The organism is Pseudomonas zeae, from assembly GCF_014268485.2.
GTDB lineage: Bacteria > Pseudomonadota > Gammaproteobacteria > Pseudomonadales > Pseudomonadaceae > Aquipseudomonas > Aquipseudomonas neuropathica.
On record NZ_CP077090.1, the window covers coordinates 1,244,641 to 1,302,311 of the forward strand.

At 59.5% G+C, this 57,671-nt stretch carries 43 protein-coding genes (2 of these 43 only partly in view); 22 read left to right on the plus strand and 21 right to left on the minus strand.

What is annotated here, in order from left to right; all coding sequences use genetic code 11:
- The 5 genes from HU754_RS05385 to HU754_RS05405 all read left to right on the plus strand — a co-directional run.
- On the plus strand, nt 1–2,115 hold the 3' portion of the coding sequence (locus HU754_RS05385; RefSeq protein ID WP_186623075.1) for a DUF1631 domain-containing protein. 66 nt of this gene lie to the left of the window's left edge; only the last 2,115 of its 2,181 coding nucleotides appear in the window; the start codon falls outside the window, past its left edge; it ends in the stop codon at nt 2,113–2,115.
- Nucleotides 2,116–2,179: 64 nt separating this feature from the next.
- Nucleotides 2,180–2,740 carry a 1,6-anhydro-N-acetylmuramyl-L-alanine amidase AmpD gene (gene ampD / locus HU754_RS05390; RefSeq protein ID WP_007915273.1) on the plus strand — a complete coding sequence of 187 codons (561 nt, stop codon included), beginning with the start codon at nt 2,180–2,182 and terminating at the stop codon, nt 2,738–2,740.
- The gene (gene ampE / locus HU754_RS05395) at nt 2,737–3,576 is read left to right on the plus strand and encodes a regulatory signaling modulator protein AmpE (protein ID WP_186623077.1); all 840 of its coding nucleotides are present in this window, start codon (nt 2,737–2,739) and stop codon (nt 3,574–3,576) included. Before ampD ends, ampE begins: the two co-directional genes overlap by 4 nt.
- 227 nt (nt 3,577–3,803) lie before the next feature.
- Entirely contained in the window at nt 3,804–5,834 is a 2,031-nt protein-coding gene (locus tag HU754_RS05400) for a methyl-accepting chemotaxis protein (RefSeq protein WP_186623079.1), read from the plus strand.
- A gap of 247 nt (nt 5,835–6,081) precedes the next feature.
- Entirely contained in the window at nt 6,082–6,471 is a 390-nt protein-coding gene (locus HU754_RS05405) for a hypothetical protein (protein ID WP_093435799.1), read from the plus strand.
- On the opposite strand, the gene HU754_RS05410 is transcribed toward HU754_RS05405, so the two are convergent.
- The gene (locus tag HU754_RS05410; RefSeq protein ID WP_186623081.1) at nt 6,472–7,248 is read right to left on the minus strand and encodes a TatD family hydrolase; all 777 of its coding nucleotides are present in this window, start codon (nt 7,246–7,248) and stop codon (nt 6,472–6,474) included.
- Between the two features lie 3 nt (nt 7,249–7,251).
- Nucleotides 7,252–8,247, minus strand: a complete 996-nt coding sequence (gene cra, locus HU754_RS05415; protein ID WP_099757977.1) for a catabolite repressor/activator — start codon at nt 8,245–8,247, stop codon at nt 7,252–7,254.
- A 308-nt stretch (nt 8,248–8,555) separates the two neighbouring features.
- On the opposite strand from cra, the gene ptsP reads away from it, so the two are divergent.
- The 4 genes from ptsP (at nt 8,556) to HU754_RS05435 (ending at nt 15,831) form a co-directional block, all read left to right on the plus strand.
- Nucleotides 8,556–11,417, plus strand: coding sequence for a phosphoenolpyruvate--protein phosphotransferase (gene ptsP, locus HU754_RS05420; protein ID WP_186623083.1), 2,862 nt, complete (start codon nt 8,556–8,558; stop codon nt 11,415–11,417).
- A complete protein-coding gene (pfkB, locus tag HU754_RS05425; protein ID WP_186623085.1) occupies nt 11,417–12,358 on the plus strand; it encodes a 1-phosphofructokinase in 942 nt (313 codons plus the stop codon). Before ptsP ends, pfkB begins: the two co-directional genes overlap by 1 nt.
- A gap of 11 nt (nt 12,359–12,369) precedes the next feature.
- Nucleotides 12,370–14,103: a PTS fructose-like transporter subunit IIB gene (locus HU754_RS05430; protein ID WP_186623086.1), complete on the plus strand. Its 1,734-nt coding sequence runs from the start codon at nt 12,370–12,372 to the stop codon at nt 14,101–14,103.
- A gap of 186 nt (nt 14,104–14,289) precedes the next feature.
- A complete protein-coding gene (locus HU754_RS05435) occupies nt 14,290–15,831 on the plus strand; it encodes an alkaline phosphatase D family protein (protein ID WP_186623088.1) in 1,542 nt (513 codons plus the stop codon).
- A gap of 238 nt (nt 15,832–16,069) precedes the next feature.
- On the opposite strand, the gene HU754_RS05440 is transcribed toward HU754_RS05435, so the two are convergent.
- A complete protein-coding gene (locus tag HU754_RS05440) occupies nt 16,070–18,598 on the minus strand; it encodes a PepSY domain-containing protein (protein ID WP_186623129.1) in 2,529 nt (842 codons plus the stop codon).
- A gap of 235 nt (nt 18,599–18,833) precedes the next feature.
- Nucleotides 18,834–21,149 carry a TonB-dependent receptor gene (locus HU754_RS05445; RefSeq protein WP_186623091.1) on the minus strand — a complete coding sequence of 772 codons (2,316 nt, stop codon included), beginning with the start codon at nt 21,147–21,149 and terminating at the stop codon, nt 18,834–18,836.
- Nucleotides 21,150–21,356: 207 nt separating this feature from the next.
- Between HU754_RS05445 and HU754_RS05450 the strand changes: the two genes are divergently transcribed.
- Nucleotides 21,357–22,037: a Fe2+-dependent dioxygenase gene (locus tag HU754_RS05450; protein ID WP_093435829.1), complete on the plus strand. Its 681-nt coding sequence runs from the start codon at nt 21,357–21,359 to the stop codon at nt 22,035–22,037.
- Entirely contained in the window at nt 22,034–22,789 is a 756-nt protein-coding gene (locus HU754_RS05455; protein ID WP_186623093.1) for a tetratricopeptide repeat protein, read from the plus strand. Before HU754_RS05450 ends, HU754_RS05455 begins: the two co-directional genes overlap by 4 nt.
- A gap of 254 nt (nt 22,790–23,043) precedes the next feature.
- On the opposite strand, the gene HU754_RS05460 is transcribed toward HU754_RS05455, so the two are convergent.
- From HU754_RS05460 to HU754_RS05480, 5 genes are all read right to left on the minus strand, one after another.
- Entirely contained in the window at nt 23,044–24,207 is a 1,164-nt protein-coding gene (locus tag HU754_RS05460; RefSeq protein WP_007915304.1) for a type III PLP-dependent enzyme, read from the minus strand.
- Nucleotides 24,208–24,841: 634 nt separating this feature from the next.
- Nucleotides 24,842–25,999 carry an osmoprotectant ABC transporter ATP-binding protein OsmV gene (locus HU754_RS05465; protein ID WP_034154441.1) on the minus strand — a complete coding sequence of 386 codons (1,158 nt, stop codon included), beginning with the start codon at nt 25,997–25,999 and terminating at the stop codon, nt 24,842–24,844.
- Entirely contained in the window at nt 25,996–26,649 is a 654-nt protein-coding gene (locus HU754_RS05470; RefSeq protein ID WP_007915307.1) for an ABC transporter permease, read from the minus strand. The genes HU754_RS05465 and HU754_RS05470 overlap by 4 nt, the downstream gene beginning before the upstream one ends.
- A 12-nt stretch (nt 26,650–26,661) precedes the next feature.
- Complete coding sequence (locus HU754_RS05475; RefSeq protein WP_186623094.1) at nt 26,662–27,555, minus strand: glycine betaine ABC transporter substrate-binding protein; 894 nt, start codon at nt 27,553–27,555, stop codon at nt 26,662–26,664.
- Between the two features lie 21 nt (nt 27,556–27,576).
- The gene (locus tag HU754_RS05480; RefSeq protein ID WP_186623131.1) at nt 27,577–28,266 is read right to left on the minus strand and encodes an ABC transporter permease; all 690 of its coding nucleotides are present in this window, start codon (nt 28,264–28,266) and stop codon (nt 27,577–27,579) included.
- A 357-nt stretch (nt 28,267–28,623) separates the two neighbouring features.
- Here HU754_RS05480 and HU754_RS05485 point away from each other — a divergent pair, with 357 nt between their 5' ends.
- The 3 genes from HU754_RS05485 (at nt 28,624) to HU754_RS05495 (ending at nt 32,773) form a co-directional block, all read left to right on the plus strand.
- Nucleotides 28,624–30,207 carry a peptide chain release factor 3 gene (locus HU754_RS05485; RefSeq protein WP_095049730.1) on the plus strand — a complete coding sequence of 528 codons (1,584 nt, stop codon included), beginning with the start codon at nt 28,624–28,626 and terminating at the stop codon, nt 30,205–30,207.
- Between the two features lie 948 nt (nt 30,208–31,155).
- Nucleotides 31,156–32,355, plus strand: a complete 1,200-nt coding sequence (locus HU754_RS05490) for an MFS transporter (protein ID WP_186623096.1) — start codon at nt 31,156–31,158, stop codon at nt 32,353–32,355.
- A gap of 160 nt (nt 32,356–32,515) precedes the next feature.
- A complete protein-coding gene (locus HU754_RS05495; RefSeq protein ID WP_186623098.1) occupies nt 32,516–32,773 on the plus strand; it encodes a hypothetical protein in 258 nt (85 codons plus the stop codon).
- 198 nt (nt 32,774–32,971) lie between these two features.
- On the opposite strand, the gene HU754_RS05500 is transcribed toward HU754_RS05495, so the two are convergent.
- The 9 genes from HU754_RS05500 to HU754_RS05540 all read right to left on the minus strand — a co-directional run bounded on the left by HU754_RS05500 (nt 32,972) and on the right by HU754_RS05540 (nt 45,606).
- Nucleotides 32,972–33,952, minus strand: coding sequence for a peptide ABC transporter ATP-binding protein (locus tag HU754_RS05500; protein WP_007917625.1), 981 nt, complete (start codon nt 33,950–33,952; stop codon nt 32,972–32,974).
- Nucleotides 33,952–34,920, minus strand: a complete 969-nt coding sequence (locus tag HU754_RS05505) for an ABC transporter ATP-binding protein (protein WP_186623100.1) — start codon at nt 34,918–34,920, stop codon at nt 33,952–33,954. Before HU754_RS05505 ends, HU754_RS05500 begins: the two co-directional genes overlap by 1 nt.
- 10 nt (nt 34,921–34,930) lie before the next feature.
- Complete coding sequence (locus tag HU754_RS05510) at nt 34,931–35,854, minus strand: ABC transporter permease subunit (RefSeq protein WP_134174556.1); 924 nt, start codon at nt 35,852–35,854, stop codon at nt 34,931–34,933.
- Nucleotides 35,855–35,865: 11 nt separating this feature from the next.
- Complete coding sequence (locus HU754_RS05515; RefSeq protein WP_075947650.1) at nt 35,866–36,876, minus strand: ABC transporter permease subunit; 1,011 nt, start codon at nt 36,874–36,876, stop codon at nt 35,866–35,868.
- A 73-nt stretch (nt 36,877–36,949) separates the two neighbouring features.
- The gene (locus HU754_RS05520) at nt 36,950–38,545 is read right to left on the minus strand and encodes an ABC transporter substrate-binding protein (RefSeq protein ID WP_093435859.1); all 1,596 of its coding nucleotides are present in this window, start codon (nt 38,543–38,545) and stop codon (nt 36,950–36,952) included.
- A 77-nt stretch (nt 38,546–38,622) separates the two neighbouring features.
- Entirely contained in the window at nt 38,623–40,044 is a 1,422-nt protein-coding gene (locus tag HU754_RS05525) for an OprD family porin (RefSeq protein ID WP_116256428.1), read from the minus strand.
- A gap of 175 nt (nt 40,045–40,219) precedes the next feature.
- On the minus strand, nt 40,220–41,818 hold the full coding sequence (locus tag HU754_RS05530) for an ABC transporter substrate-binding protein (protein ID WP_093435865.1): 1,599 nt from the start codon (nt 41,816–41,818) through the stop codon (nt 40,220–40,222).
- 300 nt (nt 41,819–42,118) lie between these two features.
- Complete coding sequence (locus HU754_RS05535; protein ID WP_093435868.1) at nt 42,119–43,744, minus strand: ABC transporter substrate-binding protein; 1,626 nt, start codon at nt 43,742–43,744, stop codon at nt 42,119–42,121.
- Between the two features lie 260 nt (nt 43,745–44,004).
- Nucleotides 44,005–45,606, minus strand: a complete 1,602-nt coding sequence (locus HU754_RS05540; RefSeq protein WP_186623102.1) for an ABC transporter substrate-binding protein — start codon at nt 45,604–45,606, stop codon at nt 44,005–44,007.
- 703 nt (nt 45,607–46,309) lie between these two features.
- On the opposite strand from HU754_RS05540, the gene HU754_RS05545 reads away from it, so the two are divergent.
- Together HU754_RS05545 and HU754_RS05550 are read left to right on the plus strand one after the other, a co-directional pair.
- The gene (locus tag HU754_RS05545; RefSeq protein WP_116256756.1) at nt 46,310–47,455 is read left to right on the plus strand and encodes an integrase core domain-containing protein; all 1,146 of its coding nucleotides are present in this window, start codon (nt 46,310–46,312) and stop codon (nt 47,453–47,455) included.
- 624 nt (nt 47,456–48,079) lie between these two features.
- The gene (locus HU754_RS05550) at nt 48,080–48,436 is read left to right on the plus strand and encodes a DUF6124 family protein (RefSeq protein ID WP_186624810.1); all 357 of its coding nucleotides are present in this window, start codon (nt 48,080–48,082) and stop codon (nt 48,434–48,436) included.
- A gap of 171 nt (nt 48,437–48,607) precedes the next feature.
- On the opposite strand, the gene HU754_RS05555 is transcribed toward HU754_RS05550, so the two are convergent.
- On the minus strand, nt 48,608–49,324 hold the full coding sequence (locus HU754_RS05555; RefSeq protein WP_186624811.1) for an SIMPL domain-containing protein: 717 nt from the start codon (nt 49,322–49,324) through the stop codon (nt 48,608–48,610).
- A 315-nt stretch (nt 49,325–49,639) separates the two neighbouring features.
- Between HU754_RS05555 and HU754_RS05560 the strand changes: the two genes are divergently transcribed.
- The 4 genes from HU754_RS05560 (at nt 49,640) to HU754_RS05575 (ending at nt 54,219) form a co-directional block, all read left to right on the plus strand.
- Complete coding sequence (locus HU754_RS05560; RefSeq protein ID WP_093435878.1) at nt 49,640–50,902, plus strand: ATP-binding protein; 1,263 nt, start codon at nt 49,640–49,642, stop codon at nt 50,900–50,902.
- Complete coding sequence (locus HU754_RS05565) at nt 50,895–51,455, plus strand: response regulator transcription factor (protein WP_003221630.1); 561 nt, start codon at nt 50,895–50,897, stop codon at nt 51,453–51,455. Before HU754_RS05560 ends, HU754_RS05565 begins: the two co-directional genes overlap by 8 nt.
- A 96-nt stretch (nt 51,456–51,551) precedes the next feature.
- The gene (locus tag HU754_RS05570) at nt 51,552–53,279 is read left to right on the plus strand and encodes an ABC transporter ATP-binding protein/permease (protein ID WP_186624812.1); all 1,728 of its coding nucleotides are present in this window, start codon (nt 51,552–51,554) and stop codon (nt 53,277–53,279) included.
- Nucleotides 53,280–53,469: 190 nt separating this feature from the next.
- The gene (locus HU754_RS05575; RefSeq protein WP_175559635.1) at nt 53,470–54,219 is read left to right on the plus strand and encodes a FadR/GntR family transcriptional regulator; all 750 of its coding nucleotides are present in this window, start codon (nt 53,470–53,472) and stop codon (nt 54,217–54,219) included.
- Between the two features lie 3 nt (nt 54,220–54,222).
- On the opposite strand, the gene HU754_RS05580 is transcribed toward HU754_RS05575, so the two are convergent.
- Both HU754_RS05580 and HU754_RS05585 read right to left on the minus strand, forming a co-directional pair.
- Nucleotides 54,223–54,579 (minus strand): hypothetical protein, encoded by a 357-nt coding sequence (locus tag HU754_RS05580; protein WP_116254670.1) that lies wholly within the window; start codon nt 54,577–54,579, stop codon nt 54,223–54,225.
- A gap of 152 nt (nt 54,580–54,731) precedes the next feature.
- Nucleotides 54,732–55,112: a hypothetical protein gene (locus HU754_RS05585; protein WP_116254669.1), complete on the minus strand. Its 381-nt coding sequence runs from the start codon at nt 55,110–55,112 to the stop codon at nt 54,732–54,734.
- A gap of 296 nt (nt 55,113–55,408) precedes the next feature.
- On the opposite strand from HU754_RS05585, the gene kdgD reads away from it, so the two are divergent.
- Both kdgD and HU754_RS05595 read left to right on the plus strand, forming a co-directional pair.
- Nucleotides 55,409–56,320, plus strand: a complete 912-nt coding sequence (kdgD, locus tag HU754_RS05590; RefSeq protein ID WP_016984321.1) for a 5-dehydro-4-deoxyglucarate dehydratase — start codon at nt 55,409–55,411, stop codon at nt 56,318–56,320.
- 75 nt (nt 56,321–56,395) lie between these two features.
- A protein-coding gene (locus HU754_RS05595) for an aldehyde dehydrogenase family protein (RefSeq protein WP_186624813.1) crosses the window boundary here: on the plus strand, nt 56,396–57,671 show its 5' portion. It continues 170 nt past the right edge of the window; the window shows 1,276 of its 1,446 coding nt (coding positions 1–1,276); its start codon is at nt 56,396–56,398; its stop codon lies beyond the right edge, outside the window.

Here is a 57,671-nt window from a genome sequence, read left to right on the forward strand (position 1 = left end):
CCCGCCCGCCTGCCTGTGATTCTGCTTCAGGTTCGCGACAAGGCTGCCCAGCAACTGCGCCACGGCTTGCAGGAGCTGTTCGATAACGCTGACGACACGCTGTTCGAAATGGCCGACCGGGCGCGCAACGATGTCGAGCAGAACATCTTCTTCGAAGCCATGCGCGACCTGCGCCTCAAGCGCAAAAACATCGAGCGTGGCTTCCTCGAGCAATTTTTCGAAGCCTTCGTCGGCCTGACGCAATACGACCCCACGCACAACACGCTGCCGCACGCCCTGATCTACGACGAGCTGGCACCGCGCAGCGACGACATGGAGCGCAGCGTGGCGGTCGAGACCATGGTCGGTCGCGTGCTCAAGCGTGATGGCTTCGCCCTCGATCAACTGACCGCGCGCCTTAACGCGCTGCTCGGCAACACCCTCGACGATCAGCACAACCCGCTCGGCCCGGCGCGGCTCTGCGAGTTTTTCCTCCAGGCCGGGCGTAATCTGGGAGTGGAAATCAAGGTCAAGCTGATCCTGCTCAAACTGTTCGAGCGCTATGTATTGGCCGACACCGAACAGCTTTATGCCGAAGCCAATCAATTGTTGCTCGCCACCGGTGTGTTGCCCGAGTTGAAAGCGGCCCCTGCACGTCGCGCAATTGATCGTGCGATCGCCAATGTGCACAGCGAGGAACGTGACGACACGCCGCCCGTCGACGAAGGCGTGCAGGAGGTTTTCGCCGCGTTGCAGAAGTTGCTCGCACAGGTGCGCGGGAGTGTCGCGCCGACGCTGGAACCCAGCGTCGCGGCGCAACCGATTTCCACCCGCGACCTGCTGCGCCTGCTCTCGCATTTGCAACAATACGTGCCGGCGCTGGCGGCGCAGGATGACTTTGATCTGCGCAATCAGCTCGAACAACTGTTGACCCGGGTCAGCGTCAGAAGCGGCAAATCGCGGATCGTCGGCGATGCGGACGAAGACGTGATCAACCTGATCGCGATGGTCTTCGATTGCATTCTTGAAGACCGCAATGTGCCGGATTCGCTCAAGGCGCTGATCGCCCGGTTGCAGATCCCGATGCTCAAGGTCGCGGTACTCGACAAGAGTTTCTTCAGCCGCAGTACCCACCCGGCGCGGCGCCTGCTCAACGAAATTGCCGAGGCGGCCATGGGCTGGGGCGATTGCGACGGTGAGGCACGCGACAGCTTGTACCTGCGTATCGAACAAGTGGTGCAGCGCCTGCTCAACGATTTCGTCGACGACCCGGCGATTTTTTCCGAGTTGCTGGCTGACTTTCTCGCCTTCACCAGCGATGAACGCCGCCGCAGCGAGCTGCTTGAACAGCGCCTGCGTGATGCTGAAGAGGGGCGGGCAAAAACCGAACTGGCGCGGCGTCGGGTCGAGCGCGCGTTGAATCAAGCGCTGCTGGGCAAGACCCTGCCGCCGACCGTGGTCACCTTCGTCCAGGACGCCTGGAGCAAAGTACTGCTGCTGACGTGCCTTAAACATGGCGATCAGTCCGCTGAATGGCAGGCCGATGTGCAAACAATGGAGCAACTGATCTGGAGTGTGCAGCGCCATGACGACGCTGAATCCAGCCTGCGCTTGCTGGCGCTGGTGCCGGGCTTGCTCAAGGCACTGCGTGATGGTCTGAGCAGTTCAGCGTTCGATCCATTCGCCACCAGCGAGTTTTTCAGTGAGCTGGAAGCCCTGCATGTGCGGGTGCTGGAGCGCTCCGAGCAGGCCGATCAGGCTTTGCCCATGGTCGAGGTGTCGCAACAGATCATCCTGCAAACCGCTGATGAAGGCAGCGCAGCGTTGACCTCGGTACGTTTGCCTCACGACGCCGCCGGTCTGCGCCAGGTCGAGCAACTGCGTCTTGGCAGTTGGGTGGCGATTCAGGAAGACGATGAAAACAGTCTGCGCTGCAAACTCGCGGCCATCATCGAAGTCACCGGCAAGTATGTATTTGTCGATCGCACCGGGATGAAGGTGCTGGAGCGCAGCCGCATTGCGCTGGCCTTGGAATTCGAGCGGGGTGCGGTGCGTACGCTGGATGACACCTTGTTGTTCGATCGCGCGCTGGAGTCGGTGCTGGGCAATCTGCGACGACTCAATCGCGGCAAGTGATCGCGCGCCGGGGGCCGATCACGGCATACTGGGCGCCAACACAGTCGGCGTTGAAGGAATCGGTATGCAGTTGGATCCCGCTAGCGGGTGGTGTCACGGGGTGCAGGTCTGCCCATCGCCCAACTTCAATGAGCGCCCGGCGGGCGAAATTTCCCTGTTGGTCATCCACAACATCAGCCTGCCGCCGGCGCAGTTCGCCACGGGCAAGGTGCAGGAATTTTTCCAGAATCGTCTGGATGTCACCGAACATCCCTATTTTGCAGGGATTGCTGACCTGCGCGTCTCGGCGCATTTTCTGATTGAACGTGACGGCAAGGTCACCCAGTTTGTCTCCTGTCTTGAGCGCGCGTGGCATGCCGGCGTCTCGGTCTTCGAAGGACGGGAAACCTGTAACGATTTTTCCGTGGGCATCGAGCTCGAAGGCACCGATGATCTGCCGTTCACCGACGCGCAGTATCAGGCGTTGACGGCGTTGACCCGCCAGTTGCAAAGCGCATTTCCGGCCATCACCGGCGCCCGCATTTGTGGGCACAGCGACATAGCACCCGGGCGTAAGACCGATCCTGGCCCGGCATTCGACTGGGCGCGTTACCGCGCGGCCCTGGCACAAGAGGAAGGACAATGAGTTTTCTGGTGTTACTGCTGGCGTTGTGGATCGAGAAGTTTTCGGCCCTGCGTCATCGGGTTCAACGCGATGGCGGATGGATCCGCGAACTGAACAAACTCGAAACCAGCACGCGCCTGGCCAGACAGCCTTGGCTGGTGCTGACGATTCTGGTGCTGTTGCCGGTGGCGCTGCTGGCGTTGTTGCTCTTGGTACTGGAGCCTGTCGCCTATGGCTTGCTGGCGTTGCCGGTGCATTTGCTGGTGGTGATTTACAGCCTGGGGCGCGGCGATTTGCTCGGCGGTCTCGGACCATTCCGTGATGCCTGGCGGCGTGAAGATCTGCAAGCCGCAGCGCATGTGGCCAAGCGCGATCTGGATATTTGCGCCGACAGCGGCGAGCAGTTGCTTGAAAGCGTGCAGGGGCATCTGCTGTGGCAGGCCTATCAGAGCTTTTTTGCGGTGATCTTCTGGTATTTCGTACTTGGCCCGGTCGCGGCGTTGGCGTATCGCCTGTTGGCGCTGGCGCAGGAGCACGGCCAGAACCCGGCGCTGGTCGAGCGCGCCGCGCAACTGCGGCATGCCTTTGACTGGCTGCCGGTACGCTTGCTGGCGGCGAGTCTGGCGCTGGTCGGCAATTTTGTCGCGGTCAGTCGGGTGATGCTGCATGAACTGCTGAACTGGAACATCAGCGCTGCGCAATTGATCAACCGGGTCGGTCTGGCGGCGGGGGAGATTCCACCTCCCGTGGTCGGTCCGGACGGCATCAACACCCTCGATTGCCTGTGGGAATTGCTCTTGCGCGCGGCGGTGCTGTGGTACGCCGGGTTTGCCTTGTGGACCGTCTTGATCCACTGATTTCATTGATTTAAACAAAGATCCGAAGATCGCAGCCTGCGGCAGCTCCTACACAGGGATTGTGTATTTCCTGAAGGAGCTGCCGCAGGCTGCGATGTTTTTTCGTTAACCTTAAGTTACAAAACCTCCCTCCGATTTGAGCTATACAGAGATGGCGCTCGATAGTGGCTATCTGCTGTCGCCCCGCGCCTGCCAATAAAAACAAGAAAAACCAAGGGAGACTTCCAGTGAAGAGCTTGCTCTATCCCGCCGTCTCGCTGATGAACCGTCTGAGCTTCGGCATGAAGTTCAGCCTGATCAGCGTGCTGTTTCTGGTGCCGATGCTGGTGACCAATTTTTATCTGGTGCGCGATTCCTATCGCGAATTCCAGGGCACTCGGGTCGAGCTGCAAAGCCTTGATCTGCTGGGCAGTAGCCTGGCCCTGCGTCGGGATCTGGAAACGCTCAACAATCTGGTACAGATCAACGTCACCCTCGGCCAGTCCGGCAAGGCCGGCAACGTCGAGGCGCAGATCACCACCCTCGAACAAGCCGTTTTGGCGCGGCTGCAAGGGCTGACGGCGATGACCGACGATCCCGAGCAGATTCAGATCTTCGACGGTAAACGCGATGAAATGATTGCCGCGTTCAAGGCCCAGCAAGCGGAAAACTCACTGCAGAGCAAAAGCGCGTTGATCAGCAAAGTGCTCGCCAGTGCGCAGATTTTCAGCCAGATCATCACCAGTCAGGCCGGCCTGAGCCGCGACAACCAGAGCGACATCCGTCAGCTCAGCGAACTGGTCACCCTGATCACCCCAACCGTCACACAAACCCTTGGCGAAGGTCGGGCCATGGGCTCGTATTCATTGGGCCAGGGTTTTCTCAACAGTTCTTCGAGTACGCGTTTCGATGAGTTGCTGGTGCAGATCGAAAAACTCCAGGCCGAGTACGCGCTGAAACTGCAGGACGCTCTCGGCTCGAGCAAAGCCGCGCGGGATACCCTCAGCACGGCGGCCGACAGCAGCAAGGCCTCGCTGAAGCAGGCTAGCGAACTGTTCGAGGAACAGGTGGTGATGGCCGACACCCTCGATGCGCCATGGCAGGCGTTTTACGATCAGGTCACCGCACTGATCGACCGGACTTACCAGCTCAACGAAGCCACGTTGAAATTCCTCGACACTCAATTGCAGCAACGTCTGGCGCAAAACCGCACGCACATGGTCTTGCAGGCGGTGGCGCTGTCGGTGGTGTTCGTGCTGATTTTCTATCTCTACGGCGGTTTCTACGCCTCGACCCGCACCACACTGAAACGCCTCGGGGCGATGATGGACAAGGTCGCGGCCGGCGACATGACGGTCAACTTCAAGGCTAACAGTCGCGATGAATTGGGTGAGTTGGGCGAAGTGTTCAATGGCACCGTGAGGAAGATTCACGACTTGATCGAACGCGTAGGTCTGACTGTCGCTGAGGTCGAGCGCCAGGCCGGGCAGGTTGAAAACGTCTCTGCGCAAAGCAATCAGGCGGTCGCCGGGCAACGCACGCAGATCGAGCAAGTGGCGACGGCGATGAACCAGATGTCGGCGACTTCACTGGAGGTGGCACGCAGTGCGGCGGCAGCGGTGAGCAGCGCCCATAGCGTCAATGACGAGACCATCAGTGGCCGTGGCCTGGTCAAGTCGCAGCAGGGCAGCATTGCTGCGCTGGCCAGCGAAATCGACCAGTCGGTGTTGGTGATCAACCAGTTAGCCAGCGACAGTCAGTCGATCAGCCGCGTACTGGAAGTGATCAAAAGCATCGCCGAACAAACCAACCTGCTGGCGCTCAACGCTGCGATTGAAGCGGCGCGTGCCGGTGAGCAGGGGCGCGGTTTTGCTGTGGTGGCCGATGAAGTACGCACCTTGGCCAAACGCACCCAGCAATCAACTGAAGAAATCGAACAGATGATCGCCAAGCTGCACGGCGGCGTCGGGGCGGCCGTGAAAGCCATGGGCGTCAGCCATCAGATGGCCAATGGCACGGTGGGGCAGTCGGAAAAAGTCCAGCAGGCGCTGGAAAACATCCTTGGTGCGGTCGGTATGATCGTCGATCAGAACCAGCAGATCGCCGCTGCGGTTGAACAGCAAACTGCGGTGGCCCATGACATCGATCAGAACATTGTCGAGATCAACCGTGCCGGCGAGCGCACGGCGCAAGGTGCGCATCAGACCGAAGATGCCAGCCGGGCGCTGTCAGCCCAAGTGGTGGAGCTTAAACAGCTGATCAGCGCGTTCCGCGTCTGAGGCACGCACGAAAAACTGTGGGAGCGAGCCTGCTCGCGAATGCGATCTGTCAGTGACATCTCTGTCACCTGATAAACCGTCTTCGCGAGCAGGCTCGCTCCCACAGGGTTTTGGGTTTTGTCAGAACCCTTTGTAGTACTTCTTCACTTCCGGCCGTAAGCCCAATCCTGTTTCCCTCCAGGCTCTGGCATTTCCCCATCAATGAGCCAGTATCCATACCCAATCGTTCGCATAGAGGATGTCGCTCATGTCTGCCGCAACCTTGGGGGTTCTGGGCCGTTGCGCTCATTGCCAGACCACGCTGCTGCTCAAACCCTGGCAGCTCAATGCCATCTCGATCAATGAACCGTTTACCTGCGAGCATTGCCAGAAAGCGCTGGAGCTGCGATGCCCGCAACAGATCAAGCGCTTCAAGTCGCTCGACTCACTGGCGCTGCTGCGTTTCAGCGCTTCGTTGACGGTGTGCACCGCGCTGCTGGTGGCGTTGGTGATGGAGTGGGTGGGGCTACTTAGCGTCACTGAGCAACTGAACGCGTCACTGATCACGATCTTTGTGTACTTCGTGGTCGTCCGTTACGCGCGCCAGCGGCAACACCTGACGCTGATTCTGGAGGCGGCCAAGGCGCACGCCGACTGATTACCAGCCGAATACTTCGCAGCTGTTGGCGGTACTGGCCGTGGCCAGTTGTTGCGGGCTGATATTCATCAGTCCGGCCAACGCCTCGCAGATCGCCGGCAAGTGCGCCGGGCTGTTGCGCTGGCCGGGAAACATCGCAGGTGCCATGTCCGGTGAATCGGTTTCCAGCACAATCGATTCCAGTGGCAGTTCCGCCAGCACCCGATGCATGCGCAACGCTTGCGGCCAGGTCGGAGCGCCGCCGAGGCCCAGTTTGAAACCGAGTTTGATGTATTCCCGCGCCTCTTCACGGCTGCCGGCAAAGGCGTGGATGATCCCCGCGCGTTTGAGCTTGAAGCGCTTGAGCGTTGCGATCACCGCCGCGTGGCTGCGTCGCACATGGATCAGCGCCGGCAACTGAAAGTCTGCGGCCAGTTGCAGTTGCGCCTCGAACAGCGCCTGTTGCCGCTCGCGGTCGAGGGTTTCGATGAAGTAATCCAGACCGATCTCGCCCACCGCACACAATTGCCGATGACCGCGCAATCGCGTCAGCCAATCACCGAGCGCCGATAAATCTTCGGGTCGATGCTGATCGAGATACACCGGGTGCAGACCGAATGCCGCGTACAAATCGACATCGCTCTGCACCAGATCCCACACCCGTTGCCAATTGCCCTCATAGACGCCCAAAACCACCATCCGCCGCACCCCGAGGGCGCGGCTTTCGGCGAGCAACGCTAAGCGATCGGCGTCGAAGTCGGGGAAGTCGAGGTGGGTGTGGCTGTCGATCAGCTCCACGGTTCAGTCCCGGTGAATACGTTGCTTGAAGGTCCGCGCAATGGCCTGCACGCCAGGCTTGTACTCCGACTGCTCGACAGCGGCCAGGGCCAGTTCCAGCGCCTTGTCGGCGATCAACTGGTGTTGCTGGGCCATGGCATTGACCGGCAGCGGCAGGAAGTCCAGCAACTGCGTATCACCGAACGTACCGAGGCGCAGCGGCCGCGATTTCAGCGGGAAGTCATGCAGCGCATCGAACACGCCTTGCAGCAGCACGTAGGACGTTGTCACCAGCGCATCCGGCAAATGTCCCAAACGCTGCAGGAGTTCTTCCATCAATTGCTTGCCGCACTCACGACTGAAGGACTCGGCGTGTTCGACCAGCACTTCGCCTTTGAAGTCGACCAGTGCCTCTTTGAAACCGGCGGCACGTTCCTGACTGATGCTCAGTTCCGGACGGGCGCCGAGCAGTACGATCTGCTTCGGTTGCGGGTCAAGCAGACTCTGGGTCAGGTGCAGGCTGGCTTCGCGGTCGTCACTGATCACCGAGCAGAAATGCTCGGGTTCCATGACCCGGTCGATGGCGATGATCGGTAGGCCTTTGGCCTGCAACTGGCGGTAACTGTCATCCCCAGTCGGAAGGCAACTGGCGACGATCAGCGCATCACAGCGGCGCGCCTTGAACAGTTGCAGCAACTGCCGCTCGCTGTCTGGCGCATCGTCGGAGCTGGCGATCAGCAATTGATAGCCGCGCGCCCGCGCACCTTGCTCGAGCAGCTTGGCGATCCGCGCGTAACTGGGGTTTTCCAGATCCGGCAGAATAAAGCCCAGCGTGCGCGTGTGCCGACTGCGCAGCCCGGCCGCTTGTGGGTTTGGCGTGAAGCCGTGCAGATCGACCACTGCGCGCACCCGCTCGACGGTGGCGGTGCTGATGCGTTGCTGTTCGGCCTTGCCGTTGATGACGTAGCTGGCGGTGGTCACGGACACTCCGGCCAACCGTGCAATATCACTGAGTTTCAACCCGGGATTTCCTTGTTTTTTCGAGCTTGCCGCGACATTTTCGCCAATCCTACCCGATTAGGGCAGGCGACTATTGTCGCAGCGCATCCGACAAGTTGGACTTCAAGGATGGGACATTATCGAGTAACGTGCCGATCAATCTAGATTAAACGTTTCAGCAAGCGTATTTTCTACGTTTTAGACGTCTTTGGCCGGTTCTGCCGTGAAACCGCCAAAACTGCCGCTGAAAAGCAAAGCGGTAAAGCGCCTAAGCTGCAAACCATCCAAAACAATACCTGGCACTCATAAAGCGCCAAAAAGGAGATCGCATGCTCGAGCTCACTATAGAGCAGATATCCATGGGCCAATCGGCTGTGGATAAACCCGCTGCCCTGCAACTGCTCGCCCAACACCTGGTGGCCGATGGTCTGGTTGCTGACGGTTACCTCGCTGGATTGCAGGCACGGGAAGCCCAGGGCTCGACCTTTCTCGGTCAAGGTATTGCCATTCCCCACGGAACGCCGCAAACCCGCGATCAGGTGTTCGCCACTGGCGTGCGCCTGATGCAGTTCCCGGAAGGCGTGGATTGGGGCGATGGCCAGATCGTTTATCTGGCGATTGGCATTGCCGCCAAATCCGACGAACACCTGCGCCTGCTGCAACTGCTGACCCGCGCCCTCGGCGAGACCGATCTGGGCCAGGCTCTGCGTCGTGCCAGTTCCCCCGAAGCGCTGCTGAAATTGCTGCAAGGCGCACCGCAAGAGCTGGCGCTGGATGCACAGATGATTGGCCTCGGCGTGTCGGCTGACGATTTCGAAGAACTGGTCTGGCGTGGCGCGCGTCTGTTGCGTCAGGCCGATTGTGTGAGCAACGGTTTTGCCGGTGTGTTGCAACAAGTCGAAGCGCTGCCGCTGGGCGATGGCCTGTGGTGGCTGCACAGCGAGCAGACCGTGAAGCGTCCGGGGCTGGCGTTCGTGACGCCGGACAAACCGATGCGCTACCTCGGTCAACCGCTCAGCGGTCTGTTCTGTCTGGCCAGCCTTGGCGAAGCGCATCAGGCGTTGCTTGAACGTCTTTGCGCGTTGCTGATTGAAGGTCGCGGCCATGAGCTGGGCCGCGCCACCAGCAGCCGTAAAGTCCTTGAAGTGCTCGGCGGTGAATTGCCCGCCGATTGGCCGAGCGCACGCATTGCCCTGGCCAACGCCCATGGTTTACACGCGCGCCCGGCGAAGATCCTTGCGCAGTTGGCGAAGAGTTTTGATGGCGAAATTCGTGTGCGCATCGTCGACGGCCAGGACAGCGCCGTGTCGGTGAAGAGCTTGAGCAAACTGCTCAGCCTCGGTGCCCGTCGCGGTCAGGTGCTGGAGTTGATCGCGGAACCGAGCATCGCCGCTGACGCCTTGCCGGCACTCTTGGCCGCGATCGAAGAAGGACTTGGCGAAGAAGTCGAGCCGCTGCCAGCCGTAAGCCAGCAGCGCGAGGTCATTGCCGACATCGCCGAAGTGCTGATCGCCCCGGCGTCCGGCGCTCAGTTGCAGGCGATCCCGGCAGCCCCTGGCATTGCCATCGGGCCTGCGCATATTCAGGTGCAGCAAACCATCGATTACCCGCTGCGCGGCGAGTCCGCCGCCGTTGAGCGCGAACGTCTCAAGCAAGCGCTCAGCGACGTGCGCGGTGACATTCAGGGCCTGATCGAACGCAGCAAAGCCAAAGCCATCCGCGAGATCTTTATCACCCATCAGGAAATGCTCGACGATCCGGAACTCACCGATGAAGTCGACACCCGCCTCAAGCAAGGCGAAAGCGCCGAAGCGGCGTGGATGGCGGTGATCGAAGCGGCGGCCAAACAACAGGAATCGCTACACGACGCGTTGCTCGCCGAACGGGCGGCGGACCTGCGTGATGTCGGTCGTCGCGTGTTGGCGCAACTGTGTGGCGTGCAAACTCCGAGCGAGCCTGAGCAACCGTACATTCTGGTGATGGACGAGGTCGGTCCGTCCGATGTCGCGCGGCTGGATCCGGTGCGCGTGGCGGGGATTCTCACCGCGCGCGGCGGCGCCACGGCGCACAGTGCAATCGTTGCGCGTGCTCTCGGGATTCCAGCGCTGGTCGGCGCTGGCGCAGCGGTGTTGTTGCTGGCGCCGGGCACACCGTTGCTGCTCGACGGCCAACGCGGTCGCCTGCACGTCGACGCCGATGCGGCGACCCTGCAACGCGCCACCGAAGAACGCGACACCCGTGAGCAACGCTTGAAGATTGCCGCCGAACAACGCCATCAACCGGCACACACCACCGACGGTCACGCGGTCGAAGTGTTCGCCAACATCGGCGAAAGCGCGGGCGTGATCAGTGCGGTGGAGCAGGGCGCCGAAGGCATTGGCCTGCTGCGTACCGAACTGATTTTCATGGCCCATCCGCAAGCGCCCGACGAAGCCACGCAAGAAGCCGAATACCGCCGCGTCCTCGATGGCCTCGCCGGTCGTCCGCTGGTGGTGCGCACGCTGGATGTCGGCGGCGACAAACCGCTGCCGTATTGGCCGATTGCCAAAGAAGAAAACCCGTTCCTCGGTGTGCGCGGTATTCGCCTGACCCTGCAACGTCCGCAGATCATGGAAGCGCAATTGCGCGCCCTGCTGCGTTCGGCGGACAACCGTCCGCTGCGGATCATGTTCCCGATGGTTGGCAGCGTCGAAGAGTGGCGTCAGGCCCGCGATATGACCGAACGTCTGCGCCTGGAAATCCCGGTTGCTGATCTGCAACTGGGGATCATGATTGAAGTGCCGTCCGCCGCTCTGCTCGCGCCGGTACTGGCCAAGGAAGTCGACTTCTTCAGTGTCGGCACCAACGACCTGACCCAGTACACACTGGCCATCGACCGTGGTCACCCGACGCTTTCGGCACAGGCTGACGGCCTGCATCCGGCGGTGTTGCAACTGATCGACATCACCGTGCGCGCGGCCCATGCCCACGGCAAATGGGTCGGCGTCTGCGGTGAGCTGGCGGCAGATCCGCTGGCGGTGCCGGTGCTGGTCGGCCTCGGTGTCGATGAACTCAGCGTTTCCGGTCGCAGCATTGCCGAAGTCAAGGCGCGCATCCGCGAACTCAGCCTGACCCAGGCGCAAACCCTTGCTCAACACGCCCTGGCCGTGGGCAGCGCGAACGAAGTGCGCGCATTAGTGGAGGCCCTGTAATGGCCAAGATTCTTACCCTGACCCTCAATCCGGCGCTCGACCTCACCGTCGAACTGCCACGCCTGGAGGCGGGTCAGGTCAATCGCAGCGACGAGATGCACACCCACGCTGCCGGCAAAGGCGTGAACGTCGCGCAGGTGCTGGCCGACCTCGGCCATCAACTGACGGTCAGCGGCTTTCTCGGTGAAGACAACCTGCAAGCGTTCGAAACCCTGTTCGCCAAGCGTGGTTTTGTCGACGCGTTTATCCGCGTGCCGGGCGAGACGCGCAGCAACATCAAAGTCGCTGAACAGAGTGGCCGCATCACCGACATCAACGGCCCTGGACCGGTGGTCGATACCGCCGCGCAGCAAGCGTTGCTCGATCGACTGGTGCAGATTGCACCGGGTCACGATGCGGTGGTGGTAGCTGGCAGTTTGCCGCGTGGCGTGACGGCGCAGTGGTTGCGCGAGTTGATCGAACGGCTCAATCAGCTCGGTCTGAAAGTCGCTCTCGACAGCAGCGGCGCAGCATTGCGCGAAGCTTTGAAAGCCAGTCCATGGCTGATCAAACCGAACACCGAAGAACTCGCCGACGCGCTCGGTTGCGACGTGGTTTCCCACGCGGCGGAAGCGCAAGCAGCGGCGCGCTTGCATGCGCAAGGTATCGAGCACGTGGTGATTTCTCACGGTGCTGATGGCGTGAACTGGTTCAGCGTCGGTTCGGCACTGCACGCCACGCCACCGAAGGTCAGCGTTGCCAGCACGGTCGGTGCTGGTGATTCGCTGTTGGCCGGCATGCTCCACGGTTTGCTCAGCGCCGACACACCTGAACAAACCCTGCGCACGGCCACCGCAATTGCGGCGATGGCGGTGACCCAGATCGGTTTTGGCATCAACGATGCGGCGCAACTGGCGCAGCTCGAACAGGGCGTGCGCGTGCGTCCCCTGACAGAACAATAAGAGGGTTTGTCATGAAATTAGCCATTGTTACGGCTTGCCCGAACGGCATGGTCACCAGTGTGCTGTGCGCGCGTCTGCTCGATGCGGCGGCGCAGCGTCAGGGCTGGAGCACCAGCGTGGAAGTGGTCGATGCGGCGCACCCGGAACGCGAATTGTCGGCGGCGACGATTGCCGCGGCCGAGTGGGTTTTGCTGGTCGCCACAGGCGCGATCGACATGACGCGTTTTGTCGGCAAACGGGTGTTCCAGATCGCCCCGGCGCAGGCGTTGCAAGATGTCGAGGCGGTGCTGCGTCGTGGTGCTGAAGAGGCAGAAGTTTACGTTGCCAGTGAGGCTGAACCGGCGACTGATGCGCTGCGTGTACCGCGCATTGTCGCCATCACCGCGTGCCCGACCGGTGTCGCCCACACCTTCATGGCCGCCGAAGCCTTGCAGCAAACTGCTAAGCGCCTGGGCTATGACTTGCAAGTCGAAACCCAAGGCTCGGTGGGCGCGAAAACCCCGTTGAGCGCAGCGGCGATTGCCGAAGCAGACGTGGTGTTGCTGGCGGCGGATATCGAAGTCGCCACCGAGCGTTTTGCCGGCAAGAAGATCTATCGCTGCAGCACCGGGATCGCCTTGAAACAGTCCGAAGCCACGCTGAAAAAAGCCTTGGCCGAAGGCGCTGTGGAAAGCGCCGCGAGTGGCGGCAAGGCACCGGCCAGGCAAGAGAAAACCGGCATCTATAAACACCTGCTGACCGGCGTGTCATTCATGTTGCCGATGGTCGTGGCCGGCGGTTTGATGATCGCGCTGTCGTTCGTCTTCGGCATCACCGCGTTCAAGGAAGAAGGCACGTTGGCCGCTGCGCTGATGCAGATCGGCGGTGAGACGGCGTTCAAGTTGATGGTGCCGTTGCTGGCTGGTTACATCGCTTACTCGATCGCCGACCGTCCGGGCCTGGCGCCGGGGATGATTGGTGGTTTGCTTGCCAGTACGCTGGGCGCCGGGTTTATCGGCGGCATCATCGCCGGGTTTATCGCCGGTTATGCGGCCAAAGCTATCAGTCGATATGTCGCCTTGCCGCAAAGTCTCGAAGCGCTGAAACCGATTCTGATCATCCCGTTGTTTGCCAGCCTGATCACCGGTCTGGTGATGATTTACGTGGTCGGTAAACCGGTCGCCGGCATGCTCGGGGCGCTCACGCATTTCCTCGACAGCATGGGCACCACCAACGCGATTCTGCTCGGTGTGCTGCTCGGTGGCATGATGTGCGTCGACCTCGGCGGGCCGATCAACAAAGCCGCGTACGCGTTCTCGGTAGGTCTGTTGGCGTCGCAGAGTTATGCACCGATGGCCGCGACCATGGCCGCAGGAATGGTGCCGCCGATTGGTCTGGGCATCGCCACATTTATTGCGCGGCGCAAATTTGCCCAGACTGAACGCGAGGCCGGCAAGGCTGCCTTCGTGCTGGGGCTGTGCTTTATCTCCGAAGGGGCGATTCCGTTTGCCGCGAAAGATCCGTTGCGGGTGATCCCGGCGAGCATCGCCGGTGGCGCGCTGACCGGCGCGTTGTCGATGTACTTCGGCTGCAAACTGATGGCGCCGCACGGTGGCTTGTTTGTGCTGGCGATTCCGAATGCGATCAATCATGCGTTGCTGTATTTGCTGGCGATTGTCGCGGGGAGCCTCTTGACGGCTGTGGTCTATGCGACGGTCAAACGCCCGGAAGCCGTTGAGCTGGCGCTGGAACCGGCGAAGGCTTAACTGAAAACACAAATCCCTTGTAGGAGTGAGCCTGCTCGCGATAGCGGTCTGTCAGTGACATGAATGTTGGCAGATATACCGATATCGCGAGCAGGCTCACTCCTACAATTGGTTCTGCGGTGTGTCTGGTGTCATGGCGAGTTCATATAGGCGTGCTTAAGTTTTCCTTTTTTCAGGGAGAACACCATGAGCGATTTCAACCCCGGTCGCCGGCGTGTCATGCAAGTCGTTGGTGCCGGTCTGCTGATGCCAAGCCTGGCGCCGGCGGTGATTGCGTCGGTCAAGGATCGCCCGCAGTTGACCGACGGCGTGCAGTCCGGCGACCTGCAAGGCGACCGCGCGATGATCTGGAGCCGCAGCGATCGCCCCGCGCATATGGTGGTCGAGTGGGACACCCGCAGCCAGTTTCGTCACCCGCGCCGGGTGGTCTCGGCGCTGGCCGATGCCCGCAGCGACTTCACCGCCCGCGTTGAACTGACCGGGCTGCCCGCCGATCAGGCGATTTTCTATCGGGTGTATTTCAAGGACGCGCGCACCGGCGTCGCCAGCGAACCGTGGTTGGGTCACCTGCGCAGCGCTCCGACGGCGCGGCGCAATATTCGTTTCGTCTGGAGCGGCGACACCGTCGGCCAGGGCTTCGGCATCAACCCGGACATCGGCGGCATGCGCATCTATGAAGCCATGCGTCTGCGCCTGCCGGACTTCTTTATCCACAGCGGCGACACCATCTACGCCGACGGCCCGGTACCCGCGCAGCTCACCACGGAAAACGGTCGCATCTGGCGCAACCTCACCACCGAAGCCAAGAGCAAAGTCGCGCAGACCCTCGACGATTATCGCGGCAATTACCGCTACAACCTGATGGACGAAAACATTCGCCGCTTCAACGCCGAGGTGCCGCAGATCTGGCAGTGGGACGACCATGAAGTGGTCAACAACTGGTCGCCGGGCAAGCAGCTTGATGAGCGCTACCAGGAGAAAGATATCCACACCCTGGTCGGGCGTGCACGCAAGGCGTGGCTGGAATATTCACCGATGCGTTTGCAGGCCGCTGACGGTGGCGGGCGGATTTATCGCAAGTTGAGTTATGGGCCGATGCTCGATGTGTTCGTGCTCGACATGCGCAGTTATCGCGGCGCCAATGACGACAACCTCGGCGCGGCGAAACCGTTCCTGGGGCGTGAGCAACTGAACTGGCTCAAGCACGGCTTGAAGAAATCCAAAGCCCAGTGGAAGGTCATTGCCGCCGACATGCCGATCGGTCTGGGCGTGCCGGATGGTGAGGTCAGTCCGGGTGTGGCGCGTTGGGAAGCGGTGGCTAACGGTGATCCGGGACCGGCGCAGGGGCGCGAGGTGGAAATCGCCGAATTGCTCGGCTATCTGCGTGCGCAGCAGGTGCGCAATTTTGTCTTCCTCACGGCAGATGTGCATTACTGCGCGGCGCATCACTATCACCCGGATCGGGCGGCGTTTCAGGATTTCGAACCGTTCTGGGAGTTTGTTGCCGGGCCGCTGAACGCCGGGAGTTTCGGGCCTAATCCACTGGATAAAACCTTTGGCCCGGAGGTGGTGTTCGAGAAAGCGCCGCCGGCGCAAAACACTTCTCCGTTTGCCGGGTTTCAGTTTTTTGGCGAGGTGAATATTGAAGGGGGGAGTGGGGAGATGAGTGTGGTGTTGCGGGATTTGAATGGGGTGGCGGTTTTTGAACAGAAGTTGCAGCCGGTTTGAAGATCAAAAGCTAACCCTCATCGGAACGCCGCCCGCCCAGCCCTCTCCCAGAGGGAGAGGGGGCTGACCGAGGTGTCTGAAGAGGTACGTCGACCTGAAAGACCGTATCGATTATGAGATTGGATACAAAGCCTTTCTCGATTATGGATTCGGTGAAGCACGTTCAGGTCGGCGTATTGCGTGAATCTCCCCCAATCAGTCCCCTCTCCCTCCGGGAGAGGGTTAGGGTGAGGGGCTTTTAATAGACGTCGCGGCGATAGCGGCCCTGTTCGATCAGGCGTTCGACTTCGGCGCTGCCGAGGATGTCATTGAGCGCCTGATCAACACCTGAGGCCATCCCTTGCAAGCTGCCACAGATATAAATAACCGCCCCGTCCGCCAGCCACTTCTTCAACTCCTCAGCTGACTCACGCAAACGATCCTGCACATAAACCTTATCAGCCTGATCCCGCGAAAACGCCAGATCCAGCCGTTCCAGATCACCATTGATCAACCACTCTTCCAGCTCCGCGCGGCAGAGGAAATCGTGCTCACGATTGCGCTCGCCAAACAGCAGCCACTGGCGCTGCTGACCATCGGCAATCCGCGCCTTGAGCAAGCTGCGCAACCCGGCCAGACCCGTACCGTTGCCCAGTAGAATCATCGGCAGCGGTTCGTTCGGCAGATGGAAACCACTGTTGCGCCGCACCCGCAGGCTGATGCTGCCGCCCACCGGCGCATGCTCGGTCAGCCAGCCAGAGCCGATGCCCAAGGTGCCGTCGGCATGCTTTTCCTGGCGCACGATCAACTCCAGCACGCCGTCGGCGGCAATCGAGGCGATCGAGTATTCGCGCATGGCCAGCGGCACCATCGCGTCGACCAGTGATTGCGCATGCAGACCGACCAGATGTGCACGGTGCTCGGGCAATTGCCGCGAGGCCAGCGCGACTTCCAGCGGCTCGTCGAGGCCGTTGATTTTCACGGTGGTTTCACCGCGAATGCCGAGGCCGTCGAGGAAGTGTTCGATGGCCCACGGGCAGTTACGCGGCAGCACTTCGACCAGATCACCGGCCAGCCAACTGCTGGTGTTCGGTGCGCTCAGGCCCAACAAGTAAACCGGCGCACCGCTGCTGTCCGGGTTCATCAGTTCGCGGCGTACCAGCGTCCAGTTGTCGTAACTCGGTGCTTGCCAGGTATCGACGGGCGCTTGCCCGGTGAGCAGGCCAAGTTGGGTTTGCCAATGGCGCAGGGCATACGGATCGCCGCTGTCGACTTCCACTGGCGCGAACAGGGTCTTGCCGCCGTGTTCGCTCAGCCACTGATGCAGGCGTTTGGCGAAACCACAGAAGTGCTGATATTGACGATCGCCGAGACCGAGCACCGAGTAATTCAGGCTGTCGAGGGTTGCCGCCTTGCTCAACACTTTGCGCTCGAATCCGCGCGCGCTGTCCGGCGCTTCGCCGTCGCCGAACGTGCTCACCACAAACAGTGCGTTGTTCGATTCACGCAGATCCTGTTCGCTGACATTCGCCAGCGGCTGCACTTTCACCGGCAGTCCGGCAGCCTGTAATTGGCCGGCGGTCTGCCACGCCAGTTGCTCGGCGAAACCGCTCTGGCTGGCGAAACCGATCAGCCATGCCGACGCATCGCCGCCCGGTTGAGCGAGGCCTTGGCGGGCATCCTTGATCTGCTTTTTCTTGCGCCGACGGTCGAGGTACAGCAGCCAGCCGGTGATGAAAAACAGCGGCATGCACACCGCTGCGAGGGTGATGATGATCCGCCCGACCAGACCGAAATAGCTGCCGACGTGCAGCGCATAAATGCTGGTCAGCAGTTGCGCCTTGAAGCTCTTGTCGGCGTAACGGTCGACACGTTTGACGATGCCGGTGGCCGGGTCGAGGGTGATCTGGTTCAGCGCGCGATCATGCGGCGAGCTGTCGAGCAGGTAGAACACGGTCGCCGGTTGGCCAGCGACGGCCGGCATACGGATGTTGTACGCCGCCAGACCCGGGCCGGCAGCGCTGTAAACGCTGCTCCACATCGCTGCGTAATCGGCGATCGGTGCCGGGCCTTCCGGCGCCGGGCCGCGACCACCGCGCACGCGCTCGTTTTGTGGCGAGTCGGAAAGCAGTCGGGTCAGGCCTTTGTTGTACCACTCGTATGACCACGACAACCCGGTCAGAGCCAGCAGCAGATACACCAACAAGCACCATGTACCGGCTACCGAATGCAGGTCCCAGTTGAAGGCGCGGCCCTTTTTCTTCCAGTCCAGCGTCAGCCACACGCGCCAGCTGTGCCACTGCCGTGGCCAGCGCAGATACAAACCAGAGAGGCAGAAAAACAGCAGGATCAGCGTGCAGGCGCCAGTGATGTTGCGCCCGGTATCGCCCATGGCGAGGAAACGGTGCAGTTGCAGCATCAGGCCGAAGAAATCCTGGCCGACCGCGTCGCCCATGAACTCGGCGGTGTACGGGTCGAAGTAGCGCATCTCGCCGCGACGTTCACCCTTGGGCGGGGTGAAGAACACTTTCGCCGCGTTGCCGCTGTCGGTTTCGACCCAGAGCATCGAGACTTTTTTGCCGGATGTGGCTTCGATACGCTCGACCAGTTCGACGGGCGGCAAGACACCGGCGACTTGTTTTTCCACCTGCAGGACGGAGGGATTCAGCGCCCGCAGGATTTCGTCCTGAAATGAATAGGCCGCGCCGGTGATGCCCATCAACGCCAGCACCAGGCCTGCGGTGATGCCAAAAAACCAGTGCAACTGGAACAGGGTTTTCTTCAACACGTCACTCGCCGTCCATTCGGAAATTGTCTTCACGGCGCGCATTATGCCGTGGGTTATCGAGAAGCGTTCTTTATTACGCACAAAAGCCCCGTTCAATGGAATGAACGGGGCCAAGCCTTGCGGCGCATACCTTGTGGGAGCGAGCCTGCTCGCGAAGGCGTCGTGTCAGTCAGCCTCTACTTGACTGACCCAGCGCTTTCGCGAGCAAGCTCGCTCCCACAGGTTTCCACATCGGTCAGAAGTGGAAGTTGGTGCTCAACAGTGCCGTACGGCCCGCCGCCTGGTTGGCGAAGTGGGTCGAGAAGGCTTTGTCGTAGTAGGTTTCGTTGGTCAGGTTCTGCACGTTGAGTTGCAGGTCGACGTTCTTGGTCAGTTTGTACGCAGCCATCGCGTCGTAGCGAACATACGAGTCAACCATGGTGGTATTGGCCACGCTGCCGTACACGTCGTCGACGTAGAACGCGCCGCCACCGATGGTCAGCTTCGGCGTGACCTGGTAAGTGGTCCACAGGCTGGCGCTGTTTTTTGGCGTGTTAGGCAGTTCGTTGCCGTCGTTGGCCTTGCCCAGCGGGCCGCCGTCGACTTGTTCGCTGTCCATGAAGGCGTAACCGGCGAACACTTGCCACTTGTCAGTGATCTTGCCGCTGGCGGACAGTTCGAAACCTTGCACGCGGGTCTTGCCGGCGTTTTCGTACGACGTGGTGTCGACTTGCACACGAGCGTTTTCTTTCTCGGTGCGGAAGATGTCAGCGGTCAGCGACAGGCGATCGTTGAGCAGATCCCACTTGGTGCCGATTTCATAGTTCTTGGTGGTTTCCGGCTCCATGTCGCTGCTCAGCAGGTTGCCGCTGCGATCCGGGGTGCCGCCCAACGGGTTGCCTTCCTGACCTTCGCCCAAGGTGTTGCCCGGTGGCGTGGCCGAGGTGGCGTAGGAGGCGTAGATGCTGCCGTTTTCCGCAGGCTTGTAGACGACGCCGAACTGACCGGTGACGAACTCGCTGGTGTCATCGCCCTTGGAAGTGGTGGTGCCAGCGGCGTTGTAGGTCTTGTAGTCGGTGTCGAAGTGGTCGTAACGCAGGCCCATGTTCACCAGCCACTGCTCGTTCAGCTCCAGCGTATCGAACACGTACAGCGCGTAGGTGTTGGCCTGGGTGTCGGTGCCGGCGTAGTTGCGCGAGATCGCGCCGTTCCACGGATCGTTCGGGTTCGGGTTCGACAGCGAGGTGCAGTTGTAGCCACTGGCGGCGCCGATCAGGCCCGGGTTGCAGTTAGTGGTCACTGCGCTGGTGCGCGGCGTGGTGTCGGTGTTTACGTTGTACGAAGACTTCTGGCTTTCCTCACGGGTGTATTCGACGCCGGTGGAGAAGCTGTTCTTGAAGCCGGCGACGTAGAAATTGCCGAACAGGTCAGTCTGGTTGGTGGTGGTCTCGGTGTTGCTCACCCGAGTGTTGGCACGACGCCAGACCGTGCCGTTGTTGACGTTGCCCTTGCTGTCGTCCGGCTGGGTGAGGATGTAATCCTGCATGCTGGTGCCGTGACGCAGGGTGTTCTTGATCGTCAGCGAGTCGCTCAGGTCGTGTTCGATGGCGAAGGTCGCGGTGTCGGTGCGGCCCTTGCGGAAGTCACGATCCAGACCGTAGAAATTGCTGTGGTCACCGCCAGCGTAAGGCTTGTCCGGATTGGACTTGGTGCGTGCAGCCGAACCGCCGGCCGGAATGGTGTACGGCACGCCCGAGTCCGGGGTGTCGTTGCTTTCGAGGTGGTAGTAATCGAGGTTGACGCGGGTGTCGGTGCCCAGGCCAAACGCCAGGGACGGGGCGATACCCCAGCGGTCGTAATCGACTTTGTCGCGACCGGCGACATTGCTCTCGTGGCTCATCAGGTTCAGACGGCCGGCGGCGGTGTCGCTGAACTGGTAGTTGCCGTCGAGGGTGTAGCGCTGGGTCTGGTCGGAACCCCAAGTGTAACCACCGTCGAACGAGTTGCCCAAGTGCGCTTTCTTGCTCACCAGGTTGATGCTGCCGCCCGCTGCGCCGCGACCACCGATGGCGGAGTTCGGGCCCTTGCTGACTTCAATGTTTTCCACGGCGAAGATTTCGCGGCTTTGCGAACCGGTGTCGCGCACGCCGTCGAGGTAGGTGTCGCCCTGGGCGTCGAAACCACGAATGAACGGACGGTCGCCCTGTGGGTTGCCGCCTTCACCGGCGCCGAAGGTAATGCCCGGCACGGTGCGCAGCGCGTCCTGCATGTTCAGGGCGCCGGTGTCTTTGAGTACTTGTTGCGGAATAACGGTGACCGAGCGCGGCGTGTCGACCAGCGGCGCGGTGTACTTGGGCGAGGAGGCTTTTTCGACCTGATAGGACGTCGAATCCTGGGCTTCGCCGGTGATGGCGGTGGCGTCCAGGGCGATGGCATTGCCGGAGGCTTTGCTGTCGGTTTTTTCAGCGGCGAACACCATCTGGCCAGCGGAACCGGCGGTGATTGCCACACCGATTGCAGAGGCGAGCAGACGTGGTGAACTGACCGGTAATTGTGCGTGTTGACGTGCCATTTTTATTCCCCTCCCCAAGGATTTGAGGCCGCGGAATATAGGGTAAACAGTTATTCGTATCAATTGCGAAACATTGTTATTCGCACTGAATTTACATTCTTTACAATTTAACCTTACGGTTTTTGCCAGTTCATTCGTCTCTCGGGTTTTACACAGTCAATAAGAATCAATACCATTGCCGCCTCTTTGCCATCAGGTGACATCGCCATGCTGCTGCACATCCCCGGACTGTTCGCAAAAGACGAAGTGCAGCGCATTCGTGAGGCGCTAGAGCAGGCCGATTGGGCCGATGGCAAGATCACCGCCGGCTTTCAGTCGGCCAAGGCGAAGCACAATTTGCAGCTGCCCGAAGGCCATCCGCTGGCCAAAGAGATCGGCGCAGCGATGCTGGAACGTTTGTGGAAAAACCCACTGTTCATGTCCGCCGCGTTGCCGCACAAAGTCTTCCCGCCGTTAGTGAACTGTTACACGGCCGGTGGCAGTTTCGATTTCCACATCGACAACGCCGTGCGCCAGCCCAAGGGCAGCATCGAACGGGTGCGCACCGATCTGTCGGCCACGCTGTTCTTCAGCGAGCCTGAGGATTACGACGGCGGCGAGCTGGAGATCCAGGACACCTTCGGCACGCAACGGGTGAAGTTGCCGGCCGGCGACATGGTTTTGTACCCCGGCACCAGCCTGCATAAGGTCAACGCGGTCACGCGTGGCGCGCGTTATGCGTCGTTCTTCTGGACACAAAGTCTGGTGCGTGAAGATAGCCAGCGCGCGCTGTTGTTCGAGATGGACGGGGCGATTCAGCAACTGAGTCAAGACCTGCCTGATCACCCGTCACTGATTCGCCTCACCGGCACGTATCACAACTTGCTCCGTCGCTGGGTCGAGGTATGAGTTTCCTGCTGCGCCGCGAGGAAATCCTCAGCGGCGAACAACTCAGCGTCATGCTCGGCGAAAGCCCGGCCCGTGCTGCGCAGGCGATTTTGCTCGCGGCGGGTGAGGGCGAAGTAGAGGCGCAGGCGTTGCTTGGGCAAATCCTGCTCGACGGCCTAGGCATCGCCCAGGATCAAACGCTGGCGCTGCGCTGGTTCGGCATCGCTGCCGGGCGTGGGCACCTGATGGCGCGCAACATGCTCGGGCGTTGTCATGAGCATGGTTGGGGCATTGCGGCGGATGCGTCGGTTGCTGCGCAGCATTATCGGATCGCAGCGAATGCCGGACTGGATTGGGCGATGTACAACCTCGCCAATCTGCTGGCGACCGGGCGGGGAGTGGAGGTGGATCATCTGCAGGCACTGGCGCTGTATCGCCGCGCGGCTGAACTGGGCCATGCGAAATCGATGAATCTGCTGGGGCGGTATCTGGAAGAAGGGCTGGTGTGCCCGGCGGATCCAGTTGCGGCGCGTGAGTGGTATCGGCGCTCGGCTGAGGGTGGGGATTTTCGTGGGCAGTTCAGTTTCGCTGCAGTTTTAGCGGATGAGGGGCGGATTGATGAGGCGGTCGATTGGCTTGAGAAAGCTTTGGCCGGCGGCAATCTGAATTTTCTGCGGGTGGCGAGTCAGACGTTGTCAGGTGCGACAGATCCCAGGATTCAGGGGATGGCTGCTCAGTTCGCGCTTCGATGCACAGACTTGCAGCGCGTCTGAATTCGCAAAGCCCTCACCCTAACCCTCTCCCAGGGGGAGAGGGGACTGACCGCGTCGTTCTGGCGCTATACATCGACCTGAGATATCCAGTCGAACTCAATTTTGAAAAGCTTACACATCGGCTCCCTCTCCCTCGGGAGAGGGCTGGGGTGAGGGGCCTCGGTCTCAAGTACCCGGCAAAACTTCAAGCCGAACGCACAGACACAAAAAAGCCCATGACACGTCATGGGCTTTTTGCATTACGGCTTCAGCGCTTACACGTAAAACGACTTCAACGGCGGGAAGCCATTGAACTCAACCGCGCTGTAACTGGTGGTGTACGCACCGGTCGACAGCCAGTACAGACGATCACCGATCGCCAGGTTCAACGGCAGACCGTACTTGTAGTTCTCGTACATGATGTCGGCGCTGTCGCAAGTCGGGCCGGCGATGACCACTTCTTCCATCTCGCCTTTTTTCTCGGTCCAGATCGGGAACTTGATCGCTTCGTCCATGGTTTCGATCAGGCCGGAGAACTTGCCCACATCGGTATACACCCAACGCTCGACGGCGGTGCGCGACTTGCGTGCAACCAGTACCACTTCGCTGACCAGAATACCGGCGTTGGCAATCAACGAGCGGCCCGGCTCGAGAATGATTTCCGGCAGGTCATCACCGAAGTCTTCCTTGAGGAAGCGGATGATTTCTTCGGCGTAGGTTTCCAGGCTGTTGGTGCGGGTGATGTAGTTGGCCGGGAAGCCACCGCCCATGTTGATCAGCTTCAGGTGGATGCCGTCTTCTTCTTTCAGGCGTTCGAAGATCACTTTGACCTTGGCAATCGCCGCGTCCCAAACGCTGATATCGCGTTGCTGCGAGCCGACGTGGAAGGAGATGCCGTAAGGCACCAGGCCGAGGTCGCGAGCGAGGATCAGCAGGTCCATGGCCATGTCGGTCTGGCAGCCGAATTTGCGCGACAGTGGCCAGTCAGCCGTGGTCGAGCCTTCGGTGAGGATGCGCACATAGACTTTCGAACCCGGGGCCGCCTTGGCGATGTTGCGCAGGTCAGCTTCGGAGTCGGTGGAGAACAGACGCACGCCCTTCTCGTAGAAGTAGCGGATGTCCTTGGATTTCTTGATGGTGTTGCCGTAGCTGATACGGTCCGGGCTGACGCCACGATCCATCACCTTGTCCAGCTCGTAGATCGAGGCGATGTCGAAGCTCGAACCTTTTTCTTTGAGCAGGTCGATGATCTCGACGGCCGGGTTGGCCTTGACCGCGTAGTAGACCTTGGCGAATTCGAAACCGGCGCGCAGGTCATCGTAGGCCTGGGCGATCATCGCGGTGTCGATCACCACGAACGGGGTTTCCTGTTTGTCGGCGAACGCCTTCATTTTGTCGAATGTAGCGCGCGCGAAATAGTCTTCGACCTGGATCGACATGCTGGGAACTCCTACTGGCAAACTAAGTTAAACAATGGGTGCAAATGAACGCCCTCCGTATCCCCACTTTGGTTCGCCTACTTCCCAAGGCATGTCGCCGAAAGCAAAAAGGCCACGGGTGGTTTTACCCTTGGCCTTGCTGTCTCGTCGTCAGTACTTGAGCCGGATGGATCGTTTCCAGCATGGACGTTCGGCGCGAACTTTAGGGCGTGAGGGGCGTGAGATCAACTAAAAATGTCGCGTTTTTGCACGCTTCTGACGTACGTCGCGTTCATCACTCTTTGTAGCCGACCGAGATGACGGGCAGATGTTCCCCGGGAATTTTCCAGTGTTAAAAATACCTGCACGTTCGTGGATTTTGTCGGCGAAGTCGTGGGTAAGTGTGATGGCGGCAATATCGGCGACGTTGGCCGCGAGGGGAGAGGGTGAGGGGGATTTTGGTTGTTTCGCGGGTTGTCTCATACATGCTGTTCGATCCGCAGGTGTTGAGATTCTTTTCCGCTAGGCGAATGAAGAAAAAATCACGCAGATCCTGTGGGAGCGAGCCTGCTCGCGAAGGCATTTTCACAGCCAACATCATTGTTGACTGATATTGCGCTTTCGCGAGCAGGCTCGCTCCCACAGGTTTCGTGTTTTATGCGACTACGGCCTCAGCCGGCGAGACGATGCTGGTCTTCATCCCGCGCGAACGACCCGAACTCAGATAAGCCGCGATCGACTCCTGCGTCACCTCGCCAAGGAACACCCGCTCGGCATCCATCACCGGCAGCCACGAACGGTTGAACTCGTACATCCGCGACAGCAGGATGCGCAAATGCTCGTCGTACGCCGCTGTGGCATTGAACTCACGCAGGAACTGCGCGCACGTGCCGGTCTGGCGATGCAGATCGCGACGACGCACATACCCCAGCGCCTTGTTCTCGGCACAGGTGACCACAACGTAGCGACGGTCATGCTCATCCATCAATTCCAGCGCATCGGCCACCGGGGTTTCCGGGCTCACCGATGGCGCGTTGTCCGCCGCATCTTCAGCCTTCACCAACAGCAGGCGCTTGAGCGTGCTGTCCTGGCCGACGAAGTTGCTGACAAAATCGTCCGCCGGATGCGCCAGCAGCGTGTCCGGGTGATCGATCTGCAGCAGTTTGCCGGCGCGGAAGATGGCGATCTTGTCGCCGAGTTTGATCGCTTCGTCGATGTCGTGGCTGACCATGATCACGGTCTTGTTCAGCGCGCGCTGCATCTCGAAGAACTCGTTCTGGATCATCTCGCGGTTGATCGGGTCGACCGCGCCGAACGGCTCGTCCATCAACAGCAGCGGCGCATCCGCCGCCAGTGCGCGGATCACGCCGATGCGTTGTTGCTGACCACCGGACAGTTCACGCGGATAACGATGCAGATATTGCTTGGGCTCCAGCTTGATCATGCTCATCAATTCGCGAGCACGGTCGTGGCATTTCTGTTTGTCCCAGCCGAGCAGTTTCGGCACGACGACAATGTTTTCTTCGATGGTCATGTTGGGGAACAGACCGATCTGCTGGATCACGTAGCCAATGTTGCGGCGCAGGGTCACTTCGTCGAGATCGGTGGTGTCTTCGCCGTTGATCAGGATCTTGCCCGAAGTCGGTTTGATCAGGCGATTGATCATCTTCAGCGTGGTGCTTTTGCCGCAGCCCGATGGCCCGAGGAACACACAGATTTCGCCTTCATTGACGGTCAGGCTTACCGAGTCCACGGCTTTGACGTCTTTGCCGTTGCTTTGGAAAGTTTTGCTGAGGTTTTGAAGTTCGATCATTTGAGCAGTCCTTTTGGAGTCAACGAGCGTTGCAGCCATTGGAGAAACAGGTCAGCGAAAATGGCCAGAAGACTGACCAGCAGTGCGCCGACGATGAGCATCGACATGTCACTGCGGCTGATGGAAGCGAGGATCAACACACCGAGGCCGCCGGCGCCGATGGTCGCGGCGATGGTCATCACGCCGATGTTCATCACCACGGCGGTGCGCACACCGGCGAGGATCACCGGCACCGCAATCGGCAACTCGACCATGCGCAGGCGCTGGCCGAAGGTCATGCCGATGCCGCGAGCGGCTTCACGGATGCCGGGCTCTACGCCGGTGAGGGCGAGGTAGGTATTGCGCATGATCGGCAGCAGTGAATAAAGGAACACGGCGGTGATCGCCGGCATCGGCCCGAGGCCCTGGCCGAACTTGGAGTAGAACGGCAACAGCAGGCCGAACAGGGCGATCGACGGCACGGTCAGCAGCACCGTGGCGCTGGCCTGCAACGGCCCGGCAAGGGTCGGAAAGCGGGTCATCAGAATGCCCAGCGGCACGCCAACGACAATCGCCAGGGTCACGGCGATGCCGACCAGGGTGATGTGCTGCCAGGTCAGGTGCATCACCTGCTGCCAGTCGAGGTGGGAAAAGGCGTTCAGAAATTCCATGACTTTTCCTCCTTAATCAAGTGGGTGCTGGCGCAGAAAATCGGCGGCCACTTTCGATGGGCTTTCGTGATCGACGTCGACCCGTGCGTTGAGCTGGCGCATGGTTTCGTCATCGAACAGTTCGGCCAATGGCTTGAGTTGCTCGGCCAGTTGCGGATGGGCGTCGAGGTAGGCCTGACGCACCACCGGCGCGGCGGTGTAGTCGGGGAAGTAATGCTTGTCGTCTTCCAGCAGTTTCAGGCCGAAGGCGTTGAGGCGACCGTCGGTGGTGTAGACCAGACCGGCAAACACCTGACCGTTGCGCAATGCCGTGTAAACCAGCCCGGCATCCATCTGGCGGATATTTTTGCGGGTCAGGTTCATGCCGTAGAGATCGACCATGCCGATCAGACCGTCGGAGCGGTTGGCAAACTCGGTGTCCAACGCCACCAAGTGATTGGTCTTGGCCTCGGCACGCAGCACTTCGTTCAACTGGCTGATGTTGTTGATCTGCGGATATTCCTCGGCGACTTTCTTTGGCAGCGCGAGGGCGTAGGTATTGCTGAATTTCGACGGGGTCAGCCAGACCAGGCCTTTTTTCGCGTCGAGTTCTTTCACCCGGGCGTAGGACTGGGCGCTGTCGAGTTTTTCAGTGACATGGTTGTAGGCCACCAGCGACACGCCGGTGTATTCCCAGAGCATGTCCAGCTGCCCGCTTTCGTGGGCGCTGCGGGCGAGGTTGCTGCCCAGACCGCCGGTAATCTGCGCGTCGTAACCTTTGCTGCGCAGGTATTGCGCGGTGATTTCGGCGAGCAGGGTTTGCTCAGTGAAGACTCGGGCGCCGAGGCGGATAACCGGTTTTTCAGCGGCTTGGGCGACACCTGCGAACAGCAGGATGCAGCCCAGAATCAAACTAAATCGTTTCATAGGTATTCCTTCGCAAAAGCCTTAAGACGGGCGCAAACCGCGTTCCAGCCAGAGACGGCTGGCGAGGGTGACGACGCCATCGAGCAGCAAGGCCAGCAGCGCGGTGCACGCGGCGCCGAGCAGCAGTTGCGGCTGATTGTTCAGGGCGATGCCAGGGAAAATCAGGCTGCCGAGGCTGTTGGCGCCGATCAGGAACGCCAGCGGCGCGGTGCCGACGTTGATTGCCAGCGCCACGCGCACACCACCGACGATGATCGGCACGGCGTTGGGCAATTCGACTTTCCACAGCACCTGGCGCGGGGTCATGCCGATGCCGACGGCCGCTTCTTTCAGCGAACCCTGCACATTTTTCAGGCCTTCGTAGGTGTTGCGCACAATCGGCAACAAGGAAGCGAGGAACAAAGCGAAGATCGCCGGGCCACTGCCGATGCCGAGGACGCCCAGGGCAATCGCAAGCACGGCCAGCGGTGGCACGGTGTTGCCGATATTGAAGATTTGCATGAAGCGTTCAGCGCGACCGACCATGGTCGGACGACTGAGGAAGATGCCGGCGGGGATGCCCACGACAAGGGCGGCCAGCATTGAAGCGAGGACGAGAATCAGATGAGCTTGCAGGTAAAACAACAAATCGTCGCGGTAGCGTTCGATCGTGTTGATGCCGATCCAGTGGACCAGCAGGGCCAGGAGCGCGATCACCACCGCACCTCCCATCAGCCCTTTGCCATAGCGGATAGCCACAGGCGGACTCCTTTTTTTGTAGTCGGCGAGCGCAGTCCCGTGTGGCATGCCATACATGGCTGCCGGGAGAGTCGTTCGCGAAAAGTAGCCGTTTTTCAAAGCCGATAAAGCGGTCTGAAAGCGAGCCATGAGCGCAGCCTCGTCAGGCTAACTTGCTGATTTTTCAGCCCCTGACGAAAATTCGTAACAGGGGATGGACGTCTCCGTGCTTTAAAAGGTTCCCATCTGCGGCAGCATTTGGCCACCCTTAATGTGCTCAACGGTTCGGTTATTGCATCGAGTTGGGCTATAATCGCGGCCCTTTTTTGAATCACCGCCAGGCGATTTCCCATGACCAACCAGGCCGCCGAAGTCGCGAAACGCCGCACTTTCGCCATTATTTCCCACCCCGATGCCGGTAAAACCACGATCACCGAAAAGCTCCTGTTGATGGGCAAGGCGATTGCAGTGGCCGGTACGGTGAAATCCCGTAAATCCGATCGCCATGCGACATCCGACTGGATGGAGATGGAGAAACAACGGGGTATTTCCATTACCACGTCGGTCATGCAGTTCCCGTATCGCGAACACATGATCAACCTGCTCGACACCCCGGGCCACGAAGACTTCTCCGAAGATACCTACCGCACCCTTACGGCGGTGGACTCGGCATTGATGGTTCTCGACGGCGGTAAAGGTGTCGAGCCACGGACCATTGCGCTGATGGACGTCTGCCGTCTGCGTGACACGCCGATCGTCAGCTTCATCAACAAACTCGACCGTGACATCCGCGACCCTATCGAACTGCTCGACGAGATCGAAGCCGTTCTCAAGATCAAGGCTGCGCCGATCACCTGGCCGATCGGTTGCTACCGTGACTTCAAGGGCGTGTACCACCTGGCTGACGACTACATCATTGTCTACACCGCCGGTCACGGTCACGAACGCACCGAAACCAAGATCATCGAGAAGCTCGACTCCGACGAAGCCCGCGCGCATCTGGGCGACGAGTACGACCGCTTCATCGAACAGCTGGAACTGGTTCAAGGCGCCTGCCACGAATTCAACCAGCAGGAATTCCTCGACGGTCAACTGACCCCGGTGTTCTTCGGTACGGCACTGGGCAACTTCGGTGTTGACCACGTACTTGACGCCGTTGTTGATTGGGCGCCGCGTCCGCTGGCCCGTGTCGCTAACGAGCGTACCGTTGAGCCGGTGGAAGAGAAGTTCTCGGGCTTCATCTTCAAGATCCAGGCGAACATGGACCCGAAACACCGCGACCGTATCGCCTTCATGCGCATTTGCTCCGGCAAGTACGAGAAAGGCATGAAGATGCGCCACGTGCGCACCGGCAAGGATGTGCGCATCGGCGATGCCCTGACGTTCTTCTCCTCCGAGCGGGAACAGCTTGAAGAAGCGTTTGCCGGCGACATCATTGGTTTGCACAACCACGGCACGATCCAGATTGGCGATACCTTCAGTGAAGGTGAAACCCTCGGTTTCACCGGTATTCCGCACTTTGCACCGGAGCTGTTCCGTCGTGTGCGTCTGCGTGATCCGCTGAAGTCCAAGCAGTTGCGTCAGGGTCTGCAGCAACTGGCTGAAGAGGGCGCGACGCAGGTGTTTTTCCCGGAGCGCAGCAACGACATCATTCTGGGCGCCGTGGGTGTACTGCAGTTTGATGTGGTCGCCAGCCGTTTGAAGGAGGAATACAAGGTTGAGTGCTCTTACGAGCCGATTACTGTGTATTCCGCGCGCTGGATTGAATGCAGCGACAAGAAGAAGCTTGAGGAGTTTTCCAACAAGGCTGTGGAGAACCTGGCGGTCGATGGCGGTGGTCACCTGACTTACCTTGCGCCGACGCGGGTTAACCTGGCGTTGATGGAAGAGCGTTGGCCGGATGTGAAATTCCGTGCGACGCGTGAGCATCATTAAGTTCTGAATTGGTTTGTCCGAAGCCCTCTAGGTGTATGCCTAGGGGGCTTTTTTTGCTTTGGTTTTGGGGGTATATCCGTTTTTTGGGTGATGGCGGCTTAGGGTTCCGCCCTTACGGCGGGTCACTTTTTACAAACGCCTAAAAAGTAACCAAAAACGCTTGCTCCTACGTACGGCCCGCTCGCTGGGGCTCGGGGTTCCTTCGCTCCGGGATCGATCCGGGCGCAGCGTCTCCGGTTTGCTTCGCTGCACCTACTCCCGCTGTGTTTGGCTGCGCCAAACGGTCGCTGCGCTCCCACGCCCGGATCAATCCCTCCACTCAGCCTTCCGACGTCGCCCTACAGATCAAGATCAAAAGCAGGCGAGCTGACACTCGGCCTATTGAGTGGTGAAGAGCACGGCGTGGTCGGCTTTGGATTTGTGTTGGATTTGCCCCTCACCCCAGCCCTCTCCCGAGGGAGAGGGGGCCGATTTGTGTGTTTTTCAAAGCCTCAGTTCGATGCGGTATCGCATGTCGGCGTAGCTCTCCCAAACACTGCAGTCAGTCCCCTCTCCCTCCGGGAGAGGGCTAGGGTGAGGGGCTTTTGATCTGTTTCAGAATCTGAGCCCGACTCGGTATTTCACGTCGGCGTACCTCACGCAAATACCACGGTCAGTCCCCTCTCCCTCCGGGAGAGGGTTAGGGTGAGGGGCTTTTGATCTGTTTCGAATCTGAGCTCGACTCGGTATTTCACGTCGGCGTACCTCACGCAATCACTGCGGTCAGTCCCCTCTCCCTCCGGGGGAGGGTTAGGGTGAGGGGCTTTTGATCTTCGGCACGGTTTTATCGCGCGCAATGGCTGTAGGACGACTCGGTTTTTTGTGGTCTCGATGCTCTTGAACGCGACAACCCGCCTGCTGGCCGTTAGTGTTCCAGCTCCACGCAAGTCGCTTTGAGAGGTCAATGGAATGACGAGTCGGCTGACTCACCTGCTACGGCTGAACGGCTATTTCGGCGTGATGGCCTGGGTGCTCGCGGCGCTGTTGTTCATCAATCGCTTGAGCAGCATGGTCAAGCTGTTCATGGCGTTGTACCTGCGTCAGGAACTGGGGCTGGCGATCGAGACGGTTGGCTGGTTGCTGTCGGCGTACGGCGCGGGTTTGCTGCTGGGGTCGATGCTCGGTGGCTGGCTCAGTGATCATGTGCGCACGGCGCGGCTGACGGCGGTACTGTTCTTTGTTTCGGTGTGGGTGCTGATTCTGCTGGGACTGGTGACGCAAGTGCCGTTGCTCGCTGCATTGTTGTTGCTTAGCGGAACCATCGATGGGGCCATCCGCACCCTGCATCAGCGGCTGATCATGGAGTATTGCGAGGTGGCGCAGCGTTCGCGTGCGCAGGCGTTGAGTCGGGTTGCGCGCAACCTTGGGATGGCCGCCGCCGGTGTGGCGGGCGGGGTGTTGGCGCAGACCGATTTTCGCTGGGTGTTTTTCGGTAGCGCGGCGATGACGTTGTTGGCGCTGCTCTGGTTTGTTCGTACCACGTGGCAGCGTCCGGTGCTGATCAATGAAGAGTCATCGATAGTCGGCGCCGGTGGTTCGGGTGTGCCGTATCGCGACAAACCGTTTCTATGGTTGCTGGCGGCGACGGCTGTGCTCGGCATCGCGTTCGACACGGTCTACAGCACGCTGGGCAACTATCTGCGTGATTACTATCATTTGAGCACCGAGGCGATCGGCTGGCAGTTCGGGCTCAATGCGTTGTTGGTGATCGCCCTGCAGATTCCGCTGTCGCACTGGGGCGAGCGTTGGGGGATGCGCCGGCAAATGCTGCTCGGCAGTGTGTTGCTGGCCTGCGGACTCGGTATGTTGCCGTTCGGCTCCGGGCTGTTTTACGTCTGCCTGTCGACGCTGATCTGGACCTTGGGCGAGGCCTTTTTCATGCCGCCGCTGAATGTGCTGGCCATGCGTTTTGCCCAAGGCGGTAAAAGCGGTCAGTACTTCGGCCTGTTCTTTATGAGCTGGAGCGCCAGTGCGCTGTTGTCACCGGTACTCAGTGGCCAGTTGTACGGTCATTTCGGCGGCCACAGTGTGTGGCTGGCGAGTGCGCTGATGGTGTTGATTTCCATGCCGTTGACGTGGCAGGCCACGCGATCACGCGGCGGCGCTTAGCTGTTGCGGCTATGAGCATTATTCGAAAACTGTCTTTCCATGAGGGGCATTTCTGCCTGCTCCTTAGCGTCCTATCTGGTGAACCCGATGGATCGGAACTAGATTTCACACAGCGCCAGTCAGGCACGAATGTCTCACCTGAAAATGGATGGAGTCAGCTATGAAAAGCAGGTTGCTACGGGTTTTATTGCTGTTGAAAGTGATGGTCATGCTGTCCCTCGGCACCGCGACGGCCTGGGCCGAGTGCGAGGATCACGATTCCCAGGCCTTCAACGGAAAGGTCGGGCATAGCGGCTTGATGCTCGCCAAGTCTGAGTCCGAGCCGGGCGATCAGGGGCAGGGCGGCAGCGCCGATGACGACGACTCGACCACTGATGATCCGGACACTGATGACGACGAAGGCGATAGCCAATCGTAAATCGCAGGCAAAAGAAAACCCCTTCCGCCTCGACTGATGCGCAATTGAGGTGGGAGGGGTTTGGTTAACTCAGGAACAACTCACATCCCCTTGTGGGAGCGAGCCTGCTCGCGAAGGCGTCCTCTCAGTCAACATTAATGGTGACTGATACACCGCTTTCGCGAGCAGGCTCGCTCCCACATTGTTTCAGTGCGGTTTTTAGGCCGCGCCGTCGAGGAACTGCTCGGCGTAGTGGCAAGCCACCTGTCGGCTGTCGAGCTGGCGCAACGCTGGCTCTTCAGTGCTGCATCGCTCGGTCGCGTACGGGCAGCGCTTGTGGAAAGCGCAGCCCGGTGGCGGGTTCAGCGGGTTAGGCAGTTCGCCGACGATCTTGATTTTCGGCTTGTTCGGATCCGGGTGAATGGTCGGGGTCGCCGACAGCAGCGCCTGGGTGTAAGGGTGCAGCGGGCGCTCGTAGATGTCGTTCTTCGGGCCCAGTTCCACCGGGCGACCGAGGTACATCACCATCACGTCGTCGGCCACGTGTTGCACCACCGCAAGGTTGTGCGAGATGAACACGTACGCAGTGTTGAACTCCTGCTGCAGATCCATGAACAGGTTGAGCACCTGCGCCTGAATCGACACGTCCAATGCCGAGGTCGGTTCATCCGCCACCAGCACTTTCGGTTGCAGCATCATCGCGCGAGCCAGGGCGATACGCTGACGCTGACCGCCGGAGAACATGTGCGGATAGCGCTGGTAGTGCTCAGGGCGCAAGCCGACCTGCTTCATCATCGCCTGGACTTTCTCGCGACGCTCGGCGGCGGAGAGGTTGGTGTTGATCAGCAGCGGTTCGCCGAGCTGGTCACCGACTTTCTGCCGTGGGTTCAACGACGCGTATGGGCTTTGGAAGACCATCTGCACGTCTTTGCGCAGTTGCTTGCGCTGGGCCTTGTCGGCGCCGGCAACTTCCTGACCGGCGATTTTCAAGGATCCGGAAGACGGATCTTCAATCAGCGTCAACGCACGGGCGAGGGTGGATTTGCCGCAGCCCGACTCACCAACTACGGCGAGGGTCTTGCCGGCTTCCAGTTCGAACGACACGCCGTTCAGTGCGCGTACGGTCGCATGGCCCTTGAACAGGCCACGGGAGACTTCGTAGTGACGGGTCAGGTCGCGGGCGGTAAGTACGACGGCCATTACGCCACCTCCTGGTTCAGCGGGAAGAAGCAGCGGGCGAGGCTGTGGCTTTTCGGATCAAGGCCTGGACGCTGTTCGCGGCAGCTGTCCTGCACGTACGGGCAGCGCGGCGACAGCAGGCAGCCCTGCGGACGGTCGTAGCGGCCCGGGACAATGCCCGGCAGGGTCGACAGGCGTGCGGCGCCGAGGCTGTGCTCGGGAATCGCCTTGAGCAGCGCTTCGCTGTACGGGTGCGCCGGGATGTCGAACAGTTGCGGCACCTGACCGACTTCAACGGCTTGCCCTGCGTACATCACGCAGACGCGCTGGGCGGTTTCTGCCACGACCGCGAGGTCGTGGGTGATCAGCACCAGGCCCATGTTCTGTTCTTTCTGCAACGCCAGCAGCAGATCCATGATCTGTGCCTGAATCGTCACGTCGAGTGCCGTGGTCGGTTCGTCGGCGATTAGCAGTTTCGGTTCGCCGGCAATCGCCATGGCGATCGCAACACGCTGGCTCATCCCGCCGGACAGTTGGTGCGGGTAGGCGTCCATACGGCTGGCGGCGCCCGGGATTTCGACTTTTTCCAGCAGTTCGATCGCACGTTTGCGGGCTTGCTTGCCGGACATTTTCAGGTGCAGACGCAGCACTTCTTCGATCTGGAAACCGACGGTGTAGCTCGGGTTCAGTGCGGTCATCGGGTCCTGAAAGACCATCGACAGGTCTTTGCCGACGATTTGCCGACGCTGACGATTGCTCAGCTTGAGCATGTCTTTGCCGTCAAAGCTGAGCGAGTCGGCGGTGACGATGCCGGGATGCTCGATCAGGCCCATCAGCGCCATCATGGTCACGGATTTACCCGAACCCGACTCGCCAACGATGGCCAGTACTTCGCCTTTGTCGACTTTCAGGTCGAGGCCATCGACCACTGGGGTCGCGGTCTTGTCGCCGAAGCGAACGTTGAGATTCTTGATTTCTAGCAGTGACATGGGAATCTCCTCAGGCGGCGTTCTTGAGTTTCGGGTCCAGCGCATCGCGCAGACCGTCGCCCATCAAGTTGATTGCCAGCACGCTGAGCAAAATGGTCAAACCAGGCAGGCTCACCACCCACCAGGCGCGTTCGATGTAGTCACGGGCCGAGGCCAGCATGGTGCCCCACTCAGGGGTTGGCGGTTGTACGCCAAGGCCGAGGAAGCCCAACGCTGCGGCATCGAGAATCGCCGACGAGAAGCTCAAGGTCGCCTGCACGATCAGCGGTGCCATGCAGTTCGGCAGCACGGTGATGAACATCAGACGTGGCAGACCGGCACCGGCCAGGCGCGCGGCGGTCACGTAGTCGCGGTTCAGTTCGCCCATCACCGCAGCACGGGTCAGACGCACGTAGGACGGCAGGGACACCACAGCAATGGCGATCACGGTGTTGATCAGGCCAGGGCCGAGGATGGCGACAATCGCCACTGCCAGCAGCAGCGACGGCAGGGCCAGCATGATGTCCATCAGACGCATGATGGTCGGGCCAATCATCTTCGGGAAGAAACCGGCGAACAGACCGAGCAGGATCCCCGGAATCAGCGACATCACCACCGACGACAAACCGATCAGCAGCGACAGGCGCGAACCCTGGATCAGACGCGACAGCAGGTCTCTACCCAGTTCATCGGTGCCGAGCAGGAACTGCATCTGCCCGCCTTCCAGCCACGCCGGCGGCGTCAGCAGGAAGTCGCGGTATTGCTCGCTCGGGTTATGCGGCGCAACCCACGGCGCGAACAGCGCGCAGAAGATGATCAGCAGCATGAACATGAGGCCGGCAACTGCGCCCTTGTTCTTCGAGAAGGCTTGCCAGAATTCTTTGTACGGCGACGGGTACAGCAGACTTTGATCCGCGTTGGCGGCGGTGGCTACTGAGGATGTTGGAGTGCTCATGGTTATTGACCTCAGCGCTGATGACGGATGCGTGGGTTGGCAAAGCCGTAGAGGATGTCCACTACGAAGTTGACCAGAATCACCAGGCAGGCGATTAACAGGATGCCGTTTTGCACAACCGGGTAGTCCCGGGCACCGATGGCTTCGATCAGCCATTTACCGATGCCGGGCCAGGAGAAAATCGTTTCGGTCAGAACCGCACCGGCCAGCAGGGTGCCGACTTGCAGGCCGACCACGGTGAGTACCGGAATCAGTGCGTTACGCAGACCGTGCACGAACACCACGCGCGACGGCGACAGGCCTTTGGCCCTGGCGGTGCGGATGTAGTCTTCACGCAGCACTTCGAGCATCGACGAACGGGTCATTCGCGCGATCACCGCCAGCGGGATGGTGCCGAGGACGATGGCCGGCAGGATCAGGTGATGCAGGGCATCGAAGAAGGCGCCGACGTCATCGGCCAGCAGCGTGTCGATCAGCATGAAACCGGTGCGCGGCTCGATGTCATAGAGCAGGTCGATGCGCCCGGAAACCGGCGTCCAGCCCAGGCTCACCGAGAAGAACATGATCAGGATCAGGCCCCACCAGAAGATCGGCATCGAATACCCCGCGAGGGAGATGCCCATCACCCCGTGGTCGAACAGCGATCCTCGCTTGAGTGCCGCGATCACCCCGGCCAGAAGCCCGAGAATGCCGGCGAACAGCAGGGCGGCCATGGACAGTTCCAGGGTCGCCGGGAAGAGGGAGGTGAACTCGGTCCATACGCTTTCACGCGTGCGCAGGGATTCGCCGAGATCGCCGTGAGCCAGTTTGCCGATGTAGTCCAGATACTGGGCATACAGCGGCTTGTTCAGACCTAGGCGTTCCATTGCCTGAGCGTGCATTTCGGGGTCGACCCGACGTTCGCCCATCATCACTTCCACGGGGTCGCCCGGAATCATGCGAATCAACGCGAAAGTCAGCAAGGTGATGCCGAAAAACGTGGGGATCAACAACCCCAGTCGGCGGGCAATAAAACTAAACATCGTGTGTGGTACCTCATCAGCCGGTTAGGCGTGCCCGGCATCCCTGGGGTCAGGGACGCCGGGAGTTTCTTATCTACTTCACCTGGGTAGTGGCGAAGTTATTAGTGGTGAGAGGGCTGATGTGATAGCCCTCTACGTTGTTGCGCATTGCAGTAAACATCCTGGTGTGGGCCATGCTGATCCATGGCTGATCCTGATTAAACAGCACTTGCGCCTGTTCGTAGAGCTTTGCGCGTTCGGCCGGATCTACTTTAGCCCGTGCTTCATCCAGCAGTGCCTGGAATTTCTCGTTGCACCAGCGGGCGTAGTTCTCGCCATTTTTTGCCGCTTCGCAACTGAGCATAGGCGTCAGGAAGTTATCCGGGTCGCCGTTGTCGCCCGCCCATCCGGCCGAGACCATATCGTGTTCGCCGGCCTTGGCGCGTTTAAGCATTTCGCCCCATTCCATCACGCGAATGTCGATCTTGATCCCGACTTTCGCCAGGTCAGCCTGCATCATTTGTGCGCCGAGCATCGGGTTGGGGTTGGTCGGACCGCCACCGTTGCGGGTAAACAGGGTAAACACGGTGCCTTCCGGAACCCCGGCTTCCTTGAGCAGCTTGCGGGCGGCATCGAGGTCACGTGGCGGGTTCTTCAGGTCGTGGTTATAGCCGAGCAGGGTCGGCGGGTACGGGTTGACCGCGACCGACGCATTGCCTTTGCCGAACAGCGCGTTGACATAGGCTTCCTTGTCAAAGGCGATATCGATGGCTTTGCGCACGCGCACGTCACTCATGTACTTGTGCTGGGTGTTCATGGCGACGTACGAGACGGTCATCGCGTCGAGCTCATCGACTTTCAGGTTGCTGTCTTTCTTGATGCTCGGGATGTCATCCGGTTTCGGATACAGGGCGATCTGGCACTCGTTGGCCTTGAGCTTCTGCAGGCGCACGTTGTTGTCGGTGGCGATGGCCAGGATCAGCGCGTCAGCCGGCGCCTTGCCACGGAAGTAATCCGGGTTGGCCTTGAAACGCACCTGCGCGTCTTTTGCATAACGCTGGAAGATGAACGGGCCGGTGCCGATCGGCTTGTTGTTCAAGTCACCTGTCTTGTTGGCCTTGAGCAATTGGTCGGCGTATTCGGCCGGGTAGATCGAGGAGAACGCCATCGCGATATCGGCCAGGAACGGCGCTTCGCGGCGGGTCAGGGTGAACTTGACCGTGTTGTCGTCGACTTTCTCGACATTCTTCAGCAGTTCCTTGAAACCCATGCTTTCAAAGTACGGGAAGCCCACGCTCGACAGTTTGTGCCACGGGTGATTCGGGTCCAGTTGACGCTGGAAGCTCCAGACCACGTCGTCGGCGTTCATGTCGCGGGTCGGCTTGAAGTATTCGGTGGTGTGAAACTTGACGCCTTTGCGCAGGTGGAACGTGTAGGTCAGGCCGTCTTCGCTGATGTCCCAGGACTCGGCGAGTGCTGGGATCACTTCAGTGGTGCCGGGCTTGAAGTCGGCCAGGCGGTTGAAGATGGTTTCGGCCACAGCGTCCGCCGTGACTGCAGTTGTGTACTGGACCATATCGAAGCCTTCCGGACTGGCTTCGGTGCAGACCACCAAGGGTTTGGCCGAGACGCCAACAGCGACACTCAGCAACGCAGCCGCGATGGCCGCACGTAGGGGAAGCATTTTCATCGATAACCCTCTGCAATCGGTTGAAGACAAAAAGCCGAACGGCCGACTCATCATGAGTCAGCCGTCGGCTGGCGTTTTTACAGGATGTTGAATGGAATCGTGGTCACGAGACGGAACTCGTTGATGTTGCCGTCAGCCTGATGCTCGCTGGCGCGGTGCGTGGTGTACGTCGCGCGAATCGCGGTGGCTTTGAGCGGACCGCTCTGCACGGCATAGGAAGCACCGATGCCGTATTCATAGTGAGTTTCGCCGTCCATCAGGCTCAGGTCGCCACGCTTGGCGCCCGGATCGGTGTAGGCGGTGCCACGGTAGTGAGTACCGTCGATGCCCCAGCCGCGCGCCTGGTAGATGTTGAACTTCAGGCCGGGTACGCCGTATTCGGCCATGTTGATGCCGTAGGCGATCTGGAAGGACTTCTCGTTCGGGCCGTTGAAGTCCGACAGCAGGGAGTTGGCCAGGTAGATGCCGTTGGTTTCGTGCAGGTAGTCGAAGTACGTGTCGCCATTCACTTCCTGGTACGAGAAGGTCAGGCTATGTGCCTGGTGAGCCAGACCCAGCGACAGCGAGTAGGTATCGTTGTCGATCTCGCCCATCAGCTTTTTGCCTTCATCGACGGTCTTGTAGTAGTTCAGACCGGTGGTCAGGCTCAGCACCTGGCTGTCACCCAGTTCGTGGGTGGCGCCGAAGTAGTACTGGTTCCAGAAGTCTTCGACGTTGGAGCCGTACAGGCTGGTTTTCAGACTTTTGAACGGCTGGTAGTTGACGCCAGCGATGTAGACCTTGTCGGTCTCCACGCCAGTGGCCGAGTACTCGGTGCGGAATTTCGACAGGCTCTGCTCGGTACGTGGCGAAACGCGGTCGAAGCCACCCAGGTCAAACGAAATGTTGTTGAGCTCTTCGCTGTGCAGGGTAATACCCTCAAAGCTCGAAGGCAGCGGACGGTTGCCGATGACGTCGACGATCGGCGTGCTGAAGTTCTGACGACCGGCGGTCAGCGTGGTGTTGGAAACGCGCAGCTTGACGTTGGCCAGACCCAGTTTGCTCCACTGGTCGACAGCGTCGCCATCAGAGTGCGCCAGGGTACGGTTGGATCCGCCGGCGATGTCCTTGCGGTCACGGTCCAGAACGATGGCGTTGTAAGCGGCGACTTCAGTGCTGACGCCAACGGTGCCTTGGGTGAAGCCCGAGGTGTAGTTGACGATGGTGCCTTGCACCCAGTTGATCCGACGCGGGGTCGCGGTCTTGACCACTGGCGAGGTGTTCTTGTCGCTGTTTTTCACGTAGCTGAAAGTGTCGTCACGACGTTTCAGTTCATTGGCGTACCAGTTACGGGTTGTGCCGCCCAGGCTTTGTCCATCGATAAAGCCTTTGGCCTCGCTTTGGGCGCTACTGCCGGCCAACGTGGTAGGGACGAACTCCTGACTTGCAGGTTCTGCGTACGCCGTGGCGGTGACGCTGCTGATGGCCAGGGCCAGTATCGCGGTGCTGCTCAGTTTCATGGGTGAAGCTCCTTTACTTTCTTTTTATGCCGGCTTTTTTTGGTATGCCGGTTATTGGTTTAGAACTCGTTCACACATCGCAAACGTTTGCCAAAAGTCAGATTGGCGAATTTCGGCAAAGCGCTTGCGTGAGGGGCTAGACAGCGCCCCCCAGCGTTGCGGCTAATCGTCTGGTTTAATCGATACCGACACCCGAGAACACGTTGCGACCGAACGGGCTGACTTTGAAACCCTCGATCCTGGCGCTTAACGGTTGGTTGACCGTCGAGTGGGCGACAGGCGTGATCGGCACTTGCTGTTTAAGCAATTGCTGAGCCTGTTTGTAGAGCACGGTGCGTTGGTCACGGTCAGTGACGACCTTGGCCTCTTTGATCAGCTTGTCGTAAGCCGGATCGCACCACATGGAATAGTTGTTGCCGCCAATGGCATCGCAGCTGTACAGCGTGCCGAGCCAGTTGTCCGGATCCCCGTTGTCACCGGTCCAGCCGATCAGGCTGACGTCGTGCTCGCCGTTCTTGGTGCGCTTGATGTACTCGCCCCATTCATAGCTGACGATCTTCACTTTCAGACCGATCTTGGCCCAGTCCGCCTGGAGCATTTCGGCCATCAGTTTGGCGTTCGGGTTGTACGGGCGCTGCACCGGCATCGCCCACAGGGTGATCTCGGTGCCTTCTTTGACACCGGCAGCCTTGAGCAGCTCTTTGGCTTTTTCCGGGTTGTAGGCGGCGTCTTTGATGCTGTCGTCGTAGGACCACTGGGTCGGCGGCATGGCATTCACGGCCAGTTGGCCGGCGCCCTGATAAACAGCGTTGAGTATCCCTTGTTTATTCACCGCCATGTCCAGCGCCTGACGCACTTCGAGCTGGTCGAATGGCTTGTGGCGAACGTTGTAGGCGATGTAGCCGAGGTTGAAACCCGGCTTGGAGATCAATTGCAGTTTCGGATCGGCCTTCAGCGCTTCAACATCGGCAGGGCGCGGGTGCAGGGTGATCTGGCACTCGCCGGCCTTTAGCTTCTGCACGCGCACCGAGGCGTCGGTGTTGATCGCAAAGATCAGGTTATCGAGTTTGACCCGGCTCGGGTCCCAGTAATGTTGATTACCGGTGTAACGAATGTTCGAGTCTTTCTGATAACTCTTGAACACGAACGGCCCGGTGCCGATCGGTTTCTGGTTGATGTCGCTTGGCTTGCCTTCGGCCAGCAGCTTGTCGGCGTATTCGGCGGACAGGATGGCGGCGAAGCTCATGGCGATGTTCTGGATGAACGCGGCGTCGACGCTGTTGAGCGTGAACTCCACGGTCAGCGGCCCGGTCTTCTCGACCTTGGCGATGTTCTTGTTCAGGCTCATCCCGTTGAAATACGGGAACTCGGTTGGATAAGCCTTACGGAAAGGTTGTTGCGCATCGAGCATGCGATTAAACGTGAACAGCACGTCGTCGGCGTTGAAATCGCGAGTTGGCTTGAAGTACGGCGTTGTATGAAATTTCACACCTTCACGCAGGTGAAAGGTGTACTTGAGACCATCCTCGGAAATGTCCCACTTGGTCGCCAGACCGGGTACGACATTGGTCGCGCCTTTTTCGAACTCGACGAGACGGTTGTAGATCGGTTCGGCGGCGTCGTTATCGGTCGCTGTTGTGTACTGCGCGGTATCGAAACCGGCCGGGCTGCCTTCAGAGCAGAACACCAGGCTTTTGCTGGCGGCGAAACTGGCGGACGAGGCGGCCAACAGGCCGGCACCCAGCAATGCGGAATAAATCAAGGTATGGCGCATGACGCTCCCTCTTTTTTAGTGTTGTTCAATGCACCGTCACCTCATCCAGAGACGTTTTGGTTGCATCGAGCTCAATCCAGTACGTACGGCAAACCGGTGGCCCACGCAGACACTGGTCAGTACCCGACGGTAGGGGCCGCGGTTCTGGCAGTAAATGCGTAAATGCCTTAAATCTCGTAGGAAAAGGCGACGCGTCCTATACCTCTGCGGTAATCCGCAGCGGAATTGGTTGTAGGCAATTTCCTAACTTCTCGGCAGGTAAAACAACGGCGACGTTATAAACGTCGCCGCTGCAGTGCCTTATTTGCTGACGCTGACGCCGTAGAAGGAGTTCAAGCCGAATGGGCTGATCTTGAAATCCTGCACGTTGGCGCGCATGGGTTGGTACACCGTCGAGTGAGCGATAGGTGTCATCGGGACTGCATCTTTGAGGACGTGTTGCGCCTCTTTGTACAGTTCGGTGCGCTTGGCCTGGTCGGTTGTACGCTTGGCTTCTTTGACGAGGCCGTCGAACTTCTTGTCGCACCACTTGGAGAAGTTGTTGCCGCTGAGCGAGTCGCAACCGAACAGCACGTTCAGCCAGTTGTCCGGATCACCATTGTCACCGCTCCAGCCAATGATCATGGCCTGGTTCTCACCACCTTTGGAACGCTTGATGTACTCGCCCCATTCGTAGCTGGTGATCTTCACTTTCAAGCCGATCTTGGCCCAGTCGGACTGGAGCATTTCAGCCATCAGTTTGGCGTTCGGGTTGTACGGACGCTGCACCGGCATCGCCCACAGAACGATTTCGGTACCTTCCTTGACGCCAGCTTCCTTCAGCAGTTGCTTGGCTTTCTCAGGATCGTACTTGGCGTCCTTGATGGTGGTGTCGTAAGACCACTGGGTCGGCGGCATGGCGTTGACCGCCAGTTGGCCGGCACCCTGGTAAACCGAGTCGATGATCTGTGGTTTGTTCACAGCCATGTCCAGCGCCTGACGGACGCGCAGGTCAGCCAGTGGGTTGGCTTCGTTGCTGCCCTTGACCTTGTCCATCACGTTGTAGGCGATGTAACCCAGGTTGAAACCAGCCTGGTCAGGCATCTTCAGGGTCTTGTCTTCTTTCAGCGCTTTCAGGTCGGCCGGACGCGGGAACAGGGTGACCTGGCACTCGTTCTTTTTCAGCTTCTGAATACGTACCGACGGGTCAGTGGTGATGGCGAAGATCAGGTTGTCGATCTTCACATCCTCAGGCTTCCAGTAATCCTTGTTGCCGGTGTAACGGATATTGGAGTCTTTCTGATAGCTCTTGAACACGAACGGACCAGTGCCGATCGGCTTCTGGTTGATGTCGGCAGCCTTGCCTTCTTTCAGCAGCTGCGCTGCGTACTCGGCGGACTGTACCGAGGCGAAGCTCATCGCCATGTTCTGGATGAACGCAGCGTCGACTTCTTTCAGAGTGAACTTGACGGTGTGGTCGTCGACTTTATCGATCTTGGTGATGTTGGTGTCCATCCCCATGTCGGTGAAGTACGGGAATTCGGTCGGGTACGCCTTACGGAACGGGTCATCCTTGTTAATCATGCGATTGAAGGTGAACAGCACGTCGTCGGCGTTGAACTCACGAGTCGGCTTGAAATACGGGGTGGTGTGGAACTTGACGCCTTCACGCAGGTGGAAGGTGTAAGTCAGGCCGTCATCGGAGATGTCCCACTTGGTCGCCAGACCAGGAATCACGGCGGTGCCGCCGCGCTCGAACTGGGTCAGGCGGTTGAACATGGTTTCGGCTGAGGCGTCGAAGTCGGTTCCGGTGGTGTACTGGCCTGGGTCGAAACCGGCCGGGCTGCCTTCGGAGCAGAACACCAGGTTAGTCGCAGCGGATGCGAAAGGTGCGGAGGCTAACAAGCCTGCGCCGACTAAAAACGGAATGACCGCGTGTTTAAGCATGTTGGCCTCATGATTTGTTGTCATTTTTTAGTTGTGAGGTACGACCTCGTGAGTCGTGCCTGCGGATACTTATGCAGGGGCCATACCCATTGCAAGATCCAGAACGACTGCCGGCCACAAAGCGTGGCACGAACGTACCTTAATGTCGCATCTGTGTAACTTCTGACGCATTTGACCGTTTGCGGGTGGTTTTTACGGTGCAAATGAAGCCCCAAAACGGTGCATTGGTCACGTTGTGCGCGCCGCCTTGGGGCTTGGTGTTACTTATTTATACCCACGCCATAGAAGGGGGTAAGACCGAACGGGCTGATCCGGAAGTCAGTGACTTCCTTGCGCAGCGGCTGGAACACCGTGGAGTTGGCAATCGGTGTGATCGGCACCTGCTGTTTGAGGATCAGTTGCGCCTGTTGATACAGTTTTACCCGTTGATCTTTGTCGGTGGCCAACTTGGCCTGTTGCACCAGTTTGTCGTAGGCCGGATCGCACCATTTGGCGTAGTTGCTGCCTTTTACCGCCGCGCAGCTGTAGAGCACGCCCAGCCAGTTGTCCGGGTCACCGTTGTCACCCGTCCAACCATAAATCATGGCGTCGTGTTCGCCATTTTTCGCGCGTTTGATGTACTCGCCCCATTCGTAGCTGACGATGTTGGCCTTGATGCCGATTTTCTCCCAATCCTGCTGGATCATCTGCGCCGACATCCGCGCATTCGGGTTTGAGGCGCGTTGCACTGTCATCGCCCAAAGGTTGATGGTTGTACCCGGCGCAACCCCTGCTTCTTTCAGTAGCACCCGCGCTTTTACCGGGTCGTAGGGAGCGTCCTTGATGTTCGGGTCATACGACCATTGCGCCGGCGGCAAGGCGTTTTGGGCTAGTTGGCCGGCGCTTTGGTAGACGGCTTTGATGATTGCCGGTTTGTCGATGGCCATGTCCAGCGCCTGCCGCACTTTGAGCTGGTCGAGTGGCGCGTGGGTGGTGTTATAGGCGAGGAAGCCGAGGTTGAAACCGGCCTGTTTGAGCACGCGCAGATTCGGGTCTTTTTCCATCACTTCGATGTCGGCCGGGCGTGGGTAGCCGCTGACCTGGCATTCGCCGGCCTTGAGTTTTTGCAGGCGCACGGCGGCGTCCGGGGTGATCGAGAAAATCAGGTTGTCGATCTTCACGTCTTCGGGTTTCCAGTAGGCCGTGTTGGCGGCGTAGCGGATTTGCGAGTCCTTTTGGTAACGCTTGAATACGAACGGGCCGGTGCCGATCGGTTTCTGGTTGAGGTCGGCGGCTTTGCCTTCCTTCAACAGTTGCGCGGCGTATTCGGCTGATTGCACCGAGGCGAAGCTCATGGCGAGGTTTTGCACGAACGCGGCGTCGACGTTGTTGAGGTTGAAGCGCACGGTTTGCTCGTCGAGTTTTTCTAACGATTTGATTGTGGTGTTGAGGCCCATGTCGGTGAAGTAGGGGGATTCGGCGGGGTAGGCCTTGCGGAAGGCGTTATCCGGGTCGAGCAGGCGCTGGAAGGTGAAGAGGACGTCGTCGGCGTTGAAGTCGCGGGTGGGTTTGAAGTAGTCGGTGGTGTGGAATTTTACGTTTTGGCGCAGGTGGAAGGTGTATTGCAGGCCGTCGCTGGAGACGTCCCATTTTGTCGCCAGGCCGGGTTCGATGTCGGTGCCGCCGCGTTTGAATTGGGTGAGGCGGTTGAAGACGGTTTCGGCGGAGGCGTCGAAGTCGGTGCCGCTGGTGTATTGGCTGGGGTCGAAGCCGGCGGGGCTGGCTTCGGAGCAGTAGACCAGGGTTGTGGCGGCGTTGGCGATTGGGGCTATGGCGGTTAGTGCGAGGGAGATCAAGAGCGGTTTTAGGGTGGATCTTGGCATGGGGTCCCCGGGGAATCGGCGGTGGTAATCGTGGAAGAGTAGCTGGGGCGGGGGTGTTGGCGGAAATATCGTTTTTCCTGTTGAAGTGTCTATCTCGGTATATCTAGCGCTTGTGTGTATATCCGTTGCTGCGGTAACGGCGGCTTAGGGTTTCGCCCTTACGGCGACTCACTTTTTTTCAAACGCCAAAAAAAGTAAGCAAAAAACGCTTGCTCCTACGTTCGGCCCGCTCGCTGGGGCTCGGGGTTCCTTCGCTCCGGGATCGATCCGGGCGCAGCGTCTCCGGTTTGCTTCGCTGCACCTACTCCCGCTGTGTTTGGCTGCGCCAAACGGTCGCTGCGCTCCCACGCCCGGATCAATCCCTCCACTCAGCCTTCCGACGTCGCCGGTGGGTCAAGATCAAAAGCAGGCGAGCTGACACTCGGCCTATTGAGTGGTGAAAAGCGGGTGTTCGGCTTTGGTTTTGTGGTGGATTCGCCCCTCACCCCAGCCCTCTCCCGGAGGGAGAGGGGGCCGATTTGTGTGTTTTTCAAAGCCTCAGTTCGACGCGGTATTGCACGTCGGCGTAACTCTCCCAAACAACTCGGTCAGTCCCCTCTCCCTCCGGGAGAGGGCTAGGGTGGGTAAAGACCGGGTACATCCTTTACGTTTGAGACCGGGGACATGGTTTACAGGTATCAATCATGGTCAGGAGGTGCTGACCATGCCCTGGAAACAAGAGTCCCCAATGGATCAACGAGTGAAGTTAATTAGCGATTGGCTCAGCGGCAGCTACACCAAAAGCCAATTAAGCCGGCGGTATGGCGTCAGTCGTCCAACCATCGACAAGTGGCTGGAACGGTATGCAGCGTTGGGCGTGGATGGCTTGAAAGAGCAGTCGCGTAAGCCGCTGAATTGCCCTCACCAAACTTCCGATGAAATCATCGCCAAGTTGCTGGCCAAGAAAAACGAACATCCCGATCGGGGACCCAAGCAGATCATTGGTCGCCTGCGCGATTCCGATCCGCATATCCAATGGCCGGCGGCGAGTACCGCCGGGGAGTGGTTGAAGAAAGCTGGTTTGGTGGTGGCACGACGGCCCTATCCCCCGCGTCCCCGTGCTCCAACACATTTACGTCCGGTCGACGCGCCCAACCAGACTTGGTGTGCTGATTACAAAGGGCAGTTCAAAATGCAGGACGGTAATTGGTGCTATCCGCTGACCATTACCGATCAGATGAGCCGCTTTTTATTCGTCTGTCGCGCTTTGCCCAGTACGCACGGAGCGCCGACGCGGGAAGGCTTCGAGTGGGCTTTTCGAGAATATGGGCTGCCGGATGTGATCCGCACTGATAATGGCGCTCCTTTTGCGTCGACAGGTCTGGCGCGACTTTCGAAGTTATCGGTTTGGTTCATCAGGCTCGGAATCCATGTCGAAACGATTACACCTGGCCGTCCCGACCAAAATGGTCGACATGAACGGATGCATCGAACGCTAAAGGCAGCAGTGCCACCGGCGGAAAACCTGGTGCGCCAGCAGCTGGCTTTTCAGGATTTCATCCAAGACTTCAACCACCACCGACCGCACACCGCGCTGGGCATGAAACCGCCGGCATCTGTCTATCGCCCGTCGATACGCGCTTATCCCGGTTACTTGCCTGCGCTTGAATACGGTTCCGATGTTGAAGTACGTAAGGTTCGGTCAAATGGGGAAATTAAATGGAAAGGACAGCTGATTTTTCTAGGAGAGGCTCTAATTGGAGAGGACATCGCGTTGAAGGAAGTGGCTGATGACGCTTGGGAACTGTACCTTTGCAGCCACTGTTTAGGCAGGCTTGAAAGAGGCGCCAAACGCGTTTCAAGCCTGTAAAGGTGTAAACGATGTCCCCGGTCTAATTTGTAAAGGATGTACCGGTCTCTACAGTGAGGGGCTTTTGATCTGTTTCATAATCTGAGTTCAACACGGCAATCGCACGTCGGCGTAACTCTCCCAAACAACTCGGTCAGTCCCCTCTCCCTCCGGGAGAGGGCTAGGGTGAGGGGCTTTTGATCTGTTGCAGAATCTGAGTTCAACACGGCAATCGCACGTCGGCGTAACTCTCCCAAACACCACGGTCAGTCCCCTCTCCCTCCGGGAGAGGGCTAGGGTGAGGGTTGGCTTTTGGCTGTTTAAATCTGATGCAAATAACCAGAACCTTCCCACAAGGTTTTCAGGTTGTCCGTCGGGCGTGCGCTCTTTAGGCTCTGGGTGTCGCTGAAAACTCAGCGATCGGGAGGTGAGATTCCCGGTTATTGAATTTGGAAACCTGCACAAGCCCCTCCATAATCGCCGCCAGCTCATGCTGTCAGCAGTTTTTATGGCGGCTATGTACGGGCGGACTTTTGTCCGGCCGGGTTGGTTTCCTTACCGGTAATCTCACTCCGTACATAGTTGCCACCTCATTTCTCGAGTGAGATCGGAAATGAATGGCGTCAGTTCATAAGGAAATTTTCCATGGATAAATTGATACCTGACCCACCCCTCGATACCCCACTCGAAGAAGCCATCCGCGCCGAAGACCAGATCAAAACCCGCGAAGCCATCAAACGAGCCCTGGATTTCTACCTCAGCCCCGAACCCCTCAAACCCCGGCAGCCCAGCACGATGTTCCTGATCCAGCCGAACATCGACACCGAAAGCCTGCTGACGCATGCCTGTGAGTCACTGGCGTCGGCGAACACGTTAACCGGTAACTTTGCCGATCAACTGGGCCGGCCCGAGCGCAATACGGCGTTGGCGATTCAGCAGATCATCATGCTGGCCGAGCTGGCGGTGAATCGGGCGCTGGATCGGGTTGATCCGCAGACCTGAGACCGCGTTATCGTTCTTCGCGAGCAAGCTCGCTCCCACAGGTGGAATGCATTTCAAACTGTGGGAGCGAGCTTGCTCGCGAAGACGGTGGTTCATCCACAGCAAATCCCAGGCACAAAAAAACCGCCGATCATTCACCGATCGGCGGTTTTTCATTCAGCGCAAATCAAATCACGGCATCAACACTTCAATCGAACCATCAGCCGTCATGCTGACCTGGCTCGTACCTGCTTCAACTTCCGGCGTCACCGGCGCCGAATCCATCGCCGCCGCTTTCATCATCATCGGTGCGCGCAGGTACGGTTGTGGATAACCGTTGCTGTTGAGGTTCAGGTTGACGATTTTGTAACCCTTGCCGCCCAGTGCATCAGTGGCCAGTTGGGCGCGGGCCTTGAAGGCGGTCACTGCTTCTTTGAGCAACTGGTCTTCACTGGATTTGCGGGTCGGGTCGGCGATGGCGAAGTCCATGCCGCCCATTTTCAGGTCGCCGAGCAGTTCGCCGGTGAGTTTGGACAGGGCGGCGAAGTCAGAGCTTTCCAGGCGCAGTTCGGCGCGTTCGCGCCAGCCGGTGATTTTCTGGCCTTTGGTGTCGTAGATCGGGTAACTGTTGCGGCTGCCCTGACGCAGGGTGATGTCTTTGACTTGCTTGGCCTGGGCCAAGGCCTTGTTCATGGTGGTGCTGACGTCGGCGGCGAGTTTGGCCGGGTCGGTGTTTTGTTCTTCGGTGTAGAGGGTGACGATCATCAGGTCGCGGGCGACTTCCGTGCTGACTTCGGCGCGCAGGGAAATCTGGTTGTAGTGCAGCTCATCGGCGGCCAGGGCCGGAAGGCTGGCGATGCTGCCGACGGTCAGGGCGAGAAGGGCGGCGCTGCGGCGAAATGTGTGCATGAAAGCTCCTTGATGAGGGCGCAGGTGATGGTTCGGGGGCCTGCGTGAAACCATCAGACTCTAGCTTTTATGATCCGGTTCGCCCAGTTACAACTTCTATACAGATGGCCGGGGCTGCTGCGCAGCCCTTCGCGAGCAGGCTCGCTCCCACAGGGGAATGCATTTCAAAGGTGAGAGCGAGCCTGCTCGCGAAGGCGTCCTTATAGCCGCCGAAGATGTTTCCGCCATGTGGTCGTTTGCCGCACTTTCGCCTCTCAAGGGCGCGGCTTGGTTATACTCCGTGCGATCCGCCTGGAGCGCTCATCAGGAGAGCTCATGCTCGCCCCCGTACAACTGACATCCGCCACTCGCCAGAACCTCTGGCGGCTGACTTTCATCCGCACCCTGGTGCTCGCTGCGCAGGCTGGCTCCGTAGGCCTGGCCTACTGGCTGCAATTGTTGCCGTTGCCGTGGGTGCAACTGGCGATGACCCTTGGCTGCTCGACACTGCTTTGCGTGTTCACTGCCGTGCGTTTGCGCACTTCGTGGCCGGTGACCGAACTCGAATATGCGCTGCAACTGGCCTGTGATCTGGTGATCCACAGTGCGCTGCTGTACTTCTCCGGTGGTTCGACCAACCCGTTTGTTTCCTACTACCTGGTGCCGCTGACCATCGCTGCCGTGACGCTGCCGTGGCGTTATTCGGTAGTTCTCTCCGGTATCGCATTGGCGCTGTACACCGTGATGCTGACGCGTTTCTATCCGCTGGAAACCCTGCCGGTGGCCCGCGAGAACCTGCAGATCTACGGCATGTGGCTGAGCTTTGCGCTGGCCGCTGCGGTGATCACCTTCTTCGCCGCACGCATGGCCGAGGAGCTGCGCCGTCAGGAAGAATTACGCGCGATTCGCCGTGAAGAAGGCCTGCGCGATCAGCAACTGCTCGCCGTCGCCACCCAAGCCGCTGGCGCTGCCCATGAACTCGGCACGCCGTTGGCGACCATGAGCGTGTTGCTCAAGGAAATGCAGCAGGACCATCCCGACCCGATGCTGCAGGATGATCTGAAGGTGCTGCAGGATCAGGTCAAACTCTGCAAGGAGACCTTGCAGCAACTGGTGCGGGCCGCCGAGGCCAACCGGCGTCTGGCTGTCGAGATGCAGGACGTCACCGACTGGCTCGACGAAGCGCTGAACCGCTGGCACCTGATGCGGCCGGAGGCCAGTTATCGCTTCCACCGTCTCGGCCAAGGCACCGTGCCGCGCATGGCGCCGCCGCCGGATCTGACCCAGGCCTTGCTGAATCTGCTCAACAACGCCGCCGACGCCTGCCCGGAAAACCTCAAGGTGACCCTGGACTGGGACGCGGAAACCGTGACCATCAGCATTCGTGACCACGGCGCCGGTGTGCCGCTGGCCATCGCCGAACAGATCGGCAAACCGTTTTTTACCACCAAGGGCAAAGGTTTCGGCCTGGGCCTGTTTTTGAGCAAGGCCAGCGTGACACGCGCCGGCGGCTCAGTGAAACTCTATAGTCATGAGGAAGGCGGCACGCTCACCGAGCTGCGCCTGCCTCACGGCGCCCGAGGAGACCAACATGAGTGACGAAATCCAAGTCGAAGGCGAAGAGCTGCCGCATTTGCTGCTGGTCGATGACGACGCAACGTTCACCCGAGTAATGGCCCGTGCCATGGCTCGCCGTGGCTTTCGCGTCAGCACCGCAGGTTCTGCCGAAGAAGGCCTGACCATCGCCCAGGCCGATCTGCCTGATTACGCCGCGCTCGACCTGAAAATGGACGGCGATTCCGGTCTGGTGCTGCTGCCCAAGCTGCTGGAGCTGGACCCGGAAATGCGCGTGGTGATCCTCACCGGTTATTCGAGCATTGCCACCGCGGTCGAAGCGATCAAGCGCGGCGCCTGCAATTACCTGTGCAAACCCGCCGATGCCGACGACGTGCTGGCCGCGCTGCTGTCCGAACACGCCGACCTCGACAGTCTGGTGCCGGAAAACCCGATGTCGGTCGACCGCCTGCAGTGGGAACACATCCAGCGCGTGCTCACCGAGCACGAAGGCAACATCTCCGCCACTGCCCGCGCCTTGGGCATGCACCGCCGCACCCTGCAGCGCAAACTGCAGAAGCGCCCGGTTCGTCGCTGAACCTGCGCTGAACGACTATCGCCAGCCCTCGCGATAAAACGCACCGATCATCTATGATCGGTGCGTGTCTGTTCTTTCCTATTTCGAGCCTTATCCATGAATCAGAACGCTGAATATTCCGCGGTCAACGATGCTGTGCGCGGGCAGTTTTTTCGCAAGGTTTGGGCGATGATCACGCCTTACTGGCGCAGCGAAGAGAAGGGCAAGGCCTGGACGCTGCTGATTGCCGTGATCGCGCTTACGCTGTTCAGCGTATGGATCGCGGTGTGGCTCAACAGTTGGTACAAGGATTTTTACAATGCCTTGCAGAAGAAGGACGAGGCGGCCTTCTGGCAGTTGATCCTGTATTTCTGCGGTATCGCGGCGGTGGCGATTCTCGGCTCCGTGTATCGCCAGTATCTGACGCAAATGCTGACCATCCGCTGGCGTGCCTGGCTCACCGAAAAGCATTTCACCCGGTGGCTGGAGCACAAGAACTACTACCAGCTGGAGCAGGGTGGCTATACCGATAACCCGGACCAGCGGATCTCCGAAGACCTTAATAAATTCACGGCCAACACACTGGCCCTTGGCTTGGGTCTGATCCGCACAGTCGTCAGTCTGGTGTCGTTCTCGATCATCCTGTGGGGCGTTTCCGGAAGCATTGAGGTGTTCGGTTTCACTGTTCCCGGTTACATGTTCTGGTGTGCATTGGTGTACGCGGTGATTGGTAGTTGGCTGACGCATTTGATTGGCAGGCGTCTGATCGGTTTGAACAACAACCAGCAACGTTTTGAAGCCGACCTGCGTTTCTCGATGGTGCGGGTTCGCGAGAATGCAGAGAGTATCGCCTTGTACAACGGCGAGCCGAATGAAAACCGGCGCCTGAGTAACCGTTTCGGTCTGGTCTGGCACAATTTCTGGGACATCATGCGGGTGTCCAAGCGGCTGACGTTTTTTACCTCGGGTTATGGGCAGATCGCGATCATTTTTCCGTTCATGGTGGCGGCCCCACGGTACTTCAGCGGCAAAATCGAACTCGGTGAGCTGATGCAAATCAACTCGGCCTTCGGCAATGTGCAAGAGAACTTCAGCTGGTTCATCAGTGCTTATCAGGATCTGGCAGAGTGGCGCGCTACGTGTGACCGGTTGCTGAGTTTCCGCAATGCGATGAGCAACAACGAAGAACGCACCCCGGCCATCGATGTGCAGAATCAGGGCAGCGAATTGAAAGTGCACAACCTCGGTCTGGATCTGGCCGATGGTCGCCATCTGTTGACCAGTGCCGACATGACTGTGGAACCCGGTGAGCGGGTGATGCTCAGCGGCCGTTCTGGCAGCGGCAAGTCGACGTTGCTGCGGGCGATGGGGCATTTGTGGCCCGCGGGGCACGGCAATATTCGTTTGCCGGCGGCGCGGTATCTGTTCCTGCCGCAGAAACCGTATCTGCCGATCGGCACTCTGCGCGAGGCGTTGAGTTATCCACAGCCGGGCGACAGTTACGCGCCGGAGCGTTATGCACAAGTGCTGGAAGCCTGCCGCTTGCCGCATCTGATTGGGCGACTGGACGAGGCCAATCACTGGCAACGCATGCTCTCGCCGGGTGAGCAGCAACGACTGGCTTTCGCCCGTGCGTTGCTTTACGCACCGCAGTGGCTGTACATGGATGAGGCGACTTCGGCGATGGATGAAGAGGATGAAGCGACGCTTTATCAGGCGCTGATCGATCAGTTGCCGGGGCTGAGCATTGTCAGCGTTGGCCATCGCAGCAGCTTGAAACGCTTCCATCCACGGCACGTGCGGATCGACAGCGGCCATTTGGTTGAACAGACCGTGACTGCCTGATCACCGTTAAACCCCTGTAGGAGTGAGCCTGCTCGCGATAGCGTTGGGTCAGTCACATTGATGCTGAATGTGCGGACGTCATCGCGAGCAGGCTCACTCCTACATAAAGCGATGTAAACCGGAAAGTGATCGTACAACCCGCTTGAGCTATGATGCCCCCAAGCCGAATTTTCGAGACAAGATGCACACCATGGAAAACCTGATCGACACCCCGCGTCTCCCGCGCAAGCGCCGCAGCCTGGCCCAGGAACTGGTGACGGTGCTGAGCGAGCAGATCCGCGATGGCCTGCTCAAACGCGGTGACAAACTGCCTACCGAGTCGGCGATCATGGAAGCCCATGGCGTCAGCCGCACCGTGGTGCGCGAGGCGATCTCGCGTTTGCAGGCTGCAGGGCAAGTGGAAACCCGCCACGGCATCGGCACGTTTGTGCTCGATACGCCAAGCCCGAGTGGTTTCCGTATCGACCCGGCCACTGTCGTCACCCTGCGTGATGTTCTGGCGATTCTCGAATTGCGCATCAGCCTCGAAGTCGAATCTGCCGGCCTTGCCGCGCAACGTCGCAGCGCCGAGCAACTGGCGACCATGCGCGCCGCCCTCGATGCGCTCAACGAAAGCGCTGCCCATGCCAGTGATGCTGTTGCTTCGGACTTTGCCTTCCATCTGGAAATCGCGCTGTCCACCGGCAACCGTTACTTCACCGACATCATGACCCACCTGGGCACCAGCATCATTCCGCGTACGCGGCTGAATTCGGCACGCCTGGCCCATGATGATCAGCAGCACTACATGAGCCGCCTGAGCCGTGAGCACGAAGAAATCTACGACGCGATTGCCCGTCAGGATTCAGATGCGGCGCGTGCGGCGATGCGTCTGCACCTGACCAACAGCCGTGAAAGACTGCGCCAGGCTCATGAAGAGGCACAGGCGCAGAGGGGCTGAGGGTTAAGGCTCCAGTTTGAATTTGGCTTGAGAAGAGATCACTTCAATACCAGACGGTTTGGTGATTTTGTACGTTAAGGTGGCTTGTTCACCCGCTACCACACCTACTGCAAACGCACTCTTCGGGATCGCAAACGCAATGGGCTTCCCGACATGTTGATGAGTAATAGCGATTGCTCCGCTAGTCCAGGAAGTCCCTTGAGTTCTCTTGAGGAACAACTCGATTTGGTCTCCTGCCAACGCGCCATGGCCGTTAGGTACTTCGGCATCTGTCGGGTCGGAAAGTTGGCTAATGCGGACTGTGCCGTTTTCGGCTTGCTTGAGAGTCGGGGCTGGCAAGGTTTGAGTTTGTGCGTTCATGGTCAAGATCCGTCTATTGAGCTTTAGGTTATCGAAGGCGCCGGCGCATTGATGTCACCCGCGCGCTTCTATTTAAGAAGCGCGAAGCCCTCTTACACACCTGTAAGAAATACCAGTTCCGACGAACGGTAACCGCTCCCGCACGACAAGGTTCAGCCCTCAATCCGCAACCTCAACACCTCCGAAAACGGCTCCATACTCGACTCATCGCAAAACTTGTAGCGCAGTTCAATCTCCCTGTTCAGGTACGGACGGAGCACTTCTTTAGGCAACTGCAACTCGATCCCCGTCAGTTTCTCCATCTCGTCTTCAGCATCGTCCCAGGTGCCAGTGTTCACTTCCTCACCTTCCCACTCCGGCTCTTCCGGGTCGTCGCCGAGAATCGGGTAGACGCTCCAGTTCGCTGGAAAATCGCTCGAATCCGGGACTTGTACGATCAATACATCGGGTAGCACGGATAGCTGCAAAGTGAGGGTGTCAGAGGCAGAAGAGTCCATTTGCGCGAGGGTCGGTGCAGCGTAATTCGTGGACATTTCGGTTTCCTTCGGTGGTCCGCCACGATCCTTCGTGGCAGTCGTCGCACCTTACCCGGCGTGGTAGCTGCGCTCAGTAAACGAATCTTGACCAGACATTTCTGCAATGTAGCCCAATAAAAACGGGCCTTTACGCTGATTCGCCATTTGGCTTAAACACTTTTGTCCGACAAAAAACCACCCACAACGATGAAATGCAGTTGACGGTTATCTTTTAAGTTGTACGATGACCTACAACTTCAGCGAAGGCTGAACGGACCAATCACAAAAAACGTTGCTACCAGGGTGTTCGAATAATGAATCCACAAGAACTGAAGTCCATCCTCTCTGCCGGCCTGCTGTCCTTCCCGGTGACCGATTTCAACGCGCAGGGCGATTTCAACCGCGCGGGCTACATCAAACGCCTGGAATGGCTGGCTCCGTATGGCGCTTCAGCCTTGTTCGCCGCCGGCGGCACCGGTGAGTTCTTCTCCCTGGCCGCTAGCGAATACTCGGAAATCATCAAGACTGCCGTCGACACCTGCGAAACCAGCGTGCCGATTCTGGCCGGCGTCGGCGGTTCGACTCGCCAGGCCATCGAATACGCTCAGGAAGCCGAGCGTCTGGGCGCCAAAGGCTTGTTGCTGCTGCCGCACTACCTGACCGAAGCCAGCCAGGACGGCGTTGCCGCTCACGTTGAAGCCGTGTGTAAATCGGTCAACATCGGCGTGGTTGTTTACAACCGCAACGTTTGCCGCTTGACTGCGCCGCTGCTGGAACGTCTGGCCGAGCGCTGCCCGAACCTGATCGGCTACAAGGACGGTCTGGGTGATATCGAGTTGATGGTGTCGATCCGTCGCCGCCTCGGTGATCGCTTCAGCTACCTGGGTGGTCTGCCGACCGCCGAAGTCTACGCCGCGGCCTACAAGGCGCTGGGCGTGCCGGTTTACTCCTCGGCGGTGTTCAACTTCATTCCGAAAACCGCGATGGACTTCTACCACGCGATCGCCCGTGAGGATCACGCCACCGTCGGCAAGATCATCGACGACTTCTTCCTGCCATACCTCGACATCCGCAACCGCAAGGCCGGTTACGCCGTGAGCATCGTCAAGGCAGGCGCGAAAATCGCCGGCTATGACGCAGGCCCGGTGCGGGCGCCGCTGACCGATCTGACCGGCGAAGAGTACGAAATGCTCGCCGCGCTGATCGACAAGCAAGGTGCGCAGTAACACCCGATAAAAGCGAGGCCGCTGAGCAATCAGCGGCTTTTTGCGTGAAGGCTTTGAGATGTGAGGGCTGCCCCTGTGACAACTGCAAAACGCTACGACAACTACATCAACGGTGAATGGGTTGCCGGTGCCGACTACTCGGCCAACATCAACCCTTCGGAACTGAGCGACACCATCGGCGACTACGCCAAGGCTGATCTGACTCAGGTTCACGCCGCCATCGACGCCGCCCGCGCCGCGTTCCCGGCGTACTCGACTTCGGGCATTCAGGCCCGTCACGATTCGCTGGATAAAGTCGGCAGCGAAATTCTTGCCCGTCGCGAAGAGCTCGGCACCCTGCTGGCCCGGGAAGAGGGCAAGACCCTGCCTGAAGCCATCGGTGAAGTGACCCGCGCCGGCAACATCTTCAAATTCTTCGCCGGTGAATGCCTGCGCTTGTCCGGCGACTACGTGCCGTCGGTGCGCCCGGGCGTCAACGTTGAAGTGACTCGCGAAGCGCTGGGCGTGGTCGGTCTGATCACCCCATGGAACTTCCCGATCGCGATTCCTGCGTGGAAAATCGCCCCAGCCCTGGCCTACGGCAACTGCGTGGTATTGAAGCCGGCCGATCTGGTACCGGGTTGTGCCTGGGCATTGGCGGAAATCATCTCCCGCGCCGGCTTCCCGGCTGGCGTGTTCAACCTGGTGATGGGCAGCGGTCGCGTGGTTGGCGATGCGTTGGTGCAGAGCCCGAAAGTCGACGGCATCAGCTTCACCGGTTCGGTGGGCGTGGGTCGTCAGATCGCCGTTAACTGCGTGTCGCGTCAGGCGAAAGTGCAGCTGGAAATGGGCGGCAAGAACCCGCAGATCATTCTCGACGACGCCGACCTCAAACAAGCGGTCGAGCTGTCGGTGCAGAGCGCGTTCTACTCTACCGGCCAGCGTTGCACGGCTTCCAGCCGCTTGATCGTCACTGCCGGGATCCACGACAAATTCGTCAAAGCCATGGCCGAGCGCATGAAGTCGATCAAGGTCGGCCACGCGCTGAAATCCGGCACCGATATTGGTCCAGTGGTTTCGCAAGCGCAGCTGGAACAGGACATGAAATACATCGATATCGGCCAGTCCGAAGGTGCGCGTCTGGTCAGCGGTGGCGGTCTGGTGACCTGTGATACCGAAGGCTACTTCCTCGCGCCAACGCTGTTTGCCGACAGTGAAGCGTCGATGCGCATCAGCCGCGAAGAGATCTTTGGCCCGGTGGCCAACATTGTTCGCGTGGCCGATTACGACGCGGCGCTGGCGATGGCGAATGACACCGAGTTCGGTTTGTCGGCGGGTATTGCGACCACGTCGTTGAAATACGCCAACCACT

Coding starts and splice junctions, on each gene's coding strand:
- HU754_RS05545 (WP_116256756.1), top strand. CDS start 46,310: ATGCCCTGGAAACAAGAGTCCCCAATGGATCAACGAGTGAAGTTAATT.
- HU754_RS05470 (WP_007915307.1), bottom strand. CDS start 26,649: ATGGAATTTCTGAACGCCTTTTCCCACCTCGACTGGCAGCAGGTGATG.
- HU754_RS05520 (WP_093435859.1), bottom strand. CDS start 38,545: ATGAAAATGCTTCCCCTACGTGCGGCCATCGCGGCTGCGTTGCTGAGT.
- HU754_RS05540 (WP_186623102.1), bottom strand. CDS start 45,606: ATGCCAAGATCCACCCTAAAACCGCTCTTGATCTCCCTCGCACTAACC.
- HU754_RS05505 (WP_186623100.1), bottom strand. CDS start 34,920: ATGTCACTGCTAGAAATCAAGAATCTCAACGTTCGCTTCGGCGACAAG.
- HU754_RS05535 (WP_093435868.1), bottom strand. CDS start 43,744: ATGCTTAAACACGCGGTCATTCCGTTTTTAGTCGGCGCAGGCTTGTTA.
- HU754_RS05525 (WP_116256428.1), bottom strand. CDS start 40,044: ATGAAACTGAGCAGCACCGCGATACTGGCCCTGGCCATCAGCAGCGTC.
- HU754_RS05495 (WP_186623098.1), top strand. CDS start 32,516: ATGAAAAGCAGGTTGCTACGGGTTTTATTGCTGTTGAAAGTGATGGTC.
- HU754_RS05560 (WP_093435878.1), top strand. CDS start 49,640: ATGCTCGCCCCCGTACAACTGACATCCGCCACTCGCCAGAACCTCTGG.
- HU754_RS05465 (WP_034154441.1), bottom strand. CDS start 25,999: ATGATCGAACTTCAAAACCTCAGCAAAACTTTCCAAAGCAACGGCAAA.
- HU754_RS05515 (WP_075947650.1), bottom strand. CDS start 36,876: ATGTTTAGTTTTATTGCCCGCCGACTGGGGTTGTTGATCCCCACGTTT.
- pfkB (WP_186623085.1), top strand. CDS start 11,417: ATGGCCAAGATTCTTACCCTGACCCTCAATCCGGCGCTCGACCTCACC.
- HU754_RS05500 (WP_007917625.1), bottom strand. CDS start 33,952: ATGGCCGTCGTACTTACCGCCCGCGACCTGACCCGTCACTACGAAGTC.
- HU754_RS05510 (WP_134174556.1), bottom strand. CDS start 35,854: ATGAGCACTCCAACATCCTCAGTAGCCACCGCCGCCAACGCGGATCAA.
- HU754_RS05455 (WP_186623093.1), top strand. CDS start 22,034: ATGAGTTTCCTGCTGCGCCGCGAGGAAATCCTCAGCGGCGAACAACTC.
- HU754_RS05405 (WP_093435799.1), top strand. CDS start 6,082: ATGTCTGCCGCAACCTTGGGGGTTCTGGGCCGTTGCGCTCATTGCCAG.
- HU754_RS05430 (WP_186623086.1), top strand. CDS start 12,370: ATGAAATTAGCCATTGTTACGGCTTGCCCGAACGGCATGGTCACCAGT.
- HU754_RS05565 (WP_003221630.1), top strand. CDS start 50,895: ATGAGTGACGAAATCCAAGTCGAAGGCGAAGAGCTGCCGCATTTGCTG.
- HU754_RS05450 (WP_093435829.1), top strand. CDS start 21,357: ATGCTGCTGCACATCCCCGGACTGTTCGCAAAAGACGAAGTGCAGCGC.
- HU754_RS05490 (WP_186623096.1), top strand. CDS start 31,156: ATGACGAGTCGGCTGACTCACCTGCTACGGCTGAACGGCTATTTCGGC.
- HU754_RS05570 (WP_186624812.1), top strand. CDS start 51,552: ATGAATCAGAACGCTGAATATTCCGCGGTCAACGATGCTGTGCGCGGG.
- ptsP (WP_186623083.1), top strand. CDS start 8,556: ATGCTCGAGCTCACTATAGAGCAGATATCCATGGGCCAATCGGCTGTG.
- HU754_RS05480 (WP_186623131.1), bottom strand. CDS start 28,266: ATGGGAGGTGCGGTGGTGATCGCGCTCCTGGCCCTGCTGGTCCACTGG.
- HU754_RS05485 (WP_095049730.1), top strand. CDS start 28,624: ATGACCAACCAGGCCGCCGAAGTCGCGAAACGCCGCACTTTCGCCATT.
- HU754_RS05460 (WP_007915304.1), bottom strand. CDS start 24,207: ATGTCGATCCAGGTCGAAGACTATTTCGCGCGCGCTACATTCGACAAA.
- HU754_RS05435 (WP_186623088.1), top strand. CDS start 14,290: ATGAGCGATTTCAACCCCGGTCGCCGGCGTGTCATGCAAGTCGTTGGT.
- ampD (WP_007915273.1), top strand. CDS start 2,180: ATGCAGTTGGATCCCGCTAGCGGGTGGTGTCACGGGGTGCAGGTCTGC.
- HU754_RS05445 (WP_186623091.1), bottom strand. CDS start 21,149: ATGGCACGTCAACACGCACAATTACCGGTCAGTTCACCACGTCTGCTC.
- kdgD (WP_016984321.1), top strand. CDS start 55,409: ATGAATCCACAAGAACTGAAGTCCATCCTCTCTGCCGGCCTGCTGTCC.
- HU754_RS05530 (WP_093435865.1), bottom strand. CDS start 41,818: ATGCGCCATACCTTGATTTATTCCGCATTGCTGGGTGCCGGCCTGTTG.
- HU754_RS05475 (WP_186623094.1), bottom strand. CDS start 27,555: ATGAAACGATTTAGTTTGATTCTGGGCTGCATCCTGCTGTTCGCAGGT.
- ampE (WP_186623077.1), top strand. CDS start 2,737: ATGAGTTTTCTGGTGTTACTGCTGGCGTTGTGGATCGAGAAGTTTTCG.
- HU754_RS05585 (WP_116254669.1), bottom strand. CDS start 55,112: ATGTCCACGAATTACGCTGCACCGACCCTCGCGCAAATGGACTCTTCT.
- HU754_RS05580 (WP_116254670.1), bottom strand. CDS start 54,579: ATGAACGCACAAACTCAAACCTTGCCAGCCCCGACTCTCAAGCAAGCC.
- HU754_RS05555 (WP_186624811.1), bottom strand. CDS start 49,324: ATGCACACATTTCGCCGCAGCGCCGCCCTTCTCGCCCTGACCGTCGGC.
- HU754_RS05575 (WP_175559635.1), top strand. CDS start 53,470: ATGGAAAACCTGATCGACACCCCGCGTCTCCCGCGCAAGCGCCGCAGC.
- HU754_RS05550 (WP_186624810.1), top strand. CDS start 48,080: ATGGATAAATTGATACCTGACCCACCCCTCGATACCCCACTCGAAGAA.